At 72.8% G+C, this 57,671-nt stretch carries 40 protein-coding genes and 3 tRNA genes (1 of these 43 running past the window's edge); 25 read left to right on the top strand and 18 right to left on the bottom strand.

Annotation, left to right across the window (positions count from 1 at the left end; translation table 11 throughout):
- The 3 genes from ACIREE_RS23385 to ACIREE_RS23375 all read right to left on the bottom strand — a co-directional run.
- Positions 1 to 688: the 5' portion of an SMP-30/gluconolactonase/LRE family protein gene (locus tag ACIREE_RS23385; protein WP_404155325.1), read on the bottom strand. It extends 164 nt beyond the left edge of the window; only the first 688 of its 852 coding nucleotides appear in the window; its start codon is at positions 686 to 688; the stop codon falls past the left edge of the window.
- On the bottom strand, positions 685 to 1,458 hold the full coding sequence (locus ACIREE_RS23380) for an IclR family transcriptional regulator (protein WP_404155322.1): 774 nt from the start codon (positions 1,456 to 1,458) through the stop codon (positions 685 to 687). Before ACIREE_RS23380 ends, ACIREE_RS23385 begins: the two co-directional genes overlap by 4 nt.
- A 143-nt stretch (positions 1,459 to 1,601) precedes the next feature.
- Positions 1,602 to 1,754, bottom strand: a complete 153-nt coding sequence (locus tag ACIREE_RS23375; RefSeq protein WP_404155319.1) for a hypothetical protein — start codon at positions 1,752 to 1,754, stop codon at positions 1,602 to 1,604.
- A 111-nt stretch (positions 1,755 to 1,865) separates the two neighbouring features.
- Between ACIREE_RS23375 and ACIREE_RS23370 the strand changes: the two genes are divergently transcribed.
- The 8 genes from ACIREE_RS23370 (at position 1,866) to ACIREE_RS23335 (ending at position 12,726) form a co-directional block, all read left to right on the top strand.
- On the top strand, positions 1,866 to 2,873 hold the full coding sequence (locus ACIREE_RS23370; protein ID WP_404155316.1) for a DUF3068 domain-containing protein: 1,008 nt from the start codon (positions 1,866 to 1,868) through the stop codon (positions 2,871 to 2,873).
- A gap of 159 nt (positions 2,874 to 3,032) precedes the next feature.
- Positions 3,033 to 4,190: a glycosyltransferase family 4 protein gene (locus ACIREE_RS23365; protein ID WP_404155313.1), complete on the top strand. Its 1,158-nt coding sequence runs from the start codon at positions 3,033 to 3,035 to the stop codon at positions 4,188 to 4,190.
- Positions 4,191 to 4,208: 18 nt separating this feature from the next.
- Positions 4,209 to 4,985, top strand: coding sequence for a class I SAM-dependent methyltransferase (locus tag ACIREE_RS23360; RefSeq protein ID WP_404156034.1), 777 nt, complete (start codon positions 4,209 to 4,211; stop codon positions 4,983 to 4,985).
- A complete protein-coding gene (locus tag ACIREE_RS23355) occupies positions 4,982 to 9,340 on the top strand; it encodes an alpha-(1->3)-arabinofuranosyltransferase family protein (protein ID WP_404155310.1) in 4,359 nt (1,452 codons plus the stop codon). Before ACIREE_RS23360 ends, ACIREE_RS23355 begins: the two co-directional genes overlap by 4 nt.
- Positions 9,337 to 10,632 carry a condensation protein gene (locus ACIREE_RS23350; RefSeq protein WP_404155307.1) on the top strand — a complete coding sequence of 432 codons (1,296 nt, stop codon included), beginning with the start codon at positions 9,337 to 9,339 and terminating at the stop codon, positions 10,630 to 10,632. The genes ACIREE_RS23355 and ACIREE_RS23350 overlap by 4 nt, the downstream gene beginning before the upstream one ends.
- Entirely contained in the window at positions 10,629 to 11,378 is a 750-nt protein-coding gene (locus tag ACIREE_RS23345; RefSeq protein ID WP_404155304.1) for a class I SAM-dependent methyltransferase, read from the top strand. The genes ACIREE_RS23350 and ACIREE_RS23345 overlap by 4 nt, the downstream gene beginning before the upstream one ends.
- Before the next feature lie 59 nt (positions 11,379 to 11,437).
- Positions 11,438 to 12,046, top strand: coding sequence for a hypothetical protein (locus tag ACIREE_RS23340; RefSeq protein ID WP_404155301.1), 609 nt, complete (start codon positions 11,438 to 11,440; stop codon positions 12,044 to 12,046).
- 116 nt (positions 12,047 to 12,162) lie between these two features.
- Positions 12,163 to 12,726: an NADPH-dependent FMN reductase gene (locus ACIREE_RS23335; RefSeq protein WP_404155298.1), complete on the top strand. Its 564-nt coding sequence runs from the start codon at positions 12,163 to 12,165 to the stop codon at positions 12,724 to 12,726.
- Positions 12,727 to 12,729: 3 nt separating this feature from the next.
- On the opposite strand, the gene ACIREE_RS23330 is transcribed toward ACIREE_RS23335, so the two are convergent.
- The 3 genes from ACIREE_RS23330 to ACIREE_RS23320 all read right to left on the bottom strand — a co-directional run bounded on the left by ACIREE_RS23330 (position 12,730) and on the right by ACIREE_RS23320 (position 15,404).
- Positions 12,730 to 13,926 carry an MFS transporter gene (locus ACIREE_RS23330; protein ID WP_404155295.1) on the bottom strand — a complete coding sequence of 399 codons (1,197 nt, stop codon included), beginning with the start codon at positions 13,924 to 13,926 and terminating at the stop codon, positions 12,730 to 12,732.
- A gap of 332 nt (positions 13,927 to 14,258) precedes the next feature.
- The gene (locus ACIREE_RS23325) at positions 14,259 to 14,543 is read right to left on the bottom strand and encodes a DUF4190 domain-containing protein (RefSeq protein ID WP_404155292.1); all 285 of its coding nucleotides are present in this window, start codon (positions 14,541 to 14,543) and stop codon (positions 14,259 to 14,261) included.
- 138 nt (positions 14,544 to 14,681) lie between these two features.
- Positions 14,682 to 15,404, bottom strand: coding sequence for a FadR/GntR family transcriptional regulator (locus tag ACIREE_RS23320; RefSeq protein WP_404155289.1), 723 nt, complete (start codon positions 15,402 to 15,404; stop codon positions 14,682 to 14,684).
- Positions 15,405 to 15,614: 210 nt separating this feature from the next.
- On the opposite strand from ACIREE_RS23320, the gene ACIREE_RS23315 reads away from it, so the two are divergent.
- Positions 15,615 to 17,105, top strand: a complete 1,491-nt coding sequence (locus tag ACIREE_RS23315; protein ID WP_404155286.1) for an acyl-CoA synthetase — start codon at positions 15,615 to 15,617, stop codon at positions 17,103 to 17,105.
- Entirely contained in the window at positions 17,098 to 18,447 is a 1,350-nt protein-coding gene (locus ACIREE_RS23310) for a carboxyl transferase domain-containing protein (RefSeq protein ID WP_404155283.1), read from the top strand. Before ACIREE_RS23315 ends, ACIREE_RS23310 begins: the two co-directional genes overlap by 8 nt.
- A gap of 208 nt (positions 18,448 to 18,655) precedes the next feature.
- On the opposite strand, the gene ACIREE_RS23305 is transcribed toward ACIREE_RS23310, so the two are convergent.
- Together ACIREE_RS23305 and ACIREE_RS23300 are read right to left on the bottom strand one after the other, a co-directional pair.
- A complete protein-coding gene (locus ACIREE_RS23305; protein WP_404155280.1) occupies positions 18,656 to 19,609 on the bottom strand; it encodes an LLM class flavin-dependent oxidoreductase in 954 nt (317 codons plus the stop codon).
- A gap of 364 nt (positions 19,610 to 19,973) precedes the next feature.
- Entirely contained in the window at positions 19,974 to 23,642 is a 3,669-nt protein-coding gene (locus ACIREE_RS23300; protein WP_404155277.1) for a S8 family serine peptidase, read from the bottom strand.
- 173 nt (positions 23,643 to 23,815) lie between these two features.
- Between ACIREE_RS23300 and ACIREE_RS23295 the strand changes: the two genes are divergently transcribed.
- The 6 genes from ACIREE_RS23295 to ACIREE_RS23270 all read left to right on the top strand — a co-directional run bounded on the left by ACIREE_RS23295 (position 23,816) and on the right by ACIREE_RS23270 (position 34,655).
- The gene (locus ACIREE_RS23295; protein ID WP_404155274.1) at positions 23,816 to 24,169 is read left to right on the top strand and encodes a CU044_2847 family protein; all 354 of its coding nucleotides are present in this window, start codon (positions 23,816 to 23,818) and stop codon (positions 24,167 to 24,169) included.
- Complete coding sequence (locus ACIREE_RS23290) at positions 24,166 to 25,839, top strand: trypsin-like peptidase domain-containing protein (RefSeq protein WP_404155271.1); 1,674 nt, start codon at positions 24,166 to 24,168, stop codon at positions 25,837 to 25,839. The genes ACIREE_RS23295 and ACIREE_RS23290 overlap by 4 nt, the downstream gene beginning before the upstream one ends.
- 26 nt (positions 25,840 to 25,865) lie before the next feature.
- Entirely contained in the window at positions 25,866 to 26,858 is a 993-nt protein-coding gene (locus ACIREE_RS23285; RefSeq protein ID WP_404155268.1) for an AAA family ATPase, read from the top strand.
- The gene (locus tag ACIREE_RS23280) at positions 26,848 to 31,947 is read left to right on the top strand and encodes an SAV_2336 N-terminal domain-related protein (RefSeq protein WP_404155265.1); all 5,100 of its coding nucleotides are present in this window, start codon (positions 26,848 to 26,850) and stop codon (positions 31,945 to 31,947) included. The genes ACIREE_RS23285 and ACIREE_RS23280 overlap by 11 nt, the downstream gene beginning before the upstream one ends.
- A gap of 154 nt (positions 31,948 to 32,101) precedes the next feature.
- Complete coding sequence (locus ACIREE_RS23275; RefSeq protein WP_404155262.1) at positions 32,102 to 33,139, top strand: rod shape-determining protein; 1,038 nt, start codon at positions 32,102 to 32,104, stop codon at positions 33,137 to 33,139.
- A gap of 37 nt (positions 33,140 to 33,176) precedes the next feature.
- A complete protein-coding gene (locus ACIREE_RS23270; protein ID WP_404155260.1) occupies positions 33,177 to 34,655 on the top strand; it encodes a GAF domain-containing sensor histidine kinase in 1,479 nt (492 codons plus the stop codon).
- A gap of 109 nt (positions 34,656 to 34,764) precedes the next feature.
- Here ACIREE_RS23270 and ACIREE_RS23265 read toward each other — a convergent pair.
- From ACIREE_RS23265 to ACIREE_RS23255, 3 genes are all read right to left on the bottom strand, one after another.
- A tRNA-Ile gene (locus ACIREE_RS23265) sits at positions 34,765 to 34,838 on the bottom strand.
- 177 nt (positions 34,839 to 35,015) lie between these two features.
- Positions 35,016 to 35,088 (bottom strand) — tRNA-Asn (locus ACIREE_RS23260).
- Positions 35,089 to 35,093: 5 nt separating this feature from the next.
- Positions 35,094 to 35,166, bottom strand: a tRNA-Asn gene (locus tag ACIREE_RS23255).
- A 146-nt stretch (positions 35,167 to 35,312) separates the two neighbouring features.
- Between ACIREE_RS23255 and ACIREE_RS23250 the strand changes: the two genes are divergently transcribed.
- The 4 genes from ACIREE_RS23250 (at position 35,313) to ACIREE_RS23235 (ending at position 40,955) form a co-directional block, all read left to right on the top strand.
- Entirely contained in the window at positions 35,313 to 35,615 is a 303-nt protein-coding gene (locus tag ACIREE_RS23250) for a YtxH domain-containing protein (RefSeq protein WP_404155257.1), read from the top strand.
- Between the two features lie 53 nt (positions 35,616 to 35,668).
- Positions 35,669 to 37,099 (top strand): FGGY family carbohydrate kinase, encoded by a 1,431-nt coding sequence (locus ACIREE_RS23245; RefSeq protein WP_404155254.1) that lies wholly within the window; start codon positions 35,669 to 35,671, stop codon positions 37,097 to 37,099.
- Between the two features lie 188 nt (positions 37,100 to 37,287).
- Positions 37,288 to 39,027: an ABC transporter ATP-binding protein gene (locus ACIREE_RS23240; RefSeq protein WP_404155251.1), complete on the top strand. Its 1,740-nt coding sequence runs from the start codon at positions 37,288 to 37,290 to the stop codon at positions 39,025 to 39,027.
- The gene (locus ACIREE_RS23235) at positions 39,027 to 40,955 is read left to right on the top strand and encodes an ABC transporter ATP-binding protein (RefSeq protein WP_404155248.1); all 1,929 of its coding nucleotides are present in this window, start codon (positions 39,027 to 39,029) and stop codon (positions 40,953 to 40,955) included. The genes ACIREE_RS23240 and ACIREE_RS23235 overlap by 1 nt, the downstream gene beginning before the upstream one ends.
- 100 nt (positions 40,956 to 41,055) lie before the next feature.
- Here ACIREE_RS23235 and ACIREE_RS23230 read toward each other — a convergent pair whose 3' ends face one another.
- The 5 genes from ACIREE_RS23230 to ACIREE_RS23210 all read right to left on the bottom strand — a co-directional run bounded on the left by ACIREE_RS23230 (position 41,056) and on the right by ACIREE_RS23210 (position 48,042).
- Positions 41,056 to 42,330, bottom strand: coding sequence for an RNA polymerase sigma factor (locus ACIREE_RS23230; RefSeq protein WP_404155245.1), 1,275 nt, complete (start codon positions 42,328 to 42,330; stop codon positions 41,056 to 41,058).
- A 156-nt stretch (positions 42,331 to 42,486) separates the two neighbouring features.
- Positions 42,487 to 44,391 carry a DNA primase gene (gene dnaG, locus ACIREE_RS23225; protein WP_404155242.1) on the bottom strand — a complete coding sequence of 635 codons (1,905 nt, stop codon included), beginning with the start codon at positions 44,389 to 44,391 and terminating at the stop codon, positions 42,487 to 42,489.
- Positions 44,392 to 44,425: 34 nt separating this feature from the next.
- Positions 44,426 to 45,700, bottom strand: coding sequence for an NAD(P)/FAD-dependent oxidoreductase (locus ACIREE_RS23220; protein WP_404155240.1), 1,275 nt, complete (start codon positions 45,698 to 45,700; stop codon positions 44,426 to 44,428).
- Positions 45,701 to 45,815: 115 nt separating this feature from the next.
- Positions 45,816 to 47,117, bottom strand: a complete 1,302-nt coding sequence (locus tag ACIREE_RS23215; RefSeq protein ID WP_404155238.1) for a deoxyguanosinetriphosphate triphosphohydrolase — start codon at positions 47,115 to 47,117, stop codon at positions 45,816 to 45,818.
- A 58-nt stretch (positions 47,118 to 47,175) separates the two neighbouring features.
- Positions 47,176 to 48,042, bottom strand: a complete 867-nt coding sequence (locus ACIREE_RS23210) for a sirohydrochlorin chelatase (protein ID WP_404155235.1) — start codon at positions 48,040 to 48,042, stop codon at positions 47,176 to 47,178.
- A 210-nt stretch (positions 48,043 to 48,252) separates the two neighbouring features.
- Between ACIREE_RS23210 and ACIREE_RS23205 the strand changes: the two genes are divergently transcribed.
- The 5 genes from ACIREE_RS23205 to ACIREE_RS23185 all read left to right on the top strand — a co-directional run bounded on the left by ACIREE_RS23205 (position 48,253) and on the right by ACIREE_RS23185 (position 54,778).
- Positions 48,253 to 48,930 (top strand): vancomycin high temperature exclusion protein, encoded by a 678-nt coding sequence (locus ACIREE_RS23205; RefSeq protein ID WP_404155232.1) that lies wholly within the window; start codon positions 48,253 to 48,255, stop codon positions 48,928 to 48,930.
- Positions 48,931 to 49,027: 97 nt separating this feature from the next.
- Positions 49,028 to 51,124: a molybdopterin oxidoreductase family protein gene (locus ACIREE_RS23200; protein WP_404155229.1), complete on the top strand. Its 2,097-nt coding sequence runs from the start codon at positions 49,028 to 49,030 to the stop codon at positions 51,122 to 51,124.
- A 516-nt stretch (positions 51,125 to 51,640) separates the two neighbouring features.
- Complete coding sequence (locus ACIREE_RS23195) at positions 51,641 to 53,317, top strand: M4 family metallopeptidase (protein WP_404155226.1); 1,677 nt, start codon at positions 51,641 to 51,643, stop codon at positions 53,315 to 53,317.
- A gap of 244 nt (positions 53,318 to 53,561) precedes the next feature.
- Positions 53,562 to 54,080, top strand: coding sequence for a hypothetical protein (locus ACIREE_RS23190; RefSeq protein WP_404155225.1), 519 nt, complete (start codon positions 53,562 to 53,564; stop codon positions 54,078 to 54,080).
- Between the two features lie 71 nt (positions 54,081 to 54,151).
- A complete protein-coding gene (locus ACIREE_RS23185) occupies positions 54,152 to 54,778 on the top strand; it encodes a class F sortase (RefSeq protein ID WP_404155222.1) in 627 nt (208 codons plus the stop codon).
- A 46-nt stretch (positions 54,779 to 54,824) separates the two neighbouring features.
- Here ACIREE_RS23185 and ACIREE_RS23180 read toward each other — a convergent pair whose 3' ends face one another.
- Positions 54,825 to 55,610: a sulfite exporter TauE/SafE family protein gene (locus tag ACIREE_RS23180; protein ID WP_404155219.1), complete on the bottom strand. Its 786-nt coding sequence runs from the start codon at positions 55,608 to 55,610 to the stop codon at positions 54,825 to 54,827.
- A 301-nt stretch (positions 55,611 to 55,911) separates the two neighbouring features.
- Entirely contained in the window at positions 55,912 to 57,357 is a 1,446-nt protein-coding gene (locus ACIREE_RS23175) for a ferric reductase-like transmembrane domain-containing protein (RefSeq protein WP_404155216.1), read from the bottom strand.
- Positions 57,358 to 57,671: the final 314 nt, after the last annotated feature.

The following is a 57,671-nucleotide window of genomic DNA, read 5'->3' as shown; positions in this document are numbered from 1 at the left end:
GGAGCGGGACCACACGGTCGAGCGTGCCGGACGGCGTGTAGCGGCGCAGGGCCGCGCCGTCCCACAGGGCCACCCAGACACAGCCGTCGGCGTCGACGGTCAGGCCGTCGGGGTACCCGGCGCCCTCCTCTATCGTCGCCAACTCACGGCGTCCGGTGACCCGTTCGCCCTCCACGTCGAACACATCAATGCGCCGCGTCGGTGTGTCGACGTAGTACATGAGTGTGCCGTCCGGGCTCCAGCCGGTGCCGTTGGAGACGGTGACGTCGTCGAGGACCGTCGTCACCGAGCCGTCCGGCGCGAGTCGGATCAGGTTGCCGCCGCCGGGCGTCTCGTCGTACGCCATCGAACCCGCCCAGAGGGCGCCGTCGGGGGCGACGGCCGCGTCGTTCCCGCGCCGCCCCGGGACCGGATCGCGGTGCAGCCAGGAGAAGGCTCCCTCGGGCGAGTAACTGCCCACGCCATCACGGAGGTTGAGCACCAGACCGCCGCCGGCCCGCGGCTTGGCCGCGCCCACGTGCTGCTCGGTGGCCAGCACCGTACGGCGGCCGCTGCCCGGCTCGTACGTGTGGACGCGGGAGCCGAGGATGTCCACCCAGATCAGCCGGCCCGCGGCCGGATCCCAGGTCGGCCCCTCGCCCAGCTCGGCCGACTCCCGTACCGCGACCTCGACCCCGGTGACGCTCACGCCTGCCCCCGGTGGCCGAGCCGCTCCGACAGATCGGCCGCGCCCTTGACGGCGAGCTGCGCCAGCTCGTCCTCGCGGGCGTCGCTCCAGCGGATCATCGGTACGGAGATGGAGAGCGCGGCGACGACCCGGTTGGTGCGGTCGCGCACGGGGGCGGCGACGCACGACACGTCCGAGTTCGACTCACGGCTCTCGACGGCGATGCCACGCTGCCGGATGTCGGCCAGATGCGCGTGCAGGGCGGCCGGATCGGTGATGCTGTTCTCGGTCATGCCGATCAGCTCGGCGTCGTCCGGAATGCGTGCGGCCAGTTGCGGCTCGGGCAGGGAGGCCAGGAGCATCTTGCCGACCGATGTGCAGTGCGCGGGCAGCCGGCGCCCCGCGGCGGAGACCATGCGCACGGCGTGCGTGGAGTCGACCTTGGCGATGTAGATGACGTCGGCACCTTCGAGGATCGCCACGTGGACCGTCTCGTCGCAGGTCTCGGCGACGGTGCGGGCGACCTGCTGGCCCTCGGCGGCCAGGTCGAGCTGCTCCGCGTACCGGCTGCCGAGCTGGTAGGGGCGGACCCCGAGGCGGTAGCGGCCGGGCTGTCCCGGGACCTGCACGATGTACGACCGGGCGGCGAGCGTGGTGACCAGCTCGTGGACCGTGGTGCGCGGCAGCTGTAGCTTGCGGACGATGTCGGGGGCGGACAGCACGCCGTCCCCGTCCAGGAAGAGCTCCATGATGTCCAGAGCCCGGGTCACGGCGGGTACGAGGCGTCCCACGACCGGCCTCCTCCTATGTTCGATATTTCAACAGACGGTCGGTATCACGAACGTAGGCTACGCACAGCGGGGTTGACCGGGCAATGGGGTCAGCGAAAGCGCAGGCCGAAGGGGGGTTGTCCCTGGTGACGCCCGGGCACGGCTCAGTGCCCCAGTCCGGGCGTCTCGAACGTCACGAGCGGTGTGTTGGGCTGGTCCGGTGTCGCGTTGATCAGCGCGAGCACACCGAAGGACGCGGCGACGGCGAGCGCAGCGCCGAGGGCCGCGGAGAGCGCGGCGACGAGCAGTCGGTTCATCGCAGGGTCAGCCTCTCAGGTCGGTCGTCCCCACCCTGTGCGTCCCGTCAAGTCCTCATTTTTGGGGGCAGATTGACACAACGTCAAGGATGCGTCTACGGTCCCCGGCCCATGACGGTCCGACCATGGCTCTCCTTCGCCCTCGTGGGTCTCGGCACGTTCCTGCTCGTCCTCGCGGGGCTGCTCGCCTGGTACGTGGAGCCGCGCGCCGAGCGCACCGGCATCGACGTCGACGTGACGACCGTGCTCGCCGGGACCGGCAGCTATTTCGACACGGCCAAGATCAGGACGGTCGGCGACAAGCGTCTGACGATCACCCGGCAGGTCCGCGGCGATGTCGCGGAGAGCGAGCGGAGCGGGCGGGCGGTGTGGGACGTGGTGACGTCCGTCGACACCGACGCGACGCTGCCCGCGGCCGATCCGCACGACGCGCTGCAGTGGACCCGGGAACGCTGGGTCACCGACCGGGCGACCAACGCCCCGGTGCACTGCTGCGGCGAGCAGCCGGCGTTCGAGGGCGAGGCCTACCTGAAGTTCCCCTTCGGCGTCCACAAGCGCACGTACACCTGGTGGGACAGCGCGCTCGGCGCGACGGTCCCGCTCCGCTTCAGCGGCACGGCGAAGGTCAAGGGGTACGAGGGCTACCGGTTCACCGGCGCCGTCGCGCCCGCGAGGACGGGTTCGCGCCTGGTGCCGGGCCGGGTCGTCGGACAACCGAAGAGGGGCTGGGTGCTGGCCGAGGAGTGGTACGCGAACCACCGTGTCGAGCTGGTCGCCGACCGGCGCACGGGCCGGATCCTGTACGCGGCGACCGGGCCCCGCAGGACGCTGCGCGCGCCGGGCACGACGAAGGACGCGGCCGTACTCCTGGACAGTGAGAAGGTGGCGTTCACCCCGGCCACACAGCGCGCGCAGGTGGCGCTCGCCCGAGGCGACAACGAGCGCCTCAGGCTGCTCGGTACGACGCTGCCCATCGGGGCGGGTGCGCCGGGTGCGCTGCTCGTGCTGGTGGGGATCTTCTTCGTCGTACGGGACAGAGGCAGCCGGAAGGCGCCGGACGGACCGGAGCGCCCTGATCCCGATTCGCCCCCGCAGACCCTGGAAGCGTCCGAAATATAGCGGTACGTCAGCAAGCCCGAACGGGAAACTTGTCACCCAGGTGAGTAGCCGCGCCGAACAACGGGGCGAAAACTGTCCTCGCACCCACACCCGCACCCACGCTCGCCCTCGCACTCGCCCTCGCACCGCACGCAGACCCTGAGACGAGTCGGAGCACGCATGCCCCAGCACGTGCCATCGTCGCTGCGCACCGCGCCGTCGCGCGGCGCGGGGCCGCATCCGGCCGGTTCCCCACCGCCGCACCGCATCGTCTTCCTCGCCCACCGCGACCTCGGCAATCCGGCCGCGGGCGGTTCCGAACTGCTCGTCGACCGGCTGGCCGACGGGCTGACGCGGCTGGGCCACCAGGTGACGCTGCTGTGCGGCGGCCCGGCCGGGCACGACGCCCTCCGGGAGTACCGGGTGGTGTCGGCGGGCGGGCAGGCAGCCCACTACCTGCGCGCCCGCTCGGCCTTCGCCCGGCAGGTCGGCGACTGCGATCTACTGGTCGAGGTCTGCAACGGTATGCCGTACCTCGCCCCGCTCTGGCACCGCGGCCCGACGCTCTGCCTGGTCAACCATGTCCACACGGACCTGTGGCGGATGCGTCTGCGCGGCCCGCTGGCGCCCGCCGCCCACCTCGGCCGAAGCCTTGAGCACTGGGCGCTGTCGGTCGCCCAGCGCCGCAATCTGCTCGTCGCCGTCTCGCCGTCGACGGCGAACGCGCTGCACGCCATCGGCGTCGACCGGGACCGCATCCGGCTCGTCCCGAACGGCGTCGAGGAGCCTGGACCGCGCGCCGACCGGTCACCCGAGCCCCTGTTCCTGGCGATGGGGCGGCTGGTCGAGTACAAGCGGATCGATCTGCTCCTGCGCCTGTGGGAGCGGGTGCGCCCGGTGACCGGCGGCCGCCTGGTGATCGTGGGAAACGGTCCGGAGAGTACACGCCTACGCCAACTCGCGGGCCCCCGCGTCGAGTTCACCGGGCGTATCTCCGAGGCCGACAAACACCGGCTGCTCTGTCAGGCCTGGCTGCTGCTGCATCCCTCGGCCGTCGAGGGGTGGGGTCTGGTCGTCACGGAGGCGGCCGCGCGCGGCACCCCCGCGGTCGGTTTCGACGTGCCCGGCGTCCGCGACTCGATCGAGGACGGCAGCACCGGCCTGCTCGCCCACGGGGCGTCGTCGTTCGCGGCCGCCTGGTGCACCCTCGCGCTCTCCGCCCGTCGCCGCGAACTGATGGGCAAGGCCGCGGAGGAGCGTGCCGCCGGCTACCGGTGGGCGCACACGGTGCGGCAGTTCAGGTCGGTCGCGGTGGAGGCGGTGGGGGGCCGTGGCTGAGTGCTCTGCGTGCTCTGCGTGCTCTGCGTGCTCTGCGTGCTCTGGGTGCCGGGCGCCGTGACCGCGGCCGGGTTCAGGGACCCGTCGCCGGCCAGGTCCCTCGCGCTGTTCCGGGCGTTCCTGCGCGAGCAGCGCGATCCGCAGAGGTGCTACGCGCTCCTCGCCCGGGACGCCGTCGACCAGGTCGAGGCGTACGGGAAGGTCGCCGGAAAGGTCGTCGTGGACGTCGGCGGCGGCAGCGGCCACTTCACCCGCGAGTTCCGGTCTCGCGGCGCCCACGGCGTCCTCTTCGAGCCGGACACCCGGGAGTTGGGCCCCTCCCCACCTGCCTCTGCGGTGGTGGCCGACGGCTGTCTGCTGCCGCTCGCCGACGCCTCCGCGGACGTCACGTTCTCCTCGAACGTCCTGGAACACGTCGCCGACCGCGACACGTTCCTCGGCGAACTGGTCCGGGTCACCCGGCCCGGCGGCCTGATCTACGTCTCGTTCACCAACTGGCTCTCCCCGTGGGGCGGCCACGAGTGGGCGCCCTGGCACTACCTGGGCGCCGGCCGGGCCCAGGCCCGCTACCGGCGGCGGACCGGCCGGCCACCCAAGCACACCCTCGGCGAGAACCTCTTCGCCCACCACATCGGCCCGACGCTGCGCCACGTCCGCGCCCGTGACGACGTGGCGCTCGTCACGGCGCGCTCCCGCTACTGGCCGTTCCTCGACCGGGCCGTCGCGCGGGTGCCCGGGGTACGCGAGTTCGTCACCTGGAACCTCCTCCTCATCCTCAGGCGGTGTCGCCCATGACGACCATGGTCCAGGCCCCACCCGCCGCGGCGACGAGCCCGGACCCCGAACCGGGCCCGCGCTCGCGCCGCTGGCTGCTGTGTTTCTGGGCCGTGCTGTTCGCCGCGTTCTGCGCGGTGCACCCGGGCCGGATGACGTTCGAGACGAAGCTGGGCGTCGCGCTCGACCCATGGCAGTTCCTCAGGGACCTCGGGCAGTTGTGGCACGACCGCGCCGGATTCGGCGGGCTCGCGGACCAGTACATGGGCTACGCGTTCCCGATGCTGCCCTACTACGTCCTGGCCGAAGTGGCGCACGTGCCGGTCTGGCTCGCCGAGCGGCTGTGGCTGTCGATCGTCGTGACGGTCGCGTACTGGGGCGCCCTGCGCCTCATGGAGCTGCTCGGCGTCGGCACGCCGCGCAGCCGTCTCCTCGGCGCGGTGACGTACGCGCTGTGGCCCACCTTCACGATCGTCATCGGCTCGACGTCCGCGGCGGCGCTCCCCGGCGCGTTCCTCCCCTGGGTCCTGCTCCCGCTCACCAACCCCCGTACGACACCCCGCATTTCGGCGGTGCGCTCGGCGCTGATCGTCCCCTTCATGGGCGGCGTGAACGCGGCGGCGACCCTGGCCGCACTGCTCCCGGTCGGCCTCTACCTCCTCTCCCGCGCACCGTCGCCCCGCAAGCGGCGGCAGATCGCCTGGTGGTTCCCCTCGGTGGTCCTGGCCACGCTCTGGTGGACGATCCCGCTCCTCCTCCTTGGCGCGTACGGCGAGAACTTCCTGCCCTACGTGGAGAACGCGCGGACCACGACCGACACGATGTCCGCGACGGAAGCACTGCGCGGCGCGGGCAACTGGGTGGCCTATCTGCATCTCGGCGAGGCATGGCTGCCGGCCGGCTGGACGGTGGCGACCGCCGCCGTCGTGATCGTCTGCTCGGCGCTCGCCGCCGCGTTCGGCCTCGCCGGTCTGGCCCGCCGCGATCTTCCGGAGCGCCGCTGGCTGCTGCTCGTCGTGATGGCCGCGGGCCTCATCGCCCTTGCCGGGTACGGGGGTTCGCTCGGCGGCCCCTTCCACGACACGGTTCAGTCGTGGCTGGACGGCATCCTGGCCCCGTTCCGCAACATCTACAAGTTCCAGCCGGGCCCGGCCCTCGCGCTCGTCCTCGGCATCACCCACCTCGTGGGCGTCGCCACCGGGTCCCGTGGCACCCGCCCCCTGCGCGGGCGCCGGTACGCACCGCTGTTGGTGGCGGCCCTGATCCTGCCGGGTCTGGCCTGGCCCTACCTCAACGGTTCGATCCTCCAGCCGGGTTCGTTCAAGAAGCTGCCGACGTACTGGCGGACGACGGCGGACTGGCTGCGCACGTACTCCCCCGACTCCCGCGCCCTCGTGGTCCCCGCCACCGCCCACGGCCTCTACACCTGGGGCTCCCCCATCGACCAGCCGCTCGATGTCCTCGCGGACTCCCGCTGGGCGCAGCGCGACTTCGTCCCGTTCGGCACGCCGGGCAACCGCCGCACCCTGGACGCGATCGAGCAGGCCCTCATGTCCGGCGGCGAAGTCCAGGGACTTCAGGACTACTTGAGCCGCAGCGGCCTCTACTACGTGGTCGTCCGCAACGACCTGGACCCGGACCAGCTGGGTTACGTTCCCACGGCCACGGTCAAGCGCACGCTCACCGAGTCCGGCTTCCACCGCGTCACCGGCTTCGGCCCGGCGGTCACGGGCGGCCGGATCGCCGAGGGCACCCCGGTGCAGGTCGAGGGCCTCTACCCGCGCTCGCGTGCGGTCGAGATCTACGCGCCCGACACCCTGACCCGCCGCCCGGGCCAGGCCGCCCTGCTCCCGGTCCGCTCCACGGCGGAGGTCAGCGGCGGCCCGGAGTCCCTGCTGCCGCTCTCGGCGGACCCCGCGTTCCGCAACCACCCTGTCGTACTGGCCGGCGACAACCACCCGGGCGTCGGAACACCCGCTCTGCGCACGGCCGTTGACGGTCTGCGCCGCGCGGACACCCGGTTCGGCCTGGTCAACACCAACACCTCGCACCCGTACACCCCGACGGAACGCAACAGCCCCGACGCCGCCCAGAACGCGGGCGAGCAGCCGAAACAGATCCTCCCCACCCGGGGCATCGCCCACCAGACCACGGCCCGCATCGAGGGAGCCCGCTCGGTCTCGGCGTCCTCCAGCGGCAACTGGCTGCTGCACCTGCCCCAGTTCGACCCGGTGAACGCCTTCGACGGCGACCCGAGCACCGCCTGGACCGAGGGCGCCCCGGACTCGGCGGACGGCGAGTGGCTCCGCATCGACTTCTCCCGCCCCACCCGGATCCCTGCGACACTCCAGGTGACACCGCTCCCCCAGGAAGACGTACGTGCGGCGCCCACCCGCATACGCATCGAGACGAACCGGGGCAGCACGACGGCCGAACTCCAGCCCGACGGCACCCGGCAACGCGTCAAAGCGCCCAGAGGTACGGCGAGTTGGCTGCGCGTGACGATCCTGGACACCCAGGCCTTCCGCCCCTCACTCACCGGAGCGGGCTTCTCGGACATCTCCATTCCCGGCGTCCGTGCGACCCGCGTCCTCCGACTCCCCGCCGATTCGGCCCAGGCGGACCAGTTCACCTTCCGCCGCGCGACGGGCGACGGCGCGCTCACCCTCACCGACACGGAACCGGCGCTGCGCCGCACCTTCACCACGACCGACGCGTCCCGCTTCACCTTCGAGGCGACGGCGACGCCCGCCCCCACCGCCGCCCTCGACAAGCTCCTCTACGCGGTCGCCCCCGACCAGCAGCGCAAGATCACGGCCACCGCCGACTCCACGGCCCGCCTCGGCACCGACGTCTCCGCGCGCAACCTCACCGACGGGGACCTGACCACGGCCTGGGTCGCGGGCGACAAGCCGACGATCCACCTCCGCTGGCCGGACAAGCAACCCGTATCCACGCTCGTGCTCGCCGCGGCCGGCGGCTTCTCCACCCGGCCGGAGAAGATCGAGATCAGCTCCCCGGACGGGGCCGCGGTCACGAACGTGGACGACAACGGCGTGGCCCGCTTCGACCCGATCACCACCGACCGCCTCGACATCACCATCACCGGCACCGCACCGCTCACGGTCCACAACCCGGTGGCGGACGAGAATCTCCAGCTCCCCGTGGGCCTGACGGAGGCCTACATCCCCACGCTCGACGAGTACCGGGTCCGACAGCCCACGCCCCAGCGGCAGTTCAGCCTCCCCTGCGGCAAGGGCCCGCCGGTCACCATCGACGGCACCCGGCACCGCACCTCGGCCAAGGGCACCGTCGCGGATCTGACAGCGCGCCGCCCGATCACCCTCACCCTCTGCGACCCCCTCACGCTCCCGGCGGGCCCCCACACCCTCAGCACCGAAACCGGTACCGAAACCGACGCCGGCAGCCCGCTGGCCGTCACCCGTGTCACCCTCACCCGCTCGGGGACGGCCACGGAAGCGGCCCCCACCAGCCGCGAACTCACCATCCGGGACTGGCTGGGCGACCGCCGCGAGGTGCGGGTGGGCGTCGGCGCGGCGACGTACCTGACGACGTACGAGAACGCCAACGACGGCTGGCAGGCGACCCTCAACGGCAGGAAGCTCACCGCCCTGCGGCTGGACGGCTGGCAGCAGGCGTGGCTGATCCCCGGCGGCGCGGCAGGCACGGTCGAACTCTCCTACCGGCCTGCCACCGGCTACGACGCGGGCCTGATCGTGGCCGCCCTGGCCCTCCTGGCACTCATCACCCTGTCCCTGTGGCGCCGCAGGCCCCCGGACGATCTGGAGGGCCCGCCTGCGCCCCCGCCCCCCAGCTGGCTCCTCGGCACGGTGGTCCTCACCGTCATCGGCATCGCGATCGCGGGTTTCTGGGCGGCCCTGGTCCCGGCCCTGGCCCTCCTCTCCTGGAAACGCCACGCCCTCCTGGTACCGCTCGCGTTCTTGGCGATGACGGCAGCGGGAGCGGTAGCGGCGACGGCCGCGGGCTCCCCCGTCCGCGACGGCCGCGGAGCTTTCAGCGCGGCGGCGCAGCTCTTGGCGCTGGTGGCGTTGTTCGCGGCGCTGGTGAGCACGGGGCGGTCCCCTGGGAGTCACCGGAGTCACCCTGGTCGGGGGCCGGGGGAGACCGAGGAGGGCGGTCCGGGGGAGACCGAGGAGCGGAGGCCGAAGGAAATCGAGGGGCGGGAGCCGGGGGAAGGCGAGGAGCCGGGACCGGAGGAGACCGAGGGGCGGGAGCCGAGGACGACCGAGGCGCGGGAGCCGAGGACGACCGAGGCGCGAGGGCCTGGGCCGGGCCCCGTGACGGCCGCCCCCGTCCAGGGCACGCCCCCGGTGAGGGAGGAGGCCCAGCCGTGACGACGCCGGGCGACCACCCCACCCGAACCCCCGGCGGGCAACGCGTCCCCTTTCCGACGGTGGACGAGATAGCCCGCCATTGCCTCCAGGACGACGAACCCGAGACCGTCCACATAGAGGTACACCTCACCGGTCATCTGGACCCGGCCCGGCTGAACACCGCGTTCGACCAAGCCCTGCGCCACCACCCCCGCATCCTCATGCGAGAGACACCGCGCCACTGGTACGCGAGCCGCTACACGTGGGAGCTGGCGGACACCCCCGACATACCCCCCGTCTCCTTCCCCGAGCCGACCCCCGACGCGCTGGAGCGGGCCCGCACCCGTTCCCTCACCCAGGTTCCGCCCCTCACGGCGGCGCCCCCGGTGCGCCTGGAGTCCGTCGCCCACCCGGAGACCGGCAACACCGTCCTCTTCCTCACCGTCCATCACACGGCGCTCGACGGCCCGGCCTGCCTGCGCGTCCTCGCCACGGCGGCGGAGCTCTACGGCGGCCGGGACAACTCCCCGCCGCCCGTACCGTCCGCAGCGCCGCGCCGCCCCGTCCTGCCCGGCCTGCCCTCCTCCTGGACGCGCCCGGCCCGGGTGGCCCCCGGCGCCCCCGAACCCGGCAACGGCAACGGCCTCCTCGTCTGCGACCTCGCCCTGCCGCGCCGCCCCAAGGGCGCCCCGTACACGGTGAACGACCAGCTCATGGTCGCCACGGCCCGTACGATCGCGGACTGGAACAAGGAACACGGCATGCGTCGGGCCCGCCGCCCCCTGCGCATCACCATGCCGGTGGACGACCGCCCACGGGACGAGACGATGCCCATCGGCAACGGCACGCGCCTCGTCGAAGTCCCTCTCACAGTGGCCGAGTTGAAGCAGCCACTCTCCGCCCTTCTCCGCCTCACGGCCGCCCGCACCACCGCCCTCAAGTCCCTCGCACGCCCCCCACTCGGTTACCGCGCAGTCCTGTTGACAAAGCCCTGGGCCCCCGTGTCCTGGCGCGCCACCGCCACCCGCGCGCTGCGCACGGCCGCCGCGCCCTGGACCTCGACGACCCTCCTCAGCAACATCGGCCGCGTCCCGTACCCGCTGGACTTCGGCGACGGCGGCCGGGCCCGCGCCCTCTGGTTCTCGGCACCCGCCCGCATGCCGCGCGGCCTCACTCTCACCACGGCGTCCACGGCGGGCCGCCTGCACCTGGCGCTGCGCTGGTCGCGCACACTCCTGAGCCACGGCGACGGGTCCCGCCTGCGCGACCTGTTCGAGCACCACCTGCACGCGACGCAGGAGCAGGCACCATGACCTCCGCCCCGCCCGGCCTGCGGGACTTCTACGAGAACCCCGCCGTACCGGTGGCCTCCGGCACACCCCGCACCGTGCGCCAGGCCCGCATCCTGGCCGCCGCGCTCGCCGGCACCCGGCAGGCAACCGTCCTGGACGTGGGCTGCGGCGACGGCAGCGCGGCGACCGTCGCGGCCCGGCTGCTGCCCGGTCACCGCCTCGTCGGCGTCGACTGGTCGCAGAACGCGTTGCGTCGCGCGGCGGTTCGTGTGCCCGAGGCCGTACGGCTCGTACGGGGTGAACTCACGTGCCACGGGCTGCCGTTCAGGGATTCCATCGCCCACGCGGTGCTGCTGTCCGAGGTGATCGAGCACCTGGTGGATCCCGATGCCGCCCTCGACGAGATCCGCAGAGTGCTGCGCCCGGGAGGCCATCTGATGCTGTCCACCCCGAACCTGGCCGCCTGGTACAACCGGGCCCTGCTCCTGGCCGGTGTGCAGCCCGTCTTCTCGGAGGTGAGCCTGCGCGCGATCCACGGCCGCCCCGGCACCGAGGTGGTGGGACACCTGCGCCTGTACACGCCGCGCGCGCTGCGCCAGTTCGTCGCAGCGGCAGGTTTCGACGTCGTACGCCTGACCGGGGCGCCTTTCCACGGAGTGCCCCGCGCGCTGCGTCCACTGGACCGCCTCGCCTGCGCGGCGCCGTCGCTCGCCTCGATCCTTCTCCTGCACGCCCGAAGCCGTGGGCGCCGACCCGATGAGCCGTGACGAACCGCCGCCGCGCATTCCTCCAGCCGGGCCCGGCCCGGTGCGCGACCATGGAGAACATGCCACGCCCCAAGCCCACCGGGCCCGGATCCGGACCCGCTGCCCCCTTCACCCCGCTCCACTTCCAGCTGGTGCTGCTGCGCCGCATGGCCGACCACAATCCGGAGCTGGTGGAGACGGCCCGCGCCGACCTCGGCGCCTCCGTGGCCGACATGCGGGAGGCGAACCGCCGCTGGCAGGCGATGCTCCACGGCCGCGGCGGACGGGCGGCCGTCTCTCGGTACCGCTCGATCCTCGGCGCGCCGGAACAGCGGCTCACCCGCAGAATCGGCGACCTCGACTGCGAGGCCCTGCTGTGGCCGGTCCCGCTCTGGCCCGACCTCCGATTCGAGGTCCTGCTCGCCCCCACCGGCGCGGTCTGGAACGAGTGGCTGATCCGCGCCCCCGGCACCCCCGCCCCACCTCTGCGCACCCTCGCCGACCTGACCCCCTGGTCGTGCACGGTCGACGAGGCGGCCCACGCCTTCGCCCCGGCCCGCCCCCTGGAAGGCTCGGCACCGACCCGCTGGGGCCTGGCGTTCTCCGCGCCGGACGACATCTCGGGTACGCCGCGCCAGGTGCGGGCGGAATTCACGTGGGGGCTGCTGCAACGCTGGACGCAGGTGTGACGCCAGGGCCCTAGGCGGGCTGGAAGGTCCGCGTGGACGCTCTCGTACGCGGATCTCGGTCTTCAACCGGCGGAAGATCGCCGGGGCTTGACGACCTCGGTGCTTGAATGATCGGCATGACCACCATAGGCATCATCCTGGGCACCACCCGTCCCGGCCGCGTCGGGCCGCAGATCGCGGAGTGGATCGAGAAGACGGCCCGCTCCCGGGAGGACGCCGAGTTCGAACTCGTCGACATCGCCGACTACCACCTGCCGCTGTTCGACGAGCCGCGCTCCCCGCGGATGGGTGACTACGAGCACGCCCACACCCGCGCCTGGGCCGCCAAGGTCGCCGAGCTCGACGGATTCGTCTTCGTCACGCCCGAATACAACCGGTCGATCCCGGCCGCTCTGAAGAACGCCATCGACTTCGTCTACAACGAGTGGAACAACAAGGCCGCCGGCTTCGTCGGATACGGCAGCAACGTCAGCGGCGCCCGCGCCATCGACCACCTGCGGCACATCGCCGGAGCCGTCCAGCTGGCGGCCGTGCACACCCAGCTCCACCTGTCGCTCCAGGCCGACTTCGAGAAGTTCTCCACCTTCGCGCCCACCGAACGCCACGAGGTCACGCTCCAGCAGCTGCTCACCGAAGTGGTCACCTGGACGAACGCGCTGGCCCCGCTCCGCCAGGTCTGAGCCCTACCTCCTGACGCGCGCGATTCGCACCGCGCTCCGCGACCGGCCGGGCACCGCGAGCGCCGCCATCGCGAGCGCGGCCGCGGCACCGACGGCGAAGCCCGCGTGCGGGCCCGCGGTGTCCACCGCGCGTCCGGCGAGGGCCGCGGCTCCGGCGGAACCCGCCGCGCTCGCGGAGCCCAGCCAGGTGAAGGCCTGGGTGAGGACGGCGCGGTCCACGGAGGTCTCGGCCAGGACGGAGAAGAGGACCAGCAGGACCGGCACGGACAGCCCCGTCAGGGCGAGACAGACGGCCACCGGGATCGGCCCGGCGACGGCCGTCAGCGGCAGGCAGGCGAGCGCGAGACCGGCGGCGGCGAGGGCCCGCTGCCGCGCGGGCGGCGTCTTCCAGTTACGGGCTCCGTAAGCCCAACCGCCCGCCAGGTTCGTGCAGTTGGACACCGCGTAGAGCAAGGGCGCCAGGTCCGGGGTGCCGCGGCCGACCGCGTACGCCGTCACGGACACCTGCAGCGCGCCGAAGAAGACACCCAAGGCCGCGTTGAGAGCGACGAGTTGGATGAAGGCGGGCCGGAGCAGGCCGCGTCCGGCGCGATGGCGTTCGGCCCGGCCCGCGACCGGTGGCGCGGTGCGTCGCTGCGCGGCGAGCGCGAGGCCGCCGCCGATGACGAGGGCCGCGGCGAGCAGGCTGCCGAGGCGCGGATGCCCTGCGGCCCCGACCGCGCTGACGAGAGCGGGGCCGGCGAGGAAGGACAGCCCGTTGGCGAGGGCCTCCAGGGTGAAGGCGCGGGGCAGCGCGGTCTCGGCCGGTGTGCCCCGCAGCAGGGCCGCCCAGCGGGCCGCGGACAAGGCGCTGAGCTGCGGAAGACTGGCACCGGCGAGGATCGCCCCGGCGACGGTCGACGGCCCGCCGACGAAGAGCAGTCCGACCGCCCCCGCGTGCACGGCCAGGGCCCAAAGGAGTACCCGCCGTTGCCCGAACAGGTCGACGAGGCGCCCCAGTTGTGGCCCGCCGAGCGCGTCGGCGACGGCGAAGCAGCCGGTCACCAGGCCCGCGTCACCGAACGAGCCGGTGCGGGCGTGCACCAGCCACACGATGCCGATCCCGGTCATGGCGAGGCCGACGCGCCCGACGACGGCGGAGAAGAAGAAGGCGGCGGCGCCCGGAATGCGCAGCAGAGTACGGTAGTTCGCCGATGGCACGGCGCGTCCCTTTCGCCGCACGGCGGGACGCGTCACAACGGGGTCGTCGGCGTCCGGAGGTGCCGACCCGTGATCGCGCCTGGAGCCTTCCCATGCGGGCGTGAGGTGGGGACGCGCGCCTCACGCCGGCTCCGTCACCGCGCAGAAGTGTTGTCGGTGTCGTGCAAGCGGTCCGACGATAGGCGAACACGGGTACTCACCGCCAGTACTGTGCGGCACACCAGCGGGCCGACGTGACTTCCGCACAACACAGCGGCGGGGGAATGCGCGCCTTACACGCATTCCCCCGCCGCGAGAATTACCCGGACCGAACCCCTCACGCGCTTCCGCTGTCATCCGCCGATGTACCAGCTGAATCCGCCATTGGCCGCGACAACTATCATCACGATGAAGAGGATCAGGTCGATGACACCGAGGATGAGGCCCGCCTTCGCCATTCCACCGCCCCCGGTGGCCGCCTTCTGCCGCAGGGCGAGCGCACCGAAGATGATCGCCAGCGGTCCCAGGACGACGCTGAGGAAGAACAGCCCGACGATGCCGCAGACAAGTCCGGCTATCGCGAGGCCATTCGTCCGGGAACCGGAGGAAGCGGCAGGCGGACTTCCGTAAGCCGACATGGTCCACACCCCTTGCAGATCGCTTTACAGGACTTCTTTACGAAGCTCCGGGTGCCCCCGAATTCCGCGCACAGTCAGCCGGATTGGCACATTAAGCGGAGTTCGCGATTCGGCCCGCGCATCGTCTCGCGCTTCGCCTCACACCTCGGTGGCGTCCGGATCCCATTCCAGGAGCCGCACCTTGGCCACCGAACGGACATGCCTGCGCATCGCTGCCGCCGCGCCGCGCCCCTGCCCCGCCTCGATCGCGTCGAGGATCGCCCGGTGCTGGGCGAGCGAGCGCCCCGGCCGGCGCGGCTGGCGCAGCGATTCCGTGCGGGACTCCGCGATGGGCTCGTCGATCTCGCGCATGAACTCCGCGAGCAGCGTGCTGTGCGCGGCCGCGGTCACCGCCGCGTGGAACAGCCGGTCCCCCTCGACGCCGAGCCCGCCGTCCTCGATGTCGCGTGCCATCCGGTCGAGGGCCTCGCGCAGCGCCGCCAGGTCGGTGTCGGTGCGGCGCTCCGCCGCCAGCTCCGCCAGCTTCGTCTCCAGCGCCTCGCGCGCCTCCAGGACGTCCGGCAGCCGCTTCTTGCGCGCGACGAGGTGCTCCACCGGTTCGACGTCGACACTGTCCAGGCTGTCGCGCATCAGATACGTGCCGCCGCCGTGCCGCGCCTCCACCAGGCCCTGCACCTCCAGGACGACGATGGCCTGCTTCACCGAGGCCCGGCTCACCCCGAGCCGCGCCGCGAGGTCGCGCTCGGTCGGCAGCCGGTCGCCCGTGCGCAGGCCGCCCTCGGAGACGTACGTGCGCAGCCGGTCGAGCACCTGCTCGTACAGGCGCGGGCGCGCCGTCATCGGCCGCAGTGCGTCGGTCATGCCCGGCCCCTTCTCGCCCCGGTCGTGCCTCGTCATGTGCCCGGCAGCGTACGTCCTTGACGTGGGCGGCTGCCAGGCGGCACGCTCGGATTGGTTCAGCCACTTGGCCAATCTGCGCTCCATGTTCTGCTACGAGTTCTGTTACGACTACCGCTACTGCTCACACCCGCCCGACCGCCCGCCTGACCCGCATTCGCTAGGAGCGTTCACGTGCCCCGACTCCTCCCGGCCCTGGCCGACACCCCCGACCGCCCGGCGCTGCGCTTCGGCGAGCGCGCCCTGACCTACGGCGAACTCGCCTCGGCCGCAGCCCCGTTGGCATCCCGGCTCGTGGGCTCGGCCCGGGTCGCCGTGTGGGCGACGCCGACCCTGGAGACCGCGGTCGGCGTGGTCGCGGCGCTGCTCGCGGGGGTCGCCGCCGTCCCGGTCAACCCGAAATCGGGCGGCAGCGAGCTGGGACACATCGTGGCGGACAGCGCCCCGGACGCGGTGCTGGCGGCGCCGGGCACCGAACTCCCGCCCGCGCTGGCCGCGTTGCCCCGTATCGACATCGACGTACGGCCGGAGCGGGGACGGACCGCCGCGCTGCCCGCCGAACCCGACGACCCCGCGACACCCGCCTTCGTCGTCTACACCTCCGGCACCACGGGCCCGCCCAAGGGGGCCGTGCTGCCGCGCCGCGCCGTCTCCTCGACGCTCGACGCGCTGCGGGACGCCTGGCAGTGGACCGGGTCCGACACCCTGGTGCACGGGCTGCCGCTGTTCCATGTGCACGGGCTGATCCTGGGCATCATCGGCCCGCTGCGCAGGGGCGGCGCGGTGCGTCACCTGGGGCGGTTCGACACGGAAGGCGTGACGCGCGAGCTGGCGTCCGGGGCGACGATGCTGTTCGGCGTACCCACGATGTACCACCGCGTCGCGGAGGCGCTGACCGCCGACCCGGCGCTCGCGAAGGCCCTGTCCGGGGCCCGGCTGCTGGTCTCCGGTTCGGCGGCACTGCCGGTCCACGACCACGAGCGGATCACCGCGGCCACCGGGCAGCGCGTCATCGAGCGGTACGGCATGACCGAGACGCTCATGCTGTGTTCATCCCGGTGGACACCCCCGGACCCCCGGCCCGGCGTCCGCGCGGACGGTGAGCCGCGCCCCGGCACCGTGGGCCTGCCGCTGCCCGGTGTGGAGCTGCGCCTCGCCGAGGACGACGGCACGACCGAGGTCCCCGCCGACGACCCCGAGGCCGTCGGTGAGATCCAGGTGCGCGGGCCCAACCTGTTCCTGGAGTACCTGAACCGGCCCGACGCCACGGCCGCCGCGTTCGCGCCGGACGGCTGGTTCCGCACGGGCGACATGGCCGTGCGCGACCCCGACGGCTACGTCCGCATCATCGGCCGCAAGGCCACCGACCTGATCAAGAGCGGCGGCTACAAGATCGGCGCGGGCGAGATCGAGAACGCGCTCCTCGAGCACCCCGGCGTCCAGGAGGCCGCGGTCACCGGCGCCCCCGACGCCGACCTGGGCGAGCGGGTGGTGGCCTGGATCGTGCCGTCCGACGCGCAGAACCCGCCCAGCGAAGCGGAGTTGGCCGACCATGTCGCCGCCCGCCTGGCCCCGCACAAGCGCCCCCGCACGGTCCGCTACCTCGACGCCCTGCCCCGCAACGACATGGGCAAGATCCTTAAGCGGGCCCTTCCCGATGGCTGACGGCACGGGCGCGCGGGACGTCCTGGCCACGGTCTGCGACCCGGGCACCTTCCGCGAACTCCCGCGCCCCGCCGCCCCGGAGCGGCCCGACCCGCTCGACTGGCCCGGCTACGGCGCGGCCCGTGCGCGGGCCGCGGACCGCACCGGCGAGACGGAGTCCGTCGTCACCGGCACCGCCGGGATCGACGGCACCACCGCGGTCGTCATCGCCTTCGAGTTCGGCTATCTGGGCGGCTCCCTCGGCCAGGAGACGGGCGACCGCATCGAGGCGGCCCACGTCCATGCCCGCGCGCAGGGCCTCCCGGTGGTCCCGTTCATCGCCACGGGCGGCAGCCGGATGCAGGAGGGCATGGTCGCGCTGACCCAACTCCAGCGCGTGGCCCGCCAGTCGGCGCTGACCCGCGCCGCCGGGCTGCCCCAGATCGCGGTGGTGCGCGATCCGACCACGGGCGGCGGCTGGGCCACGCTGGGAGCGGGCGCCGACCTGACGCTCGCGCTGCCGGGGGCGCAGATCGGCTTCGCCGGCTCCCGGGTGCGGCCGCCGGGCGCGGACCCGGCGGCGTACACGGCCCTGGGCCAGCTTCGGGCGGGCGCCGTCGACGCGGTCGTGGCGCCGGACGCGCTGCGTGCCGCGCTCGGCCGCCGGCTCCATCTGCTGACCCGGCCGTCCGCCGATCCCGCACCCGTCCCCCGCGCCCTGGGCCGCACCGACCTGCCGGTCGCCGGCCGGAACGCGGTCCTGCGGGCCCGCGCGCCCGAACGCCCGCGCGCCGGGGCCTACTTGGACGCCTATTTCACGTACCGCGAGGAGCTGCGCGGGGACCGGGCGGGCGGCGTCGACGGCGGCATGCTCTGCGGTTTCGGCGAGCACAGGGGGCGGACGATCGCGTACGCGGCGCAGTGCGGCACGGCGACCACCCCGGCCGGTTACCGCACCGCCACCCGGCTGCTCCGGCTCGCGGGCCGCCTCGGGATCCCGGTGCTCACCCTCGTCGACACCCCGGGAGCCGCGAGCGACGCGGCGGCCGAGCGGGCGGGCGCGGGCGCGGCGATCGCGGACCTGTTCCTCGCGGTCGCCGAGGCGCCGGTGCCGGTCACCACCCTGGTCATCGGCGAGGGCGGTTCCGGCGGGGCGCTGGCGCTCGCCGCGCCGGGCAGCACCTGGGTGACCCCGGACGCCTACTTCTCGGTGATCGCCCCGGAGATGGCGGCCGCGATCCTCAAGCGGCCGCCCGAGCAGGTACAGGAAACGGCGGACCAACTCCACCTACGGCCGCAGGACTTGGTGGAGCTGGGCGTCGTGCGGGGAATCGCGTCCGGGGACGTCGACATGATCCCGTAAACGAACAGGCGCGCAGTTGTTCCCACGAACAGGTGATCGTGGCGTCAGAAATTGCATGAGGCCCGGGTGACCAACGATGCTTACGGTGCGCAAGCAACGGGCTGCAGACCGTAGTTACCGCGCACCCGGCCCATGTCCCATACAGGGCCGGGGTGTTGGTCCCACACACATGCACCATCGCAAGGAGAACGTTTCACCATGAACCTGCTCACTGACATCCTCGCCGGCATCGTCCACTTCGTCGGCTGGCTGGTGTAACTCCGGGTGTAACCGCCTCGGACACCAGCGCGGCGCCGCCTTCCCCGGTCCCACGGGGAGGCGGCGCCGTCGCGTTGTCCCGTTCGTCCTCCTCGGCCAGCAGCGCACGCAGCCGCGGCACCACTTCCTCGCCCACCCGCAGGGCGTCGTCCGGGTCCGGGTGCCCCGAGAGCACGAACTCGTCGACGCCCGAACGACAGTAGGCGTGCAGGGAGCGGGCCACCTCGTCGTGGTCGTGACCGACGGCGCGCAGCCGCAGGGCGAAGCGCAGGTCCGGGTTCCGGTCGCGCAGCCGGGCGATGCGCGCGGCGACGACGGCCGGGGACTGCTCCGGCTCGCTCCACAGGAGGTGGACGTCGGCGCGCCGCGCGGCGAGGTTCTCGGCGGCGCCCGAGACGCCGCCCAGGTACAGCGGCACCTTGTGCTCGACGGCGGGGTCGGTCAGCCGCGCGCCCTCGACCTGGACGTGCTGGCCCTGGAAGTCGACGCTCCGCCCGTCGAGGAGGGCTCGCAGGACGGCCATCACCTCGTCGGTACGGCCGTAGCGCTGTTCGTGCGCCAACCGGCCTTCGTCACGCGTCAGTTCAGCGGCCTCGCCGCCCGTGACGACGTTCAGCCGCAGCCGTCCGCCCGTGAACCGGCGGAAGGCGTCGACCTGTTGGGCCAGCAGCGTGGGACTCACGGACCCGGCGCGGACCCCGACCAGGAACCCGATGCGTTCGGTGTGCCCGGCGAGCACGGAGGCGAGGTGCCACGGATCGACCAGGCCGGGCCCCACCGGGGCGAACAGCGAGGCGAATCCCGCCTGTTCGGCGGCGCGCGCGACGCGGGCCGGACGGCCGGTGTCGGCCCGGTCCTCACCGGTGGGCAGGAACCAGTGCAGCAAAGGACGGTTCTGGGGCATGGGCACCTCGGGCCTACGACAGGTGGCAAGGGCAGGACGGCACCCGGGCGGCGAGGAGCTGCGGGGGTGCGGAAGTTCCGGGAGATGCCGCTGGGGGTCGCCTGCAGAGGTGCTTCAGCGACCAGCCGTACGGCGACGCGTGGAGGCCCGACAGAGCATCGTCGCGACACGCAGCAGATCCACGTGTCGACGCGAGACGAGTACGAGGGCCATGCCCGCATCCTCTCCGGGCCCCGCCGCCGCCACAACCAGGGGTCCGCATACCGGACCCCCGCGTATCACGCCTTGACACGACGGGGCCCGGCGCGGAGTCGCCTCCGCACCGGGCCCGGCCTTCACACCCCCTGTTCGGACAGGCGCTTGCCTACTTGACGCCCACCGCCCGGATGATCTCCTGGGTGACGGAACCGCCCTGGTCGTCCTTGGCCGAAGCCCGCAGCGAGATGTACTGGGCGCCGCGGGGCACGCTCAGGCTGCCCTTCCAGGACGCGCCGTGGCCGCCCAGGCCGACGGACTTCCAGGTCTTGCCGTCGTCGTACGACACCTCCAGTTTGCCGCCGCCGATGGTGCCGGTGCCGGACGCGTCCTTGACGTACTGGCCGTAGATGCCGACCGGGACGCGCGAGCCGCCGCGGACGTCGCCCGCGAGGTCGGTGTCGACGTCGAAGCCGAGGTTGATCATCGGCAGGTACGTCCACCTGTCGTCCGGGGTCGCGGCCGACCTGACCGTCCACTCGGCGTGGCCCTTGGCCGACAGTTCCCAGCGCGCCGGGTCGAGCGTGGTGTCCGTGGTGACCTTGTACGTGTGCTCGGCCGCATCGGCGTCCCACACGTACACACCGGAGCTCTTCTTCCGGTCGACCTGCACCCCGTCCACGGAGACGGACGTGTACTGGTCCATGCCGTTCGTCTCGCTGGACCACGCGTCGCCGAAGCCGGTGTGGTCGGGCCCGGAGTCGCCCCAGCCGGGCGTGTTGAACTGCAGGGTGGAGCCGGAGCGCTGCTGCCCCCAACTGAGGCCGCTGCCCAGCCACGGGTGCCAGACCGGCTTGAACCAGTCCAGCTCCTGGTGCGTGCCGCCCTTGTACGTGATCAGGCCGCTGCTCTGCTCCAGGTCGGTCGGTCCGGTCTGCACGGACTCGTGCCAGGTCTGGCCGGTGCCGGTGGAGACGTAGTCGGTGCGCTCGGCCGGGTAGGCGATCTTCTCCAGGAACCCGATGCCGAGGGGGAAGGTGTCGGTGATCGAGTAGCGGAACTCGCCGCCGTCCTGCGGCTTCACCGCATGGAACTTGCTGTCCAGGACGGCGAGTTCACGCTTTCCGGGCTTGTACGTCAGGGAGCCCTTCGGTACCGCTCCCTTGTGCTCGTCGGTGACGTCGTACACCCACGGTGTGTACTGCGTGCCCGTCATCGACACCTTCCGCCCGGCCTTGGCGAGGCCGGCGAGCGTGGCGCCGCCCGCCGCGTCGACGGAGGCGATCTGCAGGGGGCTGTCGCTGCCGTCCTCGGACCCGAACCAGGAGCTCAGCCGGCCGGCTTCGTCGTCCGTCACGAACAGCGCCTTGGCGCCCGCGTCCTGGGCGGCCTCGGCCAGTTGCTCCGGGGTGAGCGCGTCGCCGCGGCGCACCAGGACGGCCTTGCCGCGCACGTTCTTGCCCTTGTAGTCGGCGGTCGCGCCGTTCCCCGCATCGACGACACCGAGCCTGCTGCGGCCCCCGATGAGGGTGCTGCCCGCCTGCACGGTGGCCTCGCGGACGCCGTCGACCTGGAGCGTCGGCTTGCCCAGGCGCCAGACGGTGCGGTACTCGAAGCTGCCGTCGGTCACCTTGTGGGTGGGGGCGGCGAAGACGCTGTCGTACTTGACGGGCAGTTGCACGGCGCTCGTGTAGTCGGCGCCGCCCGCCGTGCGGTCGGCCTCCATGACGAGCTGCCGGGTCTGCGTGGTGCGCCCGACGTCGGCGGTGATCTCCTTCAACTGCCGTCCGTCGAGGGTGATGTCACGGTCCCGGTCGAGCGTGACCTCCGGGTCGGCGAGGTAGCCGATGCCCAGCGAGTCCTTGCCGTGGCTGCCGCGCACGTCGAGGTAGGACTCGAGGTAGTACGAGCCGGGCTTGAGGCGCAGCTGGAGCGTGCCGGACTCGCCGACGGTGGCCGGGAACGGGTCCGTGTTGCCGGTGAGCTGCTGCACCCCGAGGTAGGCGGCGGTCGGCGCCCCTGACCGGTCCTTCACGTGGACGGTCAGCGTGTACCGCTCCTCCTCCTTCACCAGCCCGAACGCCGTGTGCGCGACGGCCTTGCCACCCGCACTGGCGACGATCTGCCCGCTGATGTTGCCGACGGGGGCCTTGGCGCCGTCCCCGGTGACGGTGGTGGAGGCGGTGCCGTGCGCCGGAACGCTCAGCGTGCTGTCGGCAAGAGTGGCGACACCCTCGGGCGCACCCTGCACGGCAAGGCTCAACTCGACGGCCGTGTCGGAGGAGTTGGCGTAGGTGACGGTCTTCGTCACCGGCTTGTTCTCCTCGTAGGGCCACTTGTAGTAGCCGAGGTCGGCGCTGCCGGTGGCGGTGACCTGCGCGTCGATCGCGTCGGGCACGCTCACCCGTCCGGCACCCAACTCATAGGCGGATGCGTCCAGTTCCTTACTGCTGGACATCAGGGCGTTCTTGAGCTGCGGGCCCGTCCACTCCGGGTGTTCCTGGGCGAGCAGCGCGGCGACACCGGCGACGTGCGGTGTCGCCATCGACGTACCGCTCATCTCGGTGTACGAGCCTTCGCCCTCGATCAGCGAGGAGCGCGCGGCCAGGATGTCCACGCCCGGCGCGGAGACGTCGGGCTTGAGGGCGTTGTCGCCGAGGCGCGGGCCCTGGCTGGTGAAGTAGGCGGCCTGGTCGGCGGAGTCGACGGCGCCGACGGTGAGCGCGGAGTCGGCGGCGCCGGGCGAGCCGATGGACGTGGGCGCGCCGGTGTTCCCGGCGGCGATCACGAACAGCGTGCCGGTCTCCTCGGTGAGGGAGTTGACGGCGGCGGCCATCGGGTCGGTTCCGTCGCTGGCCTCCTGCGAGCCGAGGCTCATGGAGATGACCTTGGCCTTGACGTCCTTGGCGGCCCACTCCATACCGGCGATGATCTGCGACTCGGTGCCGGAGCCCTCGTTGCTCAGCACCTTGCCGACGGCGAGGGTGGCGTCCGGGGCGACGCCCTTCTCCTTGCCGTCGGAGGCGGCGCCCGAGCCGCCGACGGTCGAGGTCACGTGGGTGCCGTGGCCGTTGCGGTCGGCGACCTCCTCGCCCTCGATGAACGACTTGGACTCGGTGACCCGCGAGGCGAGATCGGGGTGGGAGGCGTCGTACCCGGTGTCGAGGACGGCGACCTTCACGCCCTTGCCGGTGAGCCCCGCCTCCCACGCCTTCGGGGTGCCGATCTGCTCGTTGCTCTGCGCCATCTCGGCGCTGACCCGGCCGTCGAGCCACACCTTGCCGACGCCGTCGGCGAAACCGCTGCCGGTCGTGGCGGCGTTCCAGAAGGTCCGCCCCTTGGCTGCGTCGAGCGCCGCGCCGCCGATGCTGGCGAGCGTGCGCGTGCGCTCGGCGCCCTTCGGGACGAGCCGGGCGCTGCGGGCGGCCTTGCTCCCGTAGGTGACGATGAGGGGCGTCGCGTCGGCCTTGCCGTCCGCGAGGCCCTGCCGTATCAGCTCGCTGACGTTGAAGAGGCGGGCGTCGAGAGTGCCCGCGGCCAGGTAGGCCCGTGCCTCGTCGGGCACGACGCTGACGTCGCCGTGCGCCACTTGCGTGCGGACGGCGCCGGTCGCGCCCTTCGCCCGCTCCACGGTGACGGTCTTCTTGTCGCCGCCGAGCTCCGTCACGGTCACCTTGTCGCCGGTCACCAGGGTCACGGTGTGCGCGGCGGCCGCGGCCTTCGTCGCCTTCGGTGCGGGGGCGGGGGCGGCCTGGGCGCCACCGGCGGGCAGCAGCGCGAACGCGATGCCGGCCGACAGCAGGGCCGCGCCGCGTCTCGCGGCAGGTCCTCTGGTCATCGTTGCCTCTCTCCGTAAACCTCGGATCGGGGGTCACCCGAGTGCTGTGAAGAGTCTCAAGGTCCTTGTGTTGCAGAGAAGTTGACTGGTGCTGGCGGGAAGCTGCCCTGGCGCGTTCCCGCCACCGCCCGTCACAATGGCCCCAGGCACGAAGAACGTACGGGGGCAGTGGCATGAGCACGGACGGCTTGGTGGAGTACACGGTCGGCGGCGACACGCCGGTGATGTTCGAGGCGGCGGGCGAGGACGAGGCGCGGGGCGCCCGCCTGGTGGCCCGCGGCGGTGGCCCGCTCCAGGCGACACAGACCTTCGAGGCGGCCCTGAGCTCGGTCCGCACGGCCGCGGAGTCGGCGCTGCGGGTGCTGCGCGACGGCACGCTGGCCCCCGACGGCGTCGAGATCGAGTTCGGTGTGAAGCTGTCGGCGGAGGCGGGGGCCGTCATCACCAAGGGGGCGGCCGAGGGGCACCTGGTGGTCCGGCTGTCGTGGTCGCCGGGGGCCGGGCAGGCGGACGCGTCCCGTCCATGAGCGAAGCGAAATGGCAGGTGCGGGTGGAGAGCGGCGCCCAGCTCGGCGCCGGTTTCCTGGTGACGCCGCGCACCGTGCTGACCTGCGCGCACGTCGTCCCGGGCGTCACGGAGGTGACGGTCACCTTCCCTCAGCTGCCGCACGAGCCCCCCGCCGCGGCCCGCGTCCAGGCGCACGGCCCGTGGGCGGGCGGCCCGACGGACCCCGGCGACCTGGCCGTCCTCACGCTCGACCGGGACGTGGACGTGTCCCCGGCCCAGTTCGCGGCGCCGGGCGCCGCGTTCGGCGAGCCCTCCCCCCGCCTCCTCGCGTACGGCTTCCCGGCGGGCTTCGACGAGGGCACGATCGCCGAGTACCGCGCCAAGGCCGACCTGCGGGTCGGTGACGAGTGGGTGGAGCTGGTGGCGTTCGACGGCCACGGCCAGCCGCTGGCGCACGGCTTCAGCGGCGCCGCGGTCACCCTCGCCGGTTCGCACCGCGTCGTCGGCATGGTCACCGCGACGACCGGCGGCCGCGGGGTCCTCACCGGCCGGATGCTGCCGCTGGACGTGATGGCCCGCTACTGGCCGGAGCTCGCGGAGCGCATCCCGTCCCCCGAGGCGGCAGCCCGCACGGACGCGGCCCGGCTGCACTCCCTCATCGAGAAGGCGACCCGGGCCGGTCTCGACTGCTCGCCCGAGAGGCTGTTCCGGTACGCGGTCGGGGAGTTCGGCCCCGATGTGCCCGCGGGCGGCTTCGCCTCGCTGTGGCAGGCGGCGGTGCATCTGCTGGCGCAGGTCCCCGAGCCGGAGGCGGCGACCCGGTTCGCCGACGGGCTCGAAGAGCTCATGGCGACACTCACGACGCCCAAGGCGCCCGCGTCCGCCGCCCGGCAGCCGGACTGGACCCCGGTCCTGGTCGACGTACGGCGCAGCGGCGCGGGCGACGACCAGGCGCTCGTCGAGGTGTCCGCGTACAGCGAGGGCCGCCGCCACCCGGTCGCCGCGCGCACGGTCCCCGAGTCGCAGGTGGCCGCTTTCGTCCGTGAGGTGATCAACGACGCGCTGGCCCATCTCCCGCCCGGTACCGACGACCTGGTGGCCTTCACGCTTCCTCCGGACTGGCTGAACTGGCCGGTGGACCAGTGGCCCGCGGGCCCCGACGACCCGACGCCGCTGGGCTGCGCCTACCCCGTCGTGATCACGCACCCCACGCGCCGCCAGGTCGGCCAGCGCCGCCGCCTCGCGCAGCGCTGGCAGGAGCGCGCGGACCGCCCGCTGCGCCCCGTGCACCAGATGGCGTGCGCGGCCACCGGGCCCGTTCGCCAGCAGGAGCTGAAGGAGGCCGACGTGGCGGGTTTCGCCCGGCCGCCCGGCGCCGACCCCGACGCACGCTTCCGGGCGGCCCTCGCCAAGCCCGTCCCCGCGCTGCTGTGGCCGCGCACCGGCTGCGCGACCGAGCACGCGCCCGATCAGCCGTGCCTCGGCAGCACGTTCCTGGACCGGCTCGGCCCGTACGTGGCGGATGCGAGCCTGCCCGAACTGCCGTACAGAATCATGGAGTTGCGCGAGGTGGCGGAGGGCTGCGACGACCACTGGGCGCGGGACGTCCAGCTGCTGTGGGACGCTCCGCACTGCTTCCCCGACCCGGGCGACATCCGGGCCCCCGACGAACCTCCCCTGAGCCCTTGATACACCGAGTACGGAGTGCAGAGAACATGCAGGAGTGGCCCGTGTACACCGGAGCGAGCGCGCCGCACGACGGCGTCGACCGGCTGCCGGCGCCCCCGCCCTGGCGGGCCTTCGACGGTGGCCCGGTACTGCCCGCCCCCGCCGACTCGGACGACGCGGCGGCCGTCTCCCCGGACCGGGTGCACCGTGCGCACACCTACCGGGCCACTCCCGAGAGCGTCCAACTCGTCAACGCCGCCCTGTACTTGAGGCGCCCATTGCTCGTCACGGGCCCGCCCGGCACCGGCAAGTCGTCCCTCGCCTACGCCGTCGCCCGCGAGCTGAGTCTCGGCCCGGTGCTGCGCTGGAACATCACGAGCCGCGCCACCCTCGCCGACGGCCTGTATCAGTACGACCCGCTGTCGCGGCTGTACGCGGCCCGCGAGGCGGCCCCGGTGAGCGTCGCCGACCATCTGCGCCTCGGCCCGCTCGGCACGGCGCTCCTGCCGTACACCCGCCCGCGCGCGCTGCTCGTCGACGAGATCGACAAGAGCGACCTGGACCTGCCGAACGACCTGCTCAACGCCCTGGAGGAGGGCCAGTACGAGATCCCCGAACTGGTCCGCGCGGGCGGCGGGGCGCAGGTGCGGGCCTACGGCACGGACCGGCAGGTGCCCGTCGCGGGCGGCCGGGTACGCTGTCGCGCCTTCCCCTTCGTCGTCCTGACCAGCAACGGCGAGCGCGAGTTCCCGCCCGCGTTCCTGCGCCGCTGCGTCACGCTGCGCCTGCACCGCCCCGACGAAACGCAGCTGGCCGAGATCGTACGGGCACACCTGGGCGAACCGGACGCGCAGGCACGGCAGTTGATCACCCGGTTCCTGGCCCGCGCACACACCGGCGAGCTCGCCACCGACCAGCTCCTGAACGCGATCTACCTCACGGGCGCCGCGGGCCTGGACGCCCCGACCCGCGAGGAGCTGGCCCAGCGCCTGATCCCGCATCTCGACGAAACTGCCGACCCCTTCCCCGATGCACGCTGAACTCGGCCGCCTCGCCGCCGCGTTGGGCAGGGCGTCGGCGGGCGGCACGCCGCCGACACCCGTCGAGCTGGCCGAAGTGCTGTGGCTGGCGCGGCAGTTGTCGGACCCGGCCGGGGACCCCGAGCCGGAGCCCGCCACCGCAGAGCCCGCTCAGGAGGCCCCTGCGCGGCCGGAACCCGCGCGCCGGGAACCGCCCCGGCCCGCCGCACCCTTCGACGTACCACCGCCGACTCCACAGACCGCACCGCCCCCTCGTCCCGAACCCGCCCGCGTCCCCCTCTACCTGGATCCGGCCCCGGAGCCGGCCCGGCCCTCCCTCCTCGCCCCGGCGCCCCCGATGCTGCGCCACCCGCTGGCACTGCAGCGCGCCCTGCGCCCCCTGAAGCGGCACGTCCCGTCGGCGGCCGGGCGCCCGGTCCTGGACGAGGCGGCCACCGCCGACCGGATCGCCCGCCTGGGCGCGGGCCCTGACACCTGGCTGCCGGTGCTGCACCCCGCCCCGGAACGCTGGCTGCGCCTGGCCCTGATCCACGACACGGGCCCCACGATGCCGGTCTGGCGCCCCCTGCTGCGCGAACTGCACCGGGCGCTGGTGCAGTCGGGCATCTTCCGCACGGTGACCGTGCACCGCGCCACCCCCGACGGCCGCGTCCCGCACCTCGCCCTGCCGCGCGACGGCCGCACGGCGGCGCTGCTCCTCAGCGACTGCACGGGCCCGCAGTGGCACGCCGGTTCGGGCGCGGCGGAGCGCTGGTTCCGGACGCTGCACGCGCTGGCCGCGCACCTCCCGCTCGCGGTGCTCCAGCCCCTCCCGGAACACCTGTGGCGCACCACGGCCCTGCCCGCGGTCCCGGGCCGCTTCACCTCGCCGCACCCGGCGGCACCGCTGCCCGCACTGCGCTTCGCCCCCTACGACAAAGAGCACGCGGCGGACCGTCCGGCGGGGGCCCTCGCGCTGCCGGTCCTGGAGACGGCCCCACGCTGGCTGGCGCACTGGTCCCGGCTGACCGGGGCGCCCGGCGGGGCTCAAGTGGCGGGCGCCGCCGCCTGGTTGACGCCTGAGCCGCTCGCGACCGCGCCGGCGCAGGGGGCGGACCGCGGCCCCGAGGACCTCGTCCGGGCCTTCCGCGCCACAGCGTCCCCTGAGGCCTTCCGCCTCGCCGGTCATCTGGCCGTCGGCGTCCCGCACCTGCCGGTGATGCGCCTGGTGCACAGGGCCCTGGAGGACGATCCGCGCCCCCAGCACCTCGCCGAGGTCATCCTCAGCGGCATGCTGGCGACGGCCCCGGGCCCGCCGGGCTCGTACGTCTTCCGCACCGGCGTCCGCGAGCTGCTGCTGCGCTCCCTGCCCCGCTCGGCGCGCGGCCGCACCACGGCGTTCCTGGCCCGGGTCGGCGGGCTGATCGACGAGCGGGCGGGGTCGGGGGCCGGGGAGTTCCGGGTGCGGACGCGAGGTGCGGACGAGGAGGAGTTCGCGACGGTCAGCGAGGAGAGCGTGCGGCGGCTCGCGGGCGGGCGGCAACTCACGGGCGAGGCATCGGGCGGGCAGGGGTGGGTGCTCGGCGGGCGGTACCGGCTGCAGCGCCGGCTGCGGCCCAACAGCTCGATGTGGCTGGCCCGGGACCTCGACCTGGAGCGGCCCGTGCTGGTGAAGGTGCACCGGCTGCGCGACCACGACCGGTTCCTGCGCGACGCCGGCGTCCTGTCCCGGCTCTTCCACGCGAACCTGGCGCGGGTGCTCGACTTCGGCTTCACGGACGACAACAGGCCGTACACCGTCCTCGAACACCTGGAGGGCGTCCCGCTCAACACGCTGGCGGCGCCCAACATCTACCGCCTCCCCGGCAGCCTGCTCCACACGGTCGCCCGTTCCGTGACGCTCGCCCTGACCACCCTGCACGAGGCGGGCGTCACGCACGGCTCCGTCGGCATGACCCGGGTCCATCTGCTGCCCGACGGCACAGTGAAGCTCACCCAGTTCGACCCGGGGCGCGTCCCGGACGAGTCCGAGCGCGCGGCCGACCTGAACGGCCTTGCCGACCTGCTCAAGCAGTTGGGCGCCCCGCCGACCGCACTGTCCTCACCGGATCCGGTGCGCCGGACCGCCGCCCTGCGCAGGCTGGCCGACGGCTCACCGGCCATGCCCGAGGGCCCGCGCTACACCTATGAACTCCTCGGCCCGCTCCGCGTCACCCGCACCGACCCCGGCCACGCGCCCCGGCCCGTGGAGATCGCCGAGCCCGAGCAGCGAGCCCTGCTGAGCATGCTGCTCCTCAAACCGGGCAACGTGGTCCCGCACGCCGAGCTGGAGCAAGGCATCCGCACGGACCGGTCGTCCGCCCCGGGCCCCGCCGAGACGGCCACGCACCTGTCCCGGCTGCGCGGCGAACTGACCGGCATCGCCACGCTTCCCGAGGGCCATGCCCTGCACACCAGCACCGACTCCCTCGACATCGCCCGCTGCCAGTCCCATGTGGCGAGCGCCGACGAGCTGAGCCAGGCGGGCGACCTGCGGGCCGCCCGCAACCACGTCGCCGTCGCCCTCTCCCTGTTCCGCGGTACGCCCCTGGACGGTATCCCGGGCCCCGCCGCCCGCACCGCCCGCACCCGCCTCACCCACCTCCACCTCACCCTGTACCGCACCGCCGCCGAACTCGACCTGGATCTGGGCGAGTTCGAGCACGCCGCGGTCAATCTCACCGCCCTGCTCCACGACCACCCCTTCCGCGAGGACTTCCGCCGCTTGCAGATGATCGCCCTGAACGAACTGGGGCGCACCGACGAGGCCTTGGAGTCGTACGAGGAGTACGAGGCGCTCGGCGGCCGCACCGGTCCGGCCCTGGAGGAGCTGCACCGCGAGCTCCTCGAAGCCCGCAACACCCCTCGGTCCGGTACCTCCCGTACCTGCGTCTCGTACGACCTCGCCGATGGCAGCGACGTCGAACTCCTGCCGTTGGTAGCCGAGTTGATCGAGAGCACCGGTCTCACCGCCCGCGAACACGCCCTGCGGCCCACCCCGACCGGCTACGAGCTTCTGCTCAAGACGGACCGGGCCGTGGAACGACTGCTGGAAGCGACCGTCACCCGCCTCCCGGCCGCCCTGTCCGAACTGCCCACGGAGGTAAGGGTCGGCGGGCTTCCCGCGGGTGTCCACATCACCGTGACGTTCTGGCCGGACGGCGCGGAGCACCGTGCCGCCCGCGACGCCCTGCGCACCGAACTCGCCGCACACGCCGCGGCCTCCTGCGTCGCGGTCGCCCCCGGCCTCGTCGACGCGTACACGGTCAGCGCGCTGGGCCTGCGCGACATGCGCGGGACCCTGCCCGCGTACTGGTATCGCATGCTCACGGCCCAGAGCCTGGACCGGCTGCACCGGCTCACCGTGGCGCTGCGGCACCTGTCCGCCACCGCGGGCCCGGAGCGCCTCCGCACCTTCGCCCGGCTCCTGTCCGAGCGGCTCGGGAGCCCCGTCGACCTGCGGGACGCCCCCTCCCTGGCCTCCACTGCCCTGAACATGCCGACGGGCGAGAGCATGGTGCTCGACGCGGTCCGCACCACTCAACTCACCGCTGAAGCCACAGAGTTCGCCCGACGCCTCGCCCGGGACGATGCCCCGCAGGCGCTCCCGGCGGGCCCCCCGGCCGACGTCCCCGCCGCCCCCTCCCCCGTCACCGCCCAACTGACCCAACTGGCCGAACTCCTCGAAGCGTTGCCCCTCATGCGGGACCCGGCCGCCCACCGGATGTTCGCCGACACCCTCCGGGACTTCTTCGGCCGCCCCGCCGGCCTCCCCGGCACCGGCCCTCCTCCCGACGCCCCGACCCTCGCCCGGGTCACCCTCGACCAGCCGGAAGGACTCGTCATCCTGGCCGCCACGGTGGAGGAACTCGCCGACCCCGAGGCGGCCGCCCCGTTCCACCGGCTGGCCTCGCCCGCCCCGGACCCCGCCGTCCGCGGCCCCCTCGCCCTGCCCCCGGACGGCAGCCCGCCCACTCCCACCGTCCCGGACACGGCCCTCGTGTACGTACGCCCCGACGGCAGCGTCACCCTCACCGCCCCCGACGAGACCGACCTCGCCTGGGAGTACTACGAGGTCGACCTCACCGAACGCACGATGTATCTCGACGGCGGCCTTGGCCTCGGCGCCCACGCCACCGCCCGGGTCGACGACCCGGCGGAGGCCGCCCAGGACCCCGGCCTGAACCTGACCGCGGCCCTCACCGAACGCCTGGCCACGGAGGCGGCCCGGCTGCCCGCCCCCGCCGCCATGGACAAGCTGCGCCGCCGCCTGGACCGCTGGCCGGTGCCGGGCTACACGGTCCACTGGCACCTGCCCCGGACGGACCCGCGCCCCGTCACCGAGCGCTCCACCGCCGGACACCGCGACGAGCTGGCCCGCATCATCGACTCGGCCGAGTGCTTCCTGATCGGCTTCGACGGCCCCCTCGCCCGCCTCTACCGGCGCTCCCGCGACGCCCGCCGCGCCGCCCTGGAACTCACCGAACTGGCCGCCGAACTCCGCGGCCCGTACGAGGCGTTGAGCGGGACATCGCTGGACCGGGAGGACAGGCCGGCGAGCGGCAGCGAGGCCCACCCCCTCGACGTCCTGCGCGCCTTCGCCGGCGAGCCCCAGCTGGCCCGCGCGCTGAGCGCCCGCCTCGACTCGATCGAACTGCGCGCGCTGCGCCTGGCCGCGCCCACCCAGGGTGCGGACCTCATGGTCCGCACCCTGAACTCGACGGGACTGCCGGTCGCCGTCGTCTCGGACGTCTCGCCGTTCGTCGTCTCCGAATACCTGGACAGCCGCTCCCTGTCGGTACGCCGCGGAGTGCACGGCCGCACGGACGACCCGGCCCTGCTGATGCCGCACCCCGACGTCCTGCGCCGGGCGCTGCACCAGCCCGGCTCGCCGACCCCGCGCGCGGTCCTTATCGGCTCGACCCCCGCCGAACTGGCCGCTGCCCAGGCCCTCGGCCTGCCCTTCATCGGCTATGCGGCCTCGCTGCTCGACGCGCTCCGGCTGGAGGGCGGCGGGCCGGTCGTCCAGGACCTGGACGTGCTCACCGACGCGGTACGCAACAGGTCCTGAGCTACCGTCAGGATGCGTTCGTCGCACAATCCACCCGTTAGGCCCAGCCCCGCCCGGCCTACTCCAGCGCGCGGTGTCCCGGCCTTCGCCGCACGATGCCAAAAGGGCCGCAGCCGCAGCCCGCTCACGGTCCGCGCTCTCGGGAGGATCTGCCATGACCGTCAGTCTGGAGCAGTTGCGCCGCTGCCACTTCGCCGTCGACCTGGGTGCCGCCCGCACTCGCGTCTATGTGAAGGGCGTCGGTCTCGTCGTCGACGAGCCGAGCGCGGCGGCGGTCAACACCCGCACCGGCGCCCTGATCGCGGTCGGCGAACTCGCGGAGAAGATGACCGGCCGCACCCCCGAGCACATCCGCGTCGTGCGCCCCGTCTCCGGCGGCACCGTCGTCGACATCGAGATGGCCCAGCGGATGCTGCGCAACCTGCTCGGCGACAAGCTCCGCCGCACCCTGCGCCGCAAGCCCCGGCTGCGCGCGGCGGCCTGCACCCCGCACGACGCGGATCCCCTCGCCCGGCGCGCGGCGGTCGAGACGCTGGTCGGCCTCGGCGCGCGCCGCGTCGAACTGGTCGACACCCTGATCGCGGCCGCCGTCGGGGGCGGCCTGCCGGTCGAGCAGCCCGAAGCCACGATGATCATCGTGTGCGGCGCGGCCACGACGCAGATCGCGGTGCTCTCCCTGGGCGCGATCGTGACGGCCACCCGGGTCCCGGTCGGCGGCGAGGCCATCGACCGCGCGGTGGTCCAGCACCTGCGCCAGCAGCACGAGTTGCTGCTCCCCTCGCAGTCCGTACGTCCCCTGCAGCTCGCCCTCAGCGGCAACGGCCTCACCACGCAGGGCCCGGCGAAGACGGAGATCCACGGCCGCGACGTGGCGACGGGCCTGGCCCGCTCGGTGCAGGTCGACACGGCGGCGGTCCGGCACGCGATCCACACCCCGCTGACCGCCGTGCTCGACGGCATCGGCAAGGTGCTGCGCGTCTGCCCGCCCGACCTGGTCGCCGACCTCGCGGACCGCGGCATCACGATGGTCGGCGGTTCGGCCCTGCTGCCCGGCCTCGACGAGTTGCTGCGCGACGGCACGGGCATGCCGGTGCGGATCGCCGAACGACCCGATGTGTGCGCGGTGCAGGGCCTCGGCGCGATGATGGAGGGCAGGATCCAGCCGCTGGTCCTGAACCCGCTGGCCGGCTGAGCGGGCGCAGACGTACGAGTACGGGGGCAGGCACACGATGACCGCGGCAGCACGCGAGCCGGACGCCCCCGCAGGCCTGTCCGTCCTCCTGGAGGCCGTGCTGAACGTCGGCTCGGAGCTCGAACTCCGCCCCACGCTCCAGCACCTGGTGGAGAGCGCGGTGGCCCTGACCGGCGCCGGGCACGGCGTCCTGGGCGTCCTCGATCCGGGCCACGGCGGCCTGGTCGAGGCGGTCGGCACCGGGGACGCGCCGGCCACCCTGCCGCCGGACGAGGCCCCGGGCGCGGTCGTCCACGAAGCGGGCCTCCTCGCTGTCCCCATCCACGTACAGCAGACGGTTTTCGGCCGTCTGCGCGTGACCGGGAAGCCGTCCGACGGCCCCGGCGGCTTCACCGACGACGACCTGGCTCTGCTGCGGGTCCTCGCCACCCAGGCGGGCATCGCGATCGGCAATGCCCGCCTGTACGAGACCGCCAAGCAGCGCGAACGCTGGATCGAGGGCGCCGCCGCGGTGACCACGGCGCTGCTCACGGGCCGCCCGGCCGACGCCCTGACGACGGTCGCCGAGCGGGCCAGGCTGCTCGCGGGCGCCGAGGCCGGGGTCGTGCTCCAGCCCACGGAGGCGGGCGGCATGGAGATCGTGGCGGCGTCCACGACGGACGACCCGGACACCCTGATCGGCGCGACGATCGTGCCCGGCAGCGCGGTCCTGGCCCAACTGCTCACCGGGGAGCCGGTGTTCATCGACGACTCGGCGACGGACCCGCGGATGACGACCGAGGTGCGCTCCCGCTTCGGCCCGAGCATGATGCTGCCGCTCCAGGCCGGCGGCAAACTGATCGGCACGCTGGCCCTGCCCCGCGGCCCCGGCTCCCGCCCGTACACGTCCGTCGACCACCTGTTGGCGACCCAGTTCGCCACGCAGGCGGCGCTCGCCCTGGTCCTGGCCGAGGCGCAGGCGGGCCGCGAACGCCTCGCCGTCTTCGAGGACCGCGACCGTATCGCCCGCGACCTGCACGATCTGGTCGTCCAGCGGCTGTTCGCGACGGGCATGATGCTCGAATCGACCCGGCGCCGCACCCAGATGGAGGACGTCCGCGAGACGCTCGCCCACGCCGTGGACGAGCTGGAGTCGACGATCCAGGAGGTCCGCACCACGATCTTCGCGCTCCAGCAGCCCCCGGCCGACGCCCCCACCACGTTCCGCGGCAAGGTCCTGCGCGAGACGGCGGGCGCCGCCGCGATCCTCGGCTTCGCCCCGTCGGTCCACTTCACGGGCACCGTCGAGTCGGCCCTCGGCGACCCGGTCCAGGGCCACCTCCTGACGAGCCTGCGCCGCGCGCTGGCCACGGCGTCGCGCCGGACGGCGATCTCCCGCATCGAGGTCGTGATCGACACGGAGACGCCCCTGCCGGACGGCCGCCCCGGGGTGCGCCTGACGGTGGCGGACGACGGCACCCGGGAGGACGCCGGAGCGGCCACGACGGTGACGTGGCAGTCACCGCTGGACACGTGAGGCGGGGGGCGCCGCCCTGTGGGTGACAAAAGGGCCGCCACGGTTTGCGTGACGGCCCATCAGGTTACGTACGTCCTGGTCGCATCGTTTCTGCGCTATGGACTCACGGTGGGGCGGGTGGGACTCGAACCCACGGCCGACGGATTATGAGTCCGCTGCTCTAACCGGCTGAGCTACCGCCCCGATACGGCGCGCCGCGCACATATGTGCGCGCCGTCTGCCGCAGCATAGCCGCTCATACGATCTCCTGCCTCGAATGGTCCGGCTCTGCACGACCTTGAGGACTCCCCAGGTGGGCCCATGGTTCCACCAGGTACGAAAAAGCCCTCCGGAGTGGTCTCCGAAGGGCTTGTTCCACAGCTCTCCCGACTGGACTCGAACCAGTAACCTGCCGGTTAACAGCCGGCTGCTCTGCCAATTGAGCTACAGGAGATCGAGCTCCCCCGACTGGACTCGAACCAGTAACCTGCCGGTTAACAGCCGGCTGCTCTGCCAATTGAGCTACAGGGGAATGCTCCATTGCTTCGAACGCGGCTACCTGGGTACTTGCCAGGCGGCGCGCGCTCGCTGCGACACATACATTAGCGCAAGCAGGGGGGTGCTCCGCCAATCGGTATCCCCTCGGCGATCACGACTAGCTACGGAAGGGTGGCCCTCATGCGCTACCGGCTCACATTCATCGCCGGTCTGGCCCTCGGCTACGTGCTGGGGACACGCGCCGGGCGCGAACGGTACGAGAAGCTGAAGAAGAGCGCTCGCGAGATCGCTCAGAACCCCGCGGTGCGCAACACCGCGGAGTCGGCCGCGCAGCAGACGCGGACCTACGCGGGCAAGGCCTTCCACTCGGTGAGCGAGAAGGTCGAGGGCAAGGTGCCGGACTCGGTGGCCGACCGGGTGCGCTCGCTGCGGGAGCGCGGAGGCGCGGCCGGGAACGACGACTGGGGCACCAGCAACACGTAGCGAAGCGGAAGCTGCGGTACGGGAGTGGCCGGCGGTGCGGCAGAATTTCCGTCATGGGGATAGTCGCCGGGCTGGACAGTTCGCCCGATTTCACGCGCATTGTGGTTTGTGACTCCGACACCGGGGCCGTGCTGCGGCAGGGGTACGCCCCGCACCCGCTGGACCCGGTGGAGGGCGGTGGGCGGCCCTGCGACGTCGATCCCCAGGCCTGGCTGCTGTCGCTGGGCGAGGCCGCGGGCGGCGGGCTGCTCGAAGGTGTGCAGGCCATCGGCGTCTCCGCCCAGCAGAACGCGCTGGTGCCGCTGGACAACAAGGGCAACACGGTGCGCCCCGCGCTGGTCGGCAGCGACAAGCGGGCGCAGGCCGCCGCCGCAGACCTCATCGACCGGCTCGGCTCGCGCGAGGCGTGGGCCGAGGCCGTCGGATCCGTACCGCAGGCGGCGCAGCCGGTGGCCAAGCTGCGGTGGCTGGCGCGCACCGAGCCGGAGCACGCCCAGCGGGTGGCGCTGCTCATGCAGGCCCACGACTGGCTGGTGTGGCAGCTGCTCGGCCGGCCCGCGCGGCGGACGACGGACCGGGGCGGCGCCTCCGGCACCGGGTACTGGTCCGCCGCCGCCGGTTCCTGGCGGCCCGATCTCGTGGATCTGGCCCTCGGCCACCAGGCGATGCTGCCGGAGGTGCTCGGTCCCGGCGACGCGGCGGGGACCACTCCGGAGGGCCTGATCATCTCGGCCGGGACCGGCGAGACCATGGCCGCCGCCTTCGGGCTCGGGATGCGGGAAGGGGACGCCGTGGTCTCCCTCGGCGCCTCCGGCTCCGTGATGGCCGTGCATCACGAGGCGCTGATCGATTCGAGTGGCGCCATCACCTCGCTCGCCGACGCGACGGGCCTGCACCTGCCCGTCGTCCATACGCTGAACGCGGTACGGGCGCTGCGCGGCAGCGCCGAGATGCTGGGACTGGACGGCGGCCTCGACGAGCTGTCCGAGCTGGCCCTGAAGTCGACGCCGGGCGCCCACGGACTCGTACTTCTGCCGTATCTGGAGGGCGAGAAGACGCCGAATCTGCCGCACACCGCAGGGACGCTGAGCGGGCTCAGGAGAGAGTCCATGAAGCCCGAGCACCTCGCGCGGGCCGCCTTCGAGGGCATGCTCTGCGGCCTCGCGGACGCCATGGACGTACTGCGCGGGCGCGGGGTCGAGATCCGGCGGGTGTTCCTGCTCGGGGCCGCCGCCGAGCTGCAGGCCGTGCAGGCGGCGGCGCCGATGCTCTTCGGCACGCAGGTCGTGGTGCCGCAGCCCGCCGACTACGCGGCGATCGGTGCGGCGCGGCAGGCCGCGTGGGCGCTGAGCGGGCAGTTGCCGCAGTGGCAGGGCGCGGCCGCGCAGGTCTTCGAGCCGGGTGAGGAGGCGGCCGTGGGGCAGGCGGTGCGCCAGCAGTACCGGTCCGTGCGGGAGCAGATCCACCCCGGCGCGTTCTCGTAGGCGCCGGGGCCGGCCCCGGTCTTGGCCGATCTTTGAATGCTCTTGGGTTAATCGGTTGAGGTAACGCGGGTGGAGTGTCCGACGATGGGGGTCCATGCGTCCACGTTTCGGCGAGGGCGCGTACTCCCCAGTCTTCGCGATCCCCAGTCCACCGCTCACACTCACCCGCCGACACCGAGAGACCGAGCGTGCTCATACGACTCCTGCGGACCTATCTCCGTCCGTACAAGAAACCCATCGGGCTGCTGGTGCTGCTGCAGTTCCTGCAGACCTGCGCCGCGCTGTACCTGCCCACCCTGAACGCGGACATCATCGACAACGGTGTCGTCGACGGCGACACCGGCTACATCCTGGAGTTCGGCGCCCTGATGCTGGGCGTCACGGTCGTCCAGGTCGTCTGCAACACCGGCGCCGTGTTCTTCGGCGCCCGGACCGCCGCCGCCCTCGGGCGCGATGTGCGCGGCGCCGTCTTCGACCGTGTGCAGTCCTTCTCCGCGCGTGAGGTCGGCCAGTTCGGCGCGCCCACGCTGATCACCCGGACCACGAACGACGTGCAGCAGGTCCAGATGCTGGCGCTGCTCTCGTTCACGCTGATGGTGTCGGCGCCGATCATGTGCGTCGGCGGTGTGGTGATGGCCCTCGGGCTCGACGTACCGCTGTCGGGCGTGCTGCTCGCCGTGCTGCCCGTCATGGCCGTGGTGCTGTCGCTGATCATCCGTAAGATGCGGCCGCTGTTCCGGTCGATGCAGGTCAAGCTGGACACCGTGAACCGGGTGCTGCGCGAGCAGATCACCGGCAACCGGGTCATCCGCGCCTTCGTGCGCGACGACTTCGAGAAGGGCCGGTTCGGTGAGGCGAACCGCAGTCTGACCGAGACGTCGCTCGCCACCGGCCGGATCATGGCACTGATGTTCCCGTTCGTCATGACGATCGTGAACGTCGCGTCGATCGCCGTCGTCTGGTTCGGCGCGCACCGCATCAACAGCGGGGCCATGCAGATCGGCGACCTGACCGCCTTCCTCGCGTACCTCATGCAGATCGTGATGAGCGTGATGATGGCCACCTTCATGTTCATGCAGGTGCCGCGCGCCGAGGTCTGTGCCGAGCGCATCGACGAGGTGCTCGCGACCGAGTCGAGCGTCGTGCCGCCGGCCGCGGAGAGTTCCGTACGTGAGCTGCGGCGCCACGGGCACCTGGAGATCCGCGGCGCGGACTTCGGCTACCCGGGCGCCGAGGAGCCGGTGCTGCGCGGGGTCGACCTGGTCGCGAGACCCGGCGAGACCACCGCGATCATCGGCTCGACGGGCAGCGGCAAGTCGACGCTGCTCGGCCTGGTGCCGCGGCTCTACGACACCACCGCCGGCGTCGTGTACGTCGACGGTGAGGACGTCCGCGAGATCGATCCCGCACTCATGGCGAAGACCGTCGGGTTCGTGCCGCAGAAGCCGTATCTGTTCTCCGGGACCGTCGCGACGAATCTGCGCTACGGAAAGCCGGACGCCACCGACGAGGAGCTGTGGCACGCGCTCGACGTGGCGCAGGCCAAGGACTTCGTCGGCAAGCTGGAGGGCGGGCTCGACGCGCCCATCTCCCAGGGCGGCACGAACGTCTCCGGTGGTCAGCGCCAGCGCCTGGCCATCGCGCGCACGCTCGTACAGCGGCCGGAGATCTACCTCTTCGACGACTCGTTCTCCGCCCTCGACTACGCCACCGACGCCGCGCTGCGCCGGGCGCTCGGTGACGAGACGGCCGAGGCGACCGTGGTGATCGTGGCCCAGCGGGTCGCGACGATCCGCGACGCCGACCGGATCATCGTCCTCGACGAGGGCCGGGTCGTCGGCGAGGGGCGCCATCACGAGCTGATGGCGGACAACGAGACGTACCGGGAGATCGTTCTCTCCCAGCTGACGGAAGCGGAGGCAGCCTGATGGCGGGGCCGATGGCGGCGCGGATGGCGGCCGGCGCGCCCGGTTCGCGTTCGATGGATTTCAAGGGCTCCGGCAAACGGCTGCTCAAACGGATGGCGGCGCACCGTTCGGCGGTCGCCGCGGTGCTGGTCGCGGTCGTGATCAGTGTGGGTCTCTCGGTGGTCGGCCCGAAGATCCTCGGCCACGCCACCGACCTGCTCTTCGGCGGGATCATCGGCGGGCAGACGCCGGCCGGGCAGACCAAGGAGCAGGTCCTCGACAGCCTGCGGGCCAAGGGCGAAGGCGGCATGGCCGACATGCTCGGCGGGGTCGATTTCACGCCGGGCCAGGGCGTCGACTTCGACCGGATCGGCGGGGTGCTGCTGATCGGACTCGCGGTGTTCGCCTGCGCGGGCCTCGCGATGATGATGGGCACCCGCCTGGCCAACCGGGTCATCAACCTGGCGGTGGCCCAACTGCGCAAGGAGATGCAGGCGAAGCTGGCTCGGCTGCCCCTGTCGTACTACGACAAGCAGAAGCGCGGCGAGGTGCTGAGCCGGGCGACCAACGACATCGACAACATCGGGCAGACCCTGCAGCAGACGATGGGGCAGATGCTCAACTCGCTGCTGACCATCGTCGGCGTCCTCGTGATGATGTTCTGGATCTCCTGGCTGCTCGCCCTTGTCGCGCTCGTGACGGTGCCGCTGTCGGTGCTCGTCGCGGCGAAGGTCGGCAAGCGGTCGCAGCCGCAGTTCGTGCAGCAGTGGCGGACGACCGGCGTGCTGAACGCACACATCGAGGAGATGTACACAGGACACAACCTGGTGAAGGTGTTCGGGCGGCAGAAGGAGTCGGCGGAGCAGTTCGCCGAGCAGAACGACGCGCTGTACGAGGCGTCGTTCAAGGCGCAGTTCAACAGCGGCATCATGCAGCCGCTGATGTTCTTCATCTCGAACCTGAACTACGTCCTGGTGGCCGTGGTCGGCGGCCTCCGGGTGGCCTCCGGGTCGCTGTCCATCGGTGACGTGCAGGCGTTCATCCAGTACTCGCGGCAGTTCTCGATGCCGCTGACGCAGGTCGCGTCGATGGCGAACCTCGTGCAGTCGGGTGTCGCCTCGGCCGAGCGGATCTTCGAACTGCTCGACGCGGAGGAGCAGTCGGCGGACCCCGTGCCCGGCGAGAAGCCCGCCGATCTGCGCGGGCACGTCGAGTTCGAGCACGTCGCCTTCCGCTACGAGAAGGACAAGCCGCTCATCGAGGACCTGTCGCTCACCGCGGAGCCGGGCCACACGGTCGCCATCGTCGGGCCGACAGGGGCGGGCAAGACGACCCTGGTCAACCTGCTGCTGCGGTTCTACGACGTCACCGGCGGGCGGATCACGCTCGACGGGGTCGACATCGCGAGGATGGAGCGGGACGAGCTGCGGGCCGGCATCGGGATGGTGCTCCAGGACACGTGGCTGTTCGGCGGGTCCATCGCGGAGAACATCGCGTACGGCGCCGCGAAGGACGTGAACCGGGAGGAGATCGAGGCGGCGGCGAGGGCCGCGCACGCGGACCGGTTCATCCGAACCCTGCCGGACGGGTACGACACCGTCATCGACGACGAGGGGACAGGGGTCAGCGCCGGTGAGAAGCAGCTCATCACCATCGCGCGGGCCTTCCTGTCCGACCCGGTGATCCTGGTGCTCGACGAGGCGACCTCCTCCGTCGACACCCGCACCGAGGTGCTCATCCAGAAGGCCATGGCCCGGCTGGCCTCCGGGCGGACCTCGTTCGTCATCGCGCACCGTCTGTCGACGATCCGCGATGCCGACACGATTCTGGTCATGGAGAACGGCGCGATTGTCGAGCAGGGCTCGCATGATGACCTGGTCGCCTCCGGCGGGGCTTATCAGCGGTTGTACGAGGCCCAGTTCGCGCAGGCCGTCGCCGAAGTGGATTAGCCAGCCGCCGTAGGGGTTCGCGAGGAGTTGCGCGTGCCGGTCCGTTGTGGCTGGTCGCGCAGTTCCCCGCGCCCCTGAGGCTTGCCCCTTCGGGGCTGCCTCAGTCCAGGTAGCCCCGCAATTGGTCCGCGAAAGCGTGGTCCCTGAGCTTGTTGAGCGTTTTCGACTCGATCTGGCGGATGCGTTCGCGGGTGACGCCGAAGATGCGGCCGATCTCCTCCAGCGTGCGGGGGCGGCCGTCGGCGAGGCCGTAGCGGAGCTGGACGACCTTGCGTTCGCGTTCGCCGAGGGTGGAGAGGACCGCCTCCAGGTGCTCCCTGAGCAGGAGGAACGCCGCCGATTCGACGGGGCTCGCCGCGTCTCCGTCCTCGATGAGGTCGCCGAGCGCCACGTCGTCCTCCTCGCCGACCGGGGCGTGCAGCGAGACGGGCTCCTGGGCGAGGCGCAGGACCTCGCTGACCCGCTCGTGGGGCAGGTCCAGGTGGGCCGCCACCTCTTCCGGTGTCGGCTCGTAGCCGCGCTCCTGGAGCATCCGGCGCTGCACGCGGACGACCCGGTTGATCAGTTCGACCACATGGACCGGGACGCGGATCGTGCGGGCCTGGTCGGCGAGCGCGCGGCTCATGGCCTGGCGGATCCACCACGTCGCGTACGTCGAGAATTTGTAGCCGCGGGCGTAGTCGAACTTCTCGACCGCCCTGATCAGGCCCAGGTTTCCCTCCTGGACCAGGTCGAGCATGGTCAGGCCGCGGCCCACGTACCGCTTGGCCACGGACACCACCAGGCGCAGGTTCGCCTCGATCAGGCGGCGCTTGGCCATCCGGCCCATGACGACCAACTTGTCGAGGTCCAGGGCGAGTTCGGAGTCCAGGTCGGGGGCGTGGGTGAGCCGCTCCTCGGCGAACAGGCCGGCTTCGACGCAGCGCGCGAGCTCCACCTCCTCGGCCGCGGTGAGCAGCGAGATGCGGCCGATCTCGCGCAGGTACTGGCGGAACAGGTCGGAGGAGGGGCTGCCGGTGTCCGCGCGGGTGCTGCGCACCGGCTCGGGCGGCTCGACCGGCTCTGGTTCGTCCGGATCGGACGCGGCCGCGGCCGCCTCGGGACGGTGCGCCGCGCGGCTCTGGGGCGGCACCGTGGTGAGGGCCTCGCCCTCCGTGGCACCTTCGGGTTCGGCGAGGGCCTGCGCTGTGCTGTCGCTCTGGCTGAGGGTCTGGGTCTGCACGGGGGCGACCTCCAAGGTGATCGCTGCTGAGGCGTGCGGTTGGAGGACGGGAACGGCGGCCGCGCCGCTGTCCGTCCCGTACGCGATAAGCGGAACCGCGGGGGTGTCGGACCCGGTGTCCGGGTTCCGGCCGCGCTCCGAGGACTCAGGCACCGCCACCCAGTGTGGAGTACGACACAGTGCCGCCACGAGGGGCGTGCGACGACTTTCTGAGTCCGGTGCGTGACCGCGCGGTTACCGTGCTGTACGAGTGCCCGCTCTTCCCCGCCTCGAACAGGCGAAACGGCGCACTTGAGCGTGGCCCGGCGTCTACAGCGCCTGCGCGCCCCGCTCGCGCAGTGCCTGGCCGTACTGCTGGAGCACCCACAACTCGTTCTGCACGGCCACCAGTTGGGCCGGGTCGCCGCCCGAGCCGAGGCGCGTGAAGGTGCCCTGGACATCGCGGATGCGGCGCTCGACCGCCCGCCTGCGCACGGTGACGAGCTGCTCGCCCGCATACGCCTCGTCGACCGTCTTGCGGTGGATCGCCTCGACCGCAAGCTCGGTCACCATCGCCCGTACCGCGTCGTCCGGCGCCGCGTCGCGGACCCGGACCAGATACTCGTGCGGGTCGTGGATGCCCTGCTCGGCGCCGCCCGCCTCCAGGACGGCCTGGCGCACGGCGGCGTACGGCGCGGCCGTGAACTCGTCCATCCCGTACGCGTCGAAGGCCGGGGAGACCAGCTGCGGGTACTGCAGGGCGAGCTTGAGCAACTCGCGCTCGGTGGCGTACACCGGGTTGCGCAGGGTGAGGGCCGGGCCGCCGAACGCGCGGGCGGGCGCGGCCGCCTCGGGCGCCTGGCGGCCCCGGCCCGCGGCGGGGGCCGGGCCCTTGCCGCCGCGGTCCCTGGCCCAGCGGGCCAGCTGCCCGACGCGCTTGACCACGAACTGGGTGTCGAGGATGCCGAGCATGCCGGCGAGCTGGACGGCGACCTCGTGCTGCGAGGCGCTGTTCTTGATCCGGGCGACGACCGGCGCGGCCTCGTCGAGGGCGGCGGCGCGGCCCGCCGGGGTCTCCAGGTCGTAGCGTCCGATGATCTGGCGGAGCGCGAACTCGAAGAGCGGCGTACGGGGTTCGACGAGGTCGGCGACGGCCTCGTCGCCCTTGGCGAGGCGCAGGTCGCACGGGTCCATGTTGTCCGGCGCGATGGCGATGTACGTCTCGGCGGCGAACTTCTGGTCGTCCTCGAAGGCGCGCAGGGCGGCCTTCTGGCCGGCCGCGTCACCGTCGAAGGTGAAGATCACCCGCGCCGACCCGTTGTCCATGAGCAGACGGCGAAGGATCTTGATGTGGTCGCTGCCGAAGGCCGTGCCGCACGTCGCGATGGCGGTGGTGATGCCGGCCAGGTGGCAGGCCATGACGTCCGTGTACCCCTCGACCACGACGGCGCGGCTGGCCTTCGCGATGTCCTTCTTCGCGAGGTCGATGCCGTACAGGACCTGTGACTTCTTGTAGATCGGGGTCTCGGGCGTGTTCAGGTACTTCGGCCCGTTGTCGTCCTCGCGCAGGCGGCGGGCGCCGAAGCCGACGACCTCCCCGCCGATGTCGCGGATCGGCCACATCAGGCGGCCGCGGAACCGGTCGATGGGCCCGCGGCGGCCTTCCTGGGAGAGCCCGGAGAGGGTCAGCTCCTTGTCGCTGAAGCCCTTGCCGCGCAGGAAGCGGGTCAGGTGGTCCCAGCCCGCCGGGCTGTAGCCGACGCCGAAGTGGGCGGCGGCGGCCTGGTCGAAACCGCGCTCGGCGAGGAACGCGCGGCCGATCTCCGCTTCCGGGGACTCCAGCTGATCGATGTAGAACTGCGCGGCGGCCTGGTGCGCCTCGACGAGGCGGATGCGCTCCCCGCGCTGATGCGAGGGGTTGTACCCGCCCTCTTCGTAGCGCAGGGTGATGCCGGCCTGCGCGGCGAGGCGCTCCACCGCTTCGGAGAAGGTGAGGTGGTCGACCTTCATCACGAACGTGATGGTGTCGCCGCCCTCCTGGCAGCCGAAGCAGTGGAAGAACCCCTTGCTCGGGCTGACCTGGAAGGACGGGGACTTCTCGTCGTGGAACGGGCAGAGGCCCTTCAGGTTCCCGCCGCCCGCGTTGCGCAGTTGCAGGTACTCGGAGACCACGGCGTCGATCGGGACCGCGTCCCGAACCGCCTTCACGTCCTCGTCATTGATCCTGCCTGCCACGCGTGAATCCTACGGCCCACCGCCGACACTCCCGTCACCCCTCCACAAGATCACCGAGCGGGACCGTCGGGTCGGACAGCCGCTCCGTGTCGGGCCTGGCGCCCGAGCGGATCAGCTGCTGGATCTGCTCCGTGACGTCCCACACATTCACGTTCATCCCGGCGAGCACCCGGCCGTCATTCAGCCAGAAGGCGATGAACTCGCGCTTGCCCGCGTTGCCGCGGATCACCACCTGGTCGTAGCTGCCCGGCGGCGCCCAGCCCGAGTACTCCAGGCCCAGGTCGTACTGGTCGGAGAAGAAGTAGGGCACGCGGTCGTACGGGGCGTCCTTGCCGAGCATGGCGCGGGCCGCGGCCGGGCCGCCGTTCAGCGCGTTGGCCCAGTGCTCGACGCGCAGGCTGCCGAGCGCCGGCGAGAACGGCGGGTGCTGGAGCGAGGCGACGTCCCCCGCCGCGTGGACATCCGGGTCGGAGGTCCTGAGCGAGGCGTCGACGGCGATACCCCCGCCGTGCTCACGGGCGGCCAGGGTGAGGCCCGCGGCCTCGGCGAGCCCGGTGCGCGGGGCGGCGCCGATCGCGGCGAGCACGTCGTGCGCCGGGTGTTCCTCGCCGTCGTCGGTGTGGGCGGCGAGCACCATGCCGTCCTGGCCGGAGATCTCGGTGAGCCGGGCGCCGAAGTGGAAGCGGACGCCGTGGTCGCTGTGCAGCTCGGTGAAGATCTGGCCGACCTCGGGGCCGAGCACGGCGTGCAGCGGGGTCGCCTCCGCCTCCACGACGGTGACCTCGGCGCCGTACTCACGGGCCGCGGCGGCGACCTCCAGGCCGATCCAGCCCGCCCCGGCGATCACCAGGTGCCCGTTGTCCCGGCCGAGCGCGGCCAGCACGTTCTTCAGGCGCTCGGCGTGGGCCAGGCGGCGCAGGTGGTGGACGCCGACGAGGTCGGTGCCTGGGATGTCGAGGCGGCGCGGTTCGGCGCCGGTGGCCAGCAGGAGTTTGTCGTAGCTGATGGTGGTGGAGTCGCCGAGCCGCACCGTCTTCGCGGCCCGGTCGATCGCGGTGACCGTCTGGCCCAGGTGCAGCTCGATGTCGTGGCTCGCGTACCAGGCCAGTTCGTGGACGAAGGCCTTCTCCCGGTCCTCCTTGCCCTGGAGGAAGCCCTTCGACAAGGGCGGCCGTTCGTACGGGTGGTCCCGCTCGTCACCGATGAGGATCACCCGCCCGGTGAAACCCTCCTCGCGGAGTGTTTCGGCGGCCTTCGCCCCCGCGAGTCCTCCCCCGACGATGACGAACGTCTGGTCCGCGTCGACCACTTGGTGCCTCCTCATTGCGCTGCCGTCATATGCGAGCGTCCCGCACGCAGCGTGATGCGGGAAGGGGGCGTGGCCCTAACAAGGCACCTTTTCCCAGCGTTTCCCGAACTTTTCGTCACGCCCAGTGGTCGGTCGCAAGACGTGCGTGCAGGGAACGGGCCGAGGCGTCGGTCAGGGAGGCGATCTGGTCGACGATGACGCGCTTCCTCGTGACGTCGTCGGGCGCGTCGTCGAACAGCGCCCGGAACTGGGGGTCGAGGCCGTCCGGGGCCCGGGCCGTCAGCGACTGCGCCAGCTCCGCGACGACGATGCGCTGGTCGGCGCGGAGCCGCTCCTGCTGCGGGCGCTGCATCACGTACAGGTCGGCGACCGCCTTGAGGACGGCGCACTCGTGGCGGGCGGCGCGCGGGACGACGAGCTCGGCCCCGTAGCGGGTCAGACGGCCCGTGCCGTACCGCGCGCGGGTCGCGCTCTCCGCGGCCAGGCAGAAGCGGCCGATGAGCTGGCTGGTGGCGTCCTTCAGGCGAGCCTGGGCGACCGCCGTGCCGTCGTAGCCGTGCGGCCACCACTCCTGGTCGAGGAGCCGGTCGAGGGCGGCCGAGAGCTCGGCCGGGTCGGTGTCCGCGGGCACGTACCGCCCGATGGCGACGGCGAAGACCCCGGCACGCTCGGGCTCGGCGTGCAGCATGTTCGGGTCCAGGTGCCCGGCGTGCAGGCCGTCCTCCAGGTCGTGCACGGAGTACGCGACATCGTCCGCCCAGTCCATGACCTGCGCCTCGAAGCAGGTGCGACGGCCCGGCGCCCCTTTCCTGACCCAGTCGAAGACGGGCCGGTCGTCCTCGTAGACACCGAACTTGGACGAGGCGGGATCACTCGGGTGCTCGCCGAGCGGCCACGGGTACTTGGTGGCGGCGTCGAGCGCGGCCCGGGTCAGATTGAGCCCCACGCTGACCAGCTCGTCGCCCTCCTGCATCCGCACGAACCGCTTGGGCTCGATGCGGGTGAGGAGCCGCAAGGACTGCGCGTTCCCCTCGAACCCGCCGCAGTCCTGCGCCACTTCGTTGAGCGCCTGCTCGCCGTTGTGCCCGAAGGGCGGGTGCCCCATGTCGTGCGAGAGGCAGGCCGTCTCGACGAGATCGGGGTCGCAGCCGAGGGCCGCGCCCAGCTCCCGCCCCACCTGCGCGCATTCGAGCGAGTGCGTGAGCCGGGTGCGGGGGCTGGCGTCCCAGTGCTTGCTGCGCGTGCCCGGGGTGACGACCTGGGTCTTGCCGGCGAGCCTGCGCAGCGCCGAGGAGTGCAGGACGCGAGCCCGGTCGCGCTGGAACGCGGTGCGGCCCGGGCGCTTGTCGGGCTCGGGTGCCCACCGCTCGACGTCCGCTTCGTCGTACGTACCGCAACCTTCGTCCGTCAGGGTCATGGCCTGACACTACTGACACCGCGGCCAGGCACCGACATAAGGGGCGGGCCCGGTGGGGTCAGGCGGATGCCAGGTGCCGGGCGGTGCGGGCGGGGTCGAGCAGGGCGCTGTCGTAGCGGTGCAGGGCGAGGCGGGCGAGGTCCGGGTGGGCACCGAGCGGGGCCGCGACGACACCGGGCCCTTGGGCGAACGCGGCCGCCGACTCGGTGGCGAACCGGCCCGGCGCGGTGAAGTACGAGGCGAGCGCGAGCCGGTGGCGGCCCCGGGCGGCGAAGGCGCGGACCGCAGTGGCCACGTCGGCGGCGGGGCCGGAGGCGTAGGCGGGGACGACGGGGACGCCGAGGCGCAGGGCGAGCAGCGCGGCGGTGCGGCGGGTGTCGGTGTCGGCCTCCGGATCACGGGACCCGGCGGCGGCGAGGACGACCCCCGCTCGCCGGCGGCCGCGCTCGGTGAGCCGCCCGGGCCAGCCCGCCGCCAGCAGCCGCTCGTGCAGGACGTCCACGAGCAGGGGGTGCGGGCCGAGCGGGTCGGCGACGCGCGTGAAGAGGTGTCCGGCGGCCTCGGCCGCGCGGGGCAGGTCATGCTTGACGTGGTGCCCGCGGGACAGCAGCAGCGGTACGAGAACGGCCCGGCCGCCCGCGGGCAGACCGGCGAGGACATCCGTCAGCAGCGGCTCGTTCAGCTCGATGTGCCCGAGGCGGACGGTCAGTCCCGGCCGCTGTTCCCGTATCCGCTCCACGAGTTCGCGGACGGTGGTCAGGGCGCGCGGGTCGCGGCTGCCGTGCGCCACGAGGACCAGGGCCGGGTCGGGGCGGAGGCCTCGCCGGGACACCTGGCTGAGCCCGCTGCCCAGCTGATCGCTGATCATGGTGAGGAGTCGCGCCGTGCCGGCCGTGGGGTCGAGGTGTGCGGACGTGTCCGTCATGGGGTGATCGTGCCGGGCCGGGGTTGCCGGTCTGTTGCGCGGGGGTGACGGGCGGTTGCCGGTTCTTCACGACGGGCCCCGGGCCGGGGTGAGCGGGTGAGCGGACGAACCATCCGCCCGCACGCGACGTCTCCTACCTCTGTAGGCCCACAGGCTCACAAGTCCACAGGCCCACAGCCCCGCCGTCGACCGCCCGCCCCGGGAGTTCCCATGCGTCTGCCCCGTCCGCGCCTGCCCCGCACCCGCCGGGGCCAACGGCGCGCGCTGCAGCTCCTCATGGCGGTCTGTGTGCTGGCGCTGCTGCCCGCGACATGGCTGTTCACGTCGACCGGTGACCGGCTGCGTTCCACGGCCGACGTGCCACGCACTGATGTGGCGATGGTGTTCGGGGCGGGACTGTGGCAGGGCGAGCCCTCCCCGTATCTGGCGCACCGCCTCGACGCGGCGGCCGAGTTGTACCGGAAGGGCCGGGTCCGCGCTGTCCTCGTCACCGGTGACAACAGCCGCACCGACTATGACGAGCCGGACGCGATGCGCACGTATCTGACCCGGCACGGGGTGCCGGGCCGTGCCGTGGTGAGCGACTACGCGGGGTTCGACACCTGGGACTCGTGCGTACGCGCCAAGAAGGTCTTCGGGGTGGACCGGGCGGTGCTGCTCAGCCAGGGCTTCCACATCCGGCGGGCGGTGGCACTGTGCGAGGCGGCGGGGGTGTCGTCGTACGGGGTCGGGGTGGACGAGCGGCACGATGCGACCTGGTACGCGGGCGGCGCACGCGAGGTGCTCGCGGCGGGCAAGGCGGCGCTCGACGCGCTGGTCCGCCCCGACCCGCATTTCCTGGGCGCGCGGGAGGACGGCATCCACCGTGCGCTGACCGGGACCCGCTGACCTCACACCGGCCCGCCGGGCGCTGCGAGATGTGCGTACCGCCTGCGTAACCGCGCCCGTCCGTGCCGCGTAACAAGCGCCCCGCACGCTGGCGACCATGCACACGCACACCAGGCCACCGGCTGCCACGCCCACGCACTGTCCGTACTGCGCGCTGCAGTGCGGCATGACGCTGACGCCGGACGCGTCGGGCGAGGGCGTGACGGTCACGGGCCGGGCGGACTTCCCCGTGAACCGGGGCGCGCTGTGCGGCAAGGGCCAGAGCGCGGCGGAGGTCCTCTCCGCCGGGGCGCGTCTGACCACCCCGCTGATCCGCTCGGCCGCGGGCGACCTGGAACCCGCCGGCTGGGACGAGGCGCTGGACGCGATCGCCGAAGGCCTGGCCCGCACGCGTACGGCACACGGCCCGGACGCCTGCGCGGTCTTCGGCGGCGGCGGCCTGACCAACGAAAAGGCGTACGCGCTGGGCAAGTTCGCCCGTACGGTCCTGCGCACATCGCAGATCGACTACAACGGCCGCTTCTGCATGTCGTCGGCGGCGGCCGCGGGCCAGCGGGCCTTCGGCCTGGACCGGGGCCTGCCCTTCCCTCTGGAGGACATCCCCCGCACGGGTTGCGTCATCCTGGTCGGCTCGAACCTGGCCGAGACGATGCCGCCGGCCCTCCGCTACCTCACAGAGCTGAAGGCGAACGGCGGCAAGCTGATCGTCATCGACCCGCGCCGGACCCGCACGGCCGAGCAGGCCGATCTGCACCTGGCACCGCGCCCGGGAACCGATCTGGCGCTCGCGCTCGGCATGCTGCACCTGGTGGTGGCCGAGGGCCGGGTCGACGAGGAGTACGTCCGGGAACGCACCCGGGGCTGGGAGGCGGCGCGGGCCGGGGCGATGGCGCACTGGCCGGAGTACGTCGAGCGGATCACGGGCGTCCCACTCCCCCAACTCCGCTCGGCCGTAGGCCTCTTCACCGAGCCCGACCACGCGATGGTGCTCACCGCACGCGGCCCTGAGCAGCAGTCCAAGGGCACGGATACGGTCGGCGCCTGGATCAACCTGGCCCTCGCCACCGGCCGCCCCGGCCGCCCCCTCTCCGGCTACGGCTGCCTGACCGGCCAGGGCAACGGGCAGGGCGGCCGCGAACACGGCCAGAAAGCCGACCAGTTGCCGGGCTACCGCAAGCTGACGGACCCGGCGGCCCGCGCCCACGTGGCGGAGGTCTGGGGCGTGCACCCCGACTCCCTCCCCGGCCCCGGCCGCTCGGCCTACGAACTCCTTGACGCCCTGGGCAAGGACATCCACTCCCTGCTCGTCATGGGTTCGAACCCGGTGGTGTCGGCACCCCGGGCCGCGCACATCGAAGAACGCCTGCGCTCGCTCGACTTCCTGGCGGTGGCGGACGTGGTCCTGTCCGAAACGGCCGAACTGGCCGACGTGGTACTCCCGGTGACGCAATGGGCGGAGGAAACAGGAACGACCACCAGCCTCGAAGGCCGTGTGCTGCTGCGCCGACGCGCGCTGTCCCCGCCCTCCGGGGTCCACTCCGACCTCGACGTACTGCACGACCTGACCACGCGCCTGGCGCCCGACATGGAGAAGGGCTTCCCCACCGCGCCGGAGGAGGTCTTCGACGAACTCCGCCGTGCCTCGGCCGGCGGTCCCGCCGACTACGCGGGCATCTCCTACGCCCGGCTCGCCGAGGGCGAGGCCCTGCACTGGCCGTGCCCCGACACCGGGCACGCGGGCACGCCCCGCCTCTTCCTCGACCGTTTCGACACGGAGGACGGCCGGGCCCGTTTCGTCCCCGTGACGCACCGGCCCGCGGCCGAGGAGCCCGACGCGGAGTACCCGCTCCATCTGACGACGGGCCGGGTCGTGGCGCAGTACCAGTCGGGGGCGCAGACCCGCCGCGTCGCCGAGCTGAACAAGGCGGCGCCGGGCCCGTTCGTGGAACTCCACCCGCGTCTCGCCGCACGCCTCGGCATAGCGGACGGCGACACCGTCACGGTCACCTCCCGGCGCGGCCAGGCCCTGGCCCCGGCCCGCCTCACCCCCACGATCCGCCCGGACACGCTGTTCATGCCCTTCCACTGGCCCGGCGCGGGGCGTGCCAACACGTTGACCAATCCTGCGCTGGACCCGGTTTCAGGGATGCCGGAGTTCAAGGTGTGTGCGGTTCGGGTGGCCCGGGTCGATTGAGCGGGGCGCTGCGCTTTGCGGAGCCGGTTCGGATTGTCGCCCGGCACTGACGCCCAGCCCTGGGGCTCCGCCCCGGACCCCGCTCCTCAAGCGCCGGAGGGGCTGAAAATACCGGCGCTTGGTGAGAACCGGGGATCAGACGCGTACGAGACGGGAGGGGACAGCCGGAGTGGGCGGGGAACCACGCACTCCACCGGCCCTCGGTCGCGTACGAGACGGGAGGGGACGATCGGGGTATGTGCGCGCGCAGCACAGCGGCACGCGGTAGCGACGCCCGAAGCAACCGGCGAGGCCATCAAGATGGCGAGCACGGACATACCCCGGGCGGCCCCGTACCCACCCCGACACCTGTGGGAGACGACCGAGGGCCGCCGACGAAACACCAGACGGCCACCCTCCATTTATGGCGCACCGACCTTCACAGCCCCGGCACGGTCACACCCTGGACGCGCCTTGTCATGACCGCCTAAAACTGAGGCGACATCAGGATTCAGGAAACCCCCACGTAGGAGCCCGATGAGACCCTCCAGGACCACATCGCGCCTCAGCACCGCCGGCATAGCCGCGGCCGCGGCCACCCTCCTGGCCGCGGCCCTCGCCCCCACGGCGACCGCGACCGCCACCCCCACGCCCACACCCACCCGCACCCCCACCCGCGCCGCCGCCATCACCGCCGCGGCCACCGCGCTCACCACCCACACCACCGCCCTGAACCTGACCCCCGCCCAGAACACCGCCGTCCGCGACGTGATCGTCGACAAGGACGGCACCCAGCACGTCCGCTACGACCGGCAGTTCCACCAACTCCCGGTCCTGGGCGGCGACTTCATCGTGCACCTCACACCGTCCGGCACGTACAAGAGCGCCGACAGGGCCGTCGAGGGCGACCTCTCCGTCCCCACGACGACCCCCAAGGTGACCGCCCCGAAGGCCGCCGACCTGGCCGCGAAGGCGCTGCGCACAGCCACCGCCGGCGAAACGCTCAGCAAGCTGATCTCCAAGCCGCTGCTGGTCGTCGACGCCCTGCACGGCAAGCCCACCCTCGCCTGGCGCACCGACACCGCCGCGAAGGACTCGCTGGGCAACCCGGTCTCCCGAGTCGTCCTCACCGACGCGCTCACGGGCCGGCAGATCGACGCGTGGGACGGCATCGAGACGGCGACGGCGGCAGCGGCCACCGGTGACGGCAAGTCGCTCTACTCCGGCACGGTCCCGCTGCGGACGACGCAGTCCGGCTCGGCGTACCAGCTGAAGGACGCGACGCGCGGCGGCACGTACACCGGCGACGCGCAGAACAAGACCGACCTCTGCATCCTCGGCATCTGCCTGAGCCGCGCCCCCGCGACGCTCTTCACGGACGGCGACAACCACTGGGGTACGGGCGCGAACGCCGACCGGGCGAGCGCGGCCGTCGACGCGCAGTACGGCACGGACCAGACGTGGGACTACTACCAGCAGGCCCACCACAGGGACGGCATCGCAGGTGACGGCAAGGGCTCGTACAACCGCGTTCACTACGGAAGCGGATACAACAACGCGTTCTGGGACGACGACTGCTTCTGCATGACGTACGGGGACGGCGACGGAACCACGTTCGGCCCCCTGGTCGCGCTCGATGTGGCGGGCCACGAGATGTCCCACGGCGTGACGTCCAAGACGGCGGCCCTTGCCTACTCGGGCGAGTCCGGCGGCCTCAACGAAGCCACGTCGGACATTTTCGGCACCCTGGTCGAGTTCCACGCGAACAACGCCGCCGACCCGGGCGACTGGCTCATCGGCGAAAAGGTCGTCAAGCCCGGCTTCGGACAGGCGGCACTGCGCTTCATGGACCAGCCGAGCAAGGACGGGAACTCGGCCGACTGCTGGAGTCCGAGCGTCGGCAACCTTGACGTCCACTACTCCTCCGGCATCGCCAACCACTTCGCGTATCTGCTGGCGGAGGGCAGCGGCCCGAAGGTGATCGGCGGGGTCCAGCACGCCGGCACGACCTGTGACGGCGCCACCCTGCCGGGCATCGGCAAGGACAAGCTCGGGGCGATCTGGTACCGGGCGCTGACGGTCTATATGACGTCGTCGACGAAGTACGCGGGAGCGCGCACGGCGACGCTCGACGCGGCCAAGGATCTGTACGGGGCGAGCAGCGCGGAGTACGCGGCGGTGGCGGCGACGTGGTCGGCGGTGTCCGTGAACTAGGGCGCCAGGGCCACTGCCATGCGAAGGGAGATCAGAGAAAGAACATTCACCCGGTCGCACGGTCGGTGCTGCCCTTCGGGTACTTTCTCGCGACACGCCGGTGACCTGCTGGAATGTTGCCGTCGGGGCGTCAGGGGGGCGCCCCGACGAGCTTTCTGACGCTGCATCAGCAGGCAGCCGGGGGCGAGGAGGACTTACCTCGTGCTTGCAGGGCGCACCCGTCGTCCGCGAAGGAGCAAGCACGATGCGCACAGGCCGACCCCTGACCGCCGCCGCGTTCGCCGTGGCCATCGCCGGATTCGCGGCCGCGCCCGCCTTCGCGGCGCAGGGCGGCCTGGAGGTGTTCCCCGCGACGGCGGTCCCCGGCAGCACGGTCACCGTGAGCACGACGGCCTGCGGCGCGCAGGGCACGGCGGCCGGCGACGCCGGGGCGGTCGGGTCGGGGGCCTTCACGCTGGCCCCCGAGCCGGACTCCGCCGAGGCCGTCGCCCGGTTCGCGGTACCGGCGTCGGCGCAACCGGGAACGTACGAGATCGTCGCCCGCTGCTCCGGCGGCACGGAGGTGACGGGCGATCTGATCGTGTCGCTCGCGGAGGCCGGGGCGCCCGGGGCGCAGATGCCCCGCGGGCATGTGAAGACCGGGGTCGGCGGCGCGCTCGGGCCCGACCCCGTGCAGACCGCGGCGGGAGTGGCGGCTCTGGCCGTCGCCGCCGCGGGCGGTACCTGGCTGCTGCACCGCCGGGCGAGCGGCGCCGGGATGTGACGGTCTTTCGCAAGCGTCCTTCCACGTGGGCGTCCCGCGCCAGGTGCACGAGCCGGGCCCCAGGAGGCTTCATGCGCGGCGCGAACCCCGTCAACGCCGCCATGGGTGCCATCACGGTGCTCGCCCTGAGCGTGGGCGCCTGGCTGCTGGCCGGCGGCTCCGGAGGGCATCCGCCACCGCAGCCGTCCGCCGCGCAGGCCCGCCCCGGCACGGACCGGGACGACCCGGGGGCCACGCCGATGTCCCCGTCGCCGCCGGACCGGATCCGCATCCCGTCCCTGCGCGTCGACGCGCCGCTGATGGGGCTGCGCCTGACGCCGAGCGGCAGCCTGGACGTGCCGCCGCCGCGCAAGAAGAACCTGGCCGGCTGGTACGAGGACGGGACCAGGCCCGGCGAGCGGGGCACGGCGGTGGTGGCGGGCCACGTCGACAACGCGGTCGGCCCTGCCGTCTTCTACGGCCTCGGCGCCCTGACGCGCGGCCGCACCGTCGAGATCGACCGGCGGGACGGTTCGGTGGCGGTGTTCACGGTCGACGCGGTCGAGGTGTACGCGGCGAAGGACTTCCCGGACGAGAAGGTGTACGGGGCCGCTCCGCGGGCGGAGTTGCGGGTGATCACGTGCGGGGGGCCGTACTCACGGCGGACCGGATACCAGGGGAACGTGGTGGTGTTCGCACATCTGACGGGAAGCCGGTAGAACCGGCACAACGGCAACACCCCGCACACCGCATACCACCCACCGCTCAGGCCACCCACTGCTCGTAGGCCATCTTCACCACCAGCGCGCACACCACCGTGAGCAGGACGACCCGGACGAACCCGGCTCCCCGCTTGAGCGCCGAGCGGGCGCCGACCATCCCGCCCGCCAGGTTGAAGACGGCCATGAGCCCGGCCAGTTGCCAGTAGACCGTGCCCTTGACCGCGAACATCGCCAGCGCGCCCGCGTTCGTACAGCAGTTGACGATCTTGGCGGTGGCGGAGGCCGTGACCAGGTCGAGGTGGAGCAGCGCGGTCAGCGCGAGGACCAGGAAGGTACCCGTGCCGGGGCCGATCAGACCGTCGTAGAAGCCGATGCCGAGGCCCGCGAGGCCGATCGCGGCGAGGATCCGGCGCGGCGCGACCGGCTCCGCCGTCGGGGCCGTACCGAAGGACGGCCGGAAGATGACGAAGGCGCCGACGGCGACCAGGACCACCATCACGATCGGCTTGAGGACGTCCGTGCTCAAGCCCGCCGCGAGCAGCGCACCCCCCGTCGAACCCGCGAGTGCGGCGACCCCGATCCGCACGGCCAGGCGTACGTCCACCGGTGCCTTGCGGGCGTAGGTGACGGCGGCGCCGGTGGTGCCGACGATGGCCACGGCCTTGTTGGTGCCGAGCGCGTAGGGCCCCGCGCCCGCGGAGTTCGGCAGGCCGAGCAGCAGCGCGGGCAGCAGGAGGAGGCCGCCGCCGCCCACCACCGCGTCGATCCAGCCGGCCGCGAGCGCGGCGAGGCAGAGCACGACGACGGTGGTCAGGGATATGTCAGGCATGTTCATGACCCTATGGACGGGATACGTGTGCCGTCCATTTAGGGAGGGAGAGTTGAGGGTCGTCTGAGCTTGCCGTCCCGGATCGCGGGACGGCCCGGTCGGGGGCGGGCGGAGCGGCCGGATCCACGGTGAGGGCGAGACATGCGGCGACCAGGGCGCTGGCCGAGGCGAGACCGGCGGCGAGCTTCCGGCGGGCCTGGACCGTAGGGGCGTGGGCGGGGCGGGCGGGTCTGCTGTGGCGGCCCATGGGGACTCCGTGATCGGTCTCTACGTGATCGGTCTCTACGTGATCGGTGATGGTTCAGTACGCGAAGGACTCGGCGTGGATGCGTTCCGCGGGGATACCGGCGCGGGCCAGGGCCGTCGTCGCGGCGGACGTCATGCCGGGCGGACCGCAGAGGTAGACGTCGTGGTCTGCGAGGCCGGGCACGAGGTTGCGCAGTGCCTGCGGGGCGAGCGGGTCGAAGGCGGCGTCGGAGGGGCCGAGGAGATAGTGCAGGGCGGCCTGCCGGGTGCGGGCGATGGCCTCCAGTTCCTCGCGCAGGACGAGCTGCCCCGCGTTGTTCGCGCGGTAGAGGAGCGTGATGTCGCCGGGCGCACCGGGCAGCGTCTCGAACAGGGCGCGCAGCGGCGTGATGCCCACCCCGCCGGCGAGCAGCAGCACCTTGCGGCGGGTACGCCGGTGGGCGGTGAGCGCGCCGAACGGGCCGGTGGCGACGACGCGTACGCCGCGCCGCAGCCTGCGGACCCGGCGCGTGTGGTCGCCGACGGCCTTCACCGTGATGCGGACGTGGTCGCCGTCGACCGGCGCGGACAGGGAGAACGGGAGCGCCGTGTGCCACAGGCGGCGCGCGAGGAACCGCCAGCGGAAGAACTGCCCGGGTTCGGCGTGCAGTTGTCCGAGACCGTGCCCACGCATCAGGACGGACACCACACCCGGCCCTTCGACGCGCACCTCGACGACCCGCAGGCCGTGCCGGCGCGCTTGGCGCAGCGGCACGACGATCCGGTACCAGACGAGAAGCACGGCGACTCCGGCGTGCAGCAGGCACCACAGGCCGAGGCCGAGAGGGCTGGACGCGATGTCGGGTCCGGCCAGTTGGTGGGCGAAGGCCAGGGCCGCGGCGAGGTAGGTGAGCAGGTGCAGGCCGCGCCAGGGGCCGTGCCCGACCCGGCGGCGGACGGCGCGGGCGCTGCTCACGCCGACCGTGCCGAACAGCAGGGTCCCGGCGGCCGCGCAGGCGAGCCCCGGGTAGCCGAGCAGATCGGTGACGGTCGTGAGGAGGTCGGCGCCGGTGTGTGCGGCGTACCCGCACAGGGCGAGGACGACGTGGACGGCGCAGAGCGTGAGGACGTGCCGGCCACCGCGGGCGTGATGGCGGGCGAGCCGGTCGGCGCCGATGCCGTGCTCGACCGCGGGCACTCGGGCCATCAGGAAGAGCATGACGAGGATCCCGTACCCGGCGAGCAGCCCCGACAGATGCGCGCCGGACGCGAACAGGATGTCGAGCCGCGCCGACGGGCGGGCCTGCGCCGCCCACAGGAGCGTCACGGCTGCCCCGCCGATGCCGATCCCGGCCCGTAGCGTGCGCGGCGTGACCCGGATCGGGGCGGCGGGCCGGATCCGGGGTGCCCTGCGCGGGCGCGGCGGTATCGGTGGGGTCCGCGCCGGTTCCTCGGTCTGGCTGCGGTATGCCGACAGGGCGGGGTATCGGGCGAGTTCGGGTTCGACGGCCTCGGTGCTCACCCCGGCACACTAGGCTCCGCCGAGCCGTTGAATTGGCTGGTCAGGGTCGCGGAGGGGTTCCTTAAGCCGCCCTTGAGGTGAGCCTGAACAGGGGTTAAGCCAGGTCCTCCGTCGGCGGCCCGGAGAGAGCTTCCCCGCGCTCCTGGGGGGTCTTCGTCCGCGGGCCGGTGGGGACTTCTCGCGCCGTTCCCCGCCCCCCTGGAGGATTCTTCGTCCGCCGGCCGGTGGGGACTTCTCGCGCCGTTCCCCGCCCCCCTGGAGGATTCTTCGTCCGCCGGCCGGTGGGGACTTCTCGCGCCGTTCCCCGCGCCCCT

Origin of the sequence: Streptomyces sp. NPDC102467, from assembly GCF_044765445.1 — a bacterium.
GTDB lineage: Bacteria > Actinomycetota > Actinomycetes > Streptomycetales > Streptomycetaceae > Streptomyces.
The sequence above is the reverse complement of the archived record's forward strand: the minus strand, read 5'-3'. Positions and strand labels throughout refer to the sequence as shown.

Coding starts and splice junctions, on each gene's coding strand:
- ACIREE_RS23275 (WP_404155262.1), top strand. CDS start 32,102: ATGACCGTCAGTCTGGAGCAGTTGCGCCGCTGCCACTTCGCCGTCGAC.
- ACIREE_RS23355 (WP_404155310.1), top strand. CDS start 4,982: ATGACGACCATGGTCCAGGCCCCACCCGCCGCGGCGACGAGCCCGGAC.
- ACIREE_RS23345 (WP_404155304.1), top strand. CDS start 10,629: ATGACCTCCGCCCCGCCCGGCCTGCGGGACTTCTACGAGAACCCCGCC.
- ACIREE_RS23325 (WP_404155292.1), bottom strand. CDS start 14,543: ATGTCGGCTTACGGAAGTCCGCCTGCCGCTTCCTCCGGTTCCCGGACG.
- ACIREE_RS23375 (WP_404155319.1), bottom strand. CDS start 1,754: ATGAACCGACTGCTCGTCGCCGCGCTCTCCGCGGCCCTCGGCGCTGCG.
- ACIREE_RS23340 (WP_404155301.1), top strand. CDS start 11,438: ATGCCACGCCCCAAGCCCACCGGGCCCGGATCCGGACCCGCTGCCCCC.
- ACIREE_RS23185 (WP_404155222.1), top strand. CDS start 54,152: ATGCGCGGCGCGAACCCCGTCAACGCCGCCATGGGTGCCATCACGGTG.
- ACIREE_RS23270 (WP_404155260.1), top strand. CDS start 33,177: ATGACCGCGGCAGCACGCGAGCCGGACGCCCCCGCAGGCCTGTCCGTC.
- ACIREE_RS23370 (WP_404155316.1), top strand. CDS start 1,866: ATGACGGTCCGACCATGGCTCTCCTTCGCCCTCGTGGGTCTCGGCACG.
- ACIREE_RS23365 (WP_404155313.1), top strand. CDS start 3,033: ATGCCCCAGCACGTGCCATCGTCGCTGCGCACCGCGCCGTCGCGCGGC.
- ACIREE_RS23250 (WP_404155257.1), top strand. CDS start 35,313: ATGCGCTACCGGCTCACATTCATCGCCGGTCTGGCCCTCGGCTACGTG.
- ACIREE_RS23300 (WP_404155277.1), bottom strand. CDS start 23,642: ATGACCAGAGGACCTGCCGCGAGACGCGGCGCGGCCCTGCTGTCGGCC.
- ACIREE_RS23210 (WP_404155235.1), bottom strand. CDS start 48,042: ATGACGGACACGTCCGCACACCTCGACCCCACGGCCGGCACGGCGCGA.
- ACIREE_RS23310 (WP_404155283.1), top strand. CDS start 17,098: ATGGCTGACGGCACGGGCGCGCGGGACGTCCTGGCCACGGTCTGCGAC.
- ACIREE_RS23235 (WP_404155248.1), top strand. CDS start 39,027: ATGGCGGGGCCGATGGCGGCGCGGATGGCGGCCGGCGCGCCCGGTTCG.
- ACIREE_RS23205 (WP_404155232.1), top strand. CDS start 48,253: ATGCGTCTGCCCCGTCCGCGCCTGCCCCGCACCCGCCGGGGCCAACGG.
- ACIREE_RS23305 (WP_404155280.1), bottom strand. CDS start 19,609: ATGCCCCAGAACCGTCCTTTGCTGCACTGGTTCCTGCCCACCGGTGAG.
- ACIREE_RS23285 (WP_404155268.1), top strand. CDS start 25,866: ATGCAGGAGTGGCCCGTGTACACCGGAGCGAGCGCGCCGCACGACGGC.
- ACIREE_RS23245 (WP_404155254.1), top strand. CDS start 35,669: ATGGGGATAGTCGCCGGGCTGGACAGTTCGCCCGATTTCACGCGCATT.
- ACIREE_RS23335 (WP_404155298.1), top strand. CDS start 12,163: ATGACCACCATAGGCATCATCCTGGGCACCACCCGTCCCGGCCGCGTC.
- ACIREE_RS23295 (WP_404155274.1), top strand. CDS start 23,816: ATGAGCACGGACGGCTTGGTGGAGTACACGGTCGGCGGCGACACGCCG.
- ACIREE_RS23215 (WP_404155238.1), bottom strand. CDS start 47,117: ATGACCCTGACGGACGAAGGTTGCGGTACGTACGACGAAGCGGACGTC.
- ACIREE_RS23200 (WP_404155229.1), top strand. CDS start 49,028: ATGCACACGCACACCAGGCCACCGGCTGCCACGCCCACGCACTGTCCG.
- ACIREE_RS23190 (WP_404155225.1), top strand. CDS start 53,562: ATGCGCACAGGCCGACCCCTGACCGCCGCCGCGTTCGCCGTGGCCATC.
- ACIREE_RS23280 (WP_404155265.1), top strand. CDS start 26,848: ATGCACGCTGAACTCGGCCGCCTCGCCGCCGCGTTGGGCAGGGCGTCG.
- ACIREE_RS23290 (WP_404155271.1), top strand. CDS start 24,166: ATGAGCGAAGCGAAATGGCAGGTGCGGGTGGAGAGCGGCGCCCAGCTC.
- ACIREE_RS23195 (WP_404155226.1), top strand. CDS start 51,641: ATGAGACCCTCCAGGACCACATCGCGCCTCAGCACCGCCGGCATAGCC.
- ACIREE_RS23320 (WP_404155289.1), bottom strand. CDS start 15,404: ATGACCGACGCACTGCGGCCGATGACGGCGCGCCCGCGCCTGTACGAG.
- ACIREE_RS23180 (WP_404155219.1), bottom strand. CDS start 55,610: ATGCCTGACATATCCCTGACCACCGTCGTCGTGCTCTGCCTCGCCGCG.